Here is a 54445-nt window from a genome sequence, read left to right on the forward strand (position 1 = left end):
GAGCGTCCGCGGGAGGCGCATCGCGCAGCTCGTTAGCGTCGGAGTCGTCGCGGCGGCCGTCGGGTTCGGCGCGCGTAGCCTCCTCCCACCGTTCGCGGACGACGCATTTTGGCGCGCGTTCTGGTCAGGCCCGCCGATGGCGGGCCTGTTCGCCATCGGCGCGGCCGCGGTCGCTTTCTACCCGGCCTACCGGTCGACACTGATCGCGCGCGAGAACGCCGCACGCGAGCAATGGTGGAAGCGGGCGGAATGGGCGCTCGGGCAAGCTGGTTCTGACAATCAGACTGACCGCGAAGTCGCGAACGACGCCCTGGTGGCGCTGTTCGACGAAGCGACCGAGACGGAGGGCAAGATGATCTACCGCACGATGCAGAACTTGCAGGACGCGAGCGGCGTAGACAGCGAGCCCGTATCGGCGGAAACTAGTAGTAGATGGAGGTGGCTACCGTGGGTGAAGTGACGAAGAAGGCAAGCAGCTTGCAGCGTCGGATCGCGGCTGGCAAAGCCGAGCCGATCAGCGATCGCGAGCGGGCGCAGCTCCAAGAACTCCGACAGGCCTACATTCGCCGGTTCGGGAAAGACCCCGACGCGCGGACCGTCGCCAAGACTGCCTGAGCAGCCGTCTAAGCGCACGAGAGAGGGACCGACCCACTGGGCCGGTCCCTCTCTCGTTGTGCGCTCAGACGCCCGTAGGCGGCTCCTCGCGCAGGTCCGGGTACAAACCCTTCGGGGGTGCCGTGTACGGCAGCTCAGCGCCCTTCTGATCGTCGTTCGTGTTCACCCGGCCATCACCAGCCCCGGCGGCCGCGAACGGGCCGTGAGGGTCGAGCAGGACGCTCATGTGGTGCTCGGCGTGATCGCGGAACCAGACGCTCATTCCCGTCGTCGGGTCCAGGCGTAGATGCTCCCACGCCCGCCACAGAGCGTCGAGCCGAATCACGGCCTCCGGGTAGTTCCACCAGTCGGCCGCCCACACGCTGCGCTCCCCGTCGACGCGGCGACGGTAGTTCTTCACCAGGTACTCGCGCACGAACTCGTCGACCGAGCCGTAGTACAGCGCCGGCTCCTCGTCGGCCGGCTCCTCCTCGTCGAGGGCATCCATCGCCGCGGTGACCGCACGACGGGCGGCCGTGGCCGCCTGCGCTTGCAGCTCCTCGATCACTGAGGGGTCCAGCGCCTCGTCGACCTCGGCCGCGACGGCATCCTTCACCGCCGCGGTGATGGCCTTCTGCACCGCGGCGCGAATCGCCGGGGCCGCGAGGTTCGTCGCGACGTCGGCAATGTCGATCCCGAACAGCCGGCCGGGCTCGCGCTCCGGCAGCTCCGGCAGCTCGGCGTCGTCGGGGACGTCGCGCGGGTCGGGCTCGTCGCCCTCGTCCAGCTCGAACGGTTCCGCCTCGATCCCCTCGTCAGCGGGAGCGTCGCCCCAGTTGTCGCTCATCAGGCCGCCCCGTTCCCGTCGACGGTGGCCGCGACCTCACGCACCGACTCCTGCGCCTCGATGATCGTCCGCGACGCCTGCGGGTCGTGAGCTGCGATCGACGCCTTGACCTTCTCGACGTGCGGGCCGGTCATCCACGGCTGCGTGCGAATCAGCGTCGGGCGGTTCCCCGACGAGAGCACCACGGCGCGACCCTTCGGCATCGCGGCCAGGTCGGCCACGTCCAGGATGCGCTCACGGTGGAGCTGCTGATTCACGCTGCGCCCGCCACGACCGGAGGACACCGACGACGCCTGCCGGTCGTAGTCACCGATCAGCTTGGAGAGGCTTTCCAGGAACGCATCTTCGGAGACACCGCCGCCGTAGACCTTCACGTTCGAGGCGCTCCACAGCTTCCGCATGCCCGAATCACCCCACACGTCGACGCCCTGCGACCACGACTGCCGCAACCCCGAGCCGATCGCCGGCCACGAACCCCTCAGCATCGCCACACCGGGCCGGATGCTCTCGCGCACACACGCGACGATCGCAGTCGACCCCGCCGCGGTGGCTCACCCCCGGCCAGCCCACCACGATCCCGGAGGGATCGACGATCCTTCTGGGGGACGTTGAGTGCACCATCGAGCGGGCGCAGTGAACTACACCTGTGGCCGTCGGCGTGTCCTCCCCTTTGTGTTAAGGAAAACCGAGAGACTGGCGCGCATGGGTACTCAGAACGGAAGGCCGAGCAAGGGACGTCGCGACGCCATTCTGGCGAAGCCCCCGTAGAGTTCGGCGCGATCTTGAAGCAGAACGCAGATGCCGCCGGACTCTCCTATGGCGAGTACCTGGTGATGCTCGCGGCCGACGCACTGGGAATGCCTCAGTACGCACCGCCGCGCCCGCGCGATCGCGCAGCAGAGCTGCCGATCCCCGAGCTGAACACGGCCAAGGAGGCAACCTCGAAAGCCGCATAGAACGAGCGAACCCCCCGCCTCTACGAGACGGGGGCCGAAGCTAAGTGCCTGATCCTCTGAGTTTGGCGACCTGGTAGATCAAGGCAGTTCCAGAAAAAGCCGGTAAGGAACCGGACCTTCGCTGTACCCAGCGACCGAAGTCGAAAGGTGGTGCCATCATAGCGCGCGCTCCTCAAAAGCGATATCGCGTTCTCAGCGAGTCGTGGGCACTCACCACAGCAGTGAGCCCGCGGCCGCGCGTGCGCGTGGCCGTCGTCGACGCCTATGGCACCGTCCTGAACGACTACCGGGATCGCGCGATCGGCACGGCCGCTCCTGAGCGCCCGTGGGCTGTCTACCTCGCCGGCCCCGACAAGCGATTCCGTCTCCTCGCGTTCGACCTCGACGCCCACGGCGACCCCGCGGCCGCAGCTCGCGACGCCGACGTGCTCGGCGGCCTCCTCCGCGACGTCGGCCTGCCCTACGTCCTCTGCGAGTCCGGGCCGACCGGCGGCCGGCACCTGTGGGTCGGCTTAGGCGAGTCCGTCGACGCTGAAACCGTCGCCACCCTCGCCCGCCTCACCAAGCACCTGTGCCCCACCCTCGACCTGTCGCCGCTCAGCAACGCCGTAACCGGCTGTGTGCGGCCACCAGGAGCGCCCCACCGTGCCGGCGGGCACTCCACGGTCCTCAGCGGCGACCTGGACGCGCTGCGCGCCCCCACGGCCACCGCGGCACAGGTCCGCGCGCTCGTGAGCCTCGTCGCCGGCCTCGTCGACGACACCGAGCCCGCACGGCCCATCGACCCCCGCTCACCGCTCCCCCTCGACTCCCACGGCCGCCTGCACCTGGCCGGCCCACGCCGCCAGCTCCCCGCCAACAGCTCCGCAGCTCTCCGAGAGACACCCATCGACGCCTCAGCGACGCTCTGGCGCGTCCTGATCGGCGCAGCGGCCGCCAGGTGGCGGCACGCCGACGTCGCCGCCCTCGTCGACACCGAGCCCGGCCTAGAGCACGTCCGCAGCCGCGTCACCACCCGCGGCCGCGCAGCTCGCCCCCGAGGCGAGCAGGCCGCCGTGCTCGGCCGACAGTGGAACAAGGCCGTGCGCTACGTCGCCGCGAGTGACCGCCAGATCGGGGACGATCCCACGTTCGACCGCCGCGCCGACGCGATGGCCGCGCACGTCCGCGACGTGCAGCTCCGCGCCGACGCGGCCGCCGGCCGCTGGACCCGCGGAGGCGGCCCCGCCGATCGCCGCATCCTCGACGTGCTGAGCTTCCTCGCCCTGCACGCCCTCAGCGCCTCCGTGGAGGCCGACACCCGCCGCCTGGCCCTGTTGGCCGGGGTCGGCCGCGAGACGGCCAGGACGGCGCTGCTGCGCCTCGCAGAGGACGGATGGATCGCCCAGACCGCGGCCGCGGACGGCCCCCGCGCCGCTCACTGGACGATCGACCCGCAGAGCACTCTCCACAGCAACACGGATCATGCCCGGTCACAAGCGGACCCGCGCCCCCCTGGGGCCGGGGCCGCTGAGAGAACTACGCTCCTCGCAACGCTGCGCACACGAACGACGGATGCCGCACATGACCTGTTCACCGCTACCCGCCCCGCGCTCGGACACCTGGCCGGGAACCTCTACGCACGAATCGATTCCACAGCTCGCACCCTCGACGAACTCTCCCCCACCATCGGCGCCGATCCTCTCCGAACCCGTCGACTCCTCGACCGCCTCACCTACGCCGGCATCGTCGAGCGCAGCCGGGACGGATGGCACCGCGTCTACGCCCACTCCCCCGACGCGGCCGCCGAGCGCGCCGGAGTCGCCGGCCGACTCGACGCCCGCGTAGACCGCTACCGCGTCGAGCGCGAAGCATGGGCCTGGTGGAAGGCCGAGGAAGCGTGGATGCACGCACCCCGTCGACCCGATGCCCGAAGTCGACCGAGCCGCGGTCAACTCTCCCTCGTCCCCGACGACGGCACCCACGCCTACGGCCCGCACCCGCGCCGAGCCGATGGCCGGCTGGACTACGCCGCAGCTCGACGGATCATCATCGAGGAGCGCGAGGGAACGGCCGTGCGCCCCTACGAGCGCGACGCCGACGGAGATCTCCGCTCGAGAACCGTTGTCGACGAGACCCCCGCCGACGTCGACGCCGACGGCGAGTGGATCGACCCCGGCTATTGCTCCCACGGGATGACCGTCGGCGTCCGGTGCCGGTACTGCGACGGGCCAGCCGTGAAGCTGCTCGACACCCCGCAGCGCCGCGTCGCGTAGAGCCGATCCGCTGCGCGGAGGCGAGCCCAGGGGCTCGCTGGTCGAGCCGGCGGTGCCGGCACAGTCAGGGCCTACGGCCCGTTCTTTTGCCGTGAAGCCTTCGGCAGCATACGGTCGTCAACCCTCCACCCAAGCGGCTGCGCCGCCGGCTCCTCCGAGACTTTCGGCACGCGGTCGCTGCGCTCCCTTATTTCGCGCCGAAACTCTCTCCCCCACCGCCCTACGGGTTGAGCTCCGGGCATCCTCCCTAGCGGCGGTAAACCGCCTTCACGGCAAAAAAACGTGGAGGGGATGAGCAGAGAAATAACCCTATTACCGGCACGGAAGGTTCCGAACATGGCACGCAACGTCAAGACCACCAAGACCCCCGAGCAGCGTCGCGCCGAGGCCGAGGAGCTGCAAGCCACGATCGCGGAGCAGGTCGAGGCGCTGCGCGAGTCGGAGGCGTGGGCGCGGTTCCTGGACTTCACGAAGGCATTCCACCGCTACAGCATCAACAACCTGTTGTTGATCTTCGGCCAGTGCCCCGAGGCGTCCCACGTCGCCGGTTACCGGACGTGGCAGAAGCTCAACCGCCAGGTGCGCAAGGGTGAGCGCGGAATCCGTATCTTCGGCGGCCGCGACGTGCGCGAGACGGTCGAGAACCCCAAGACCGGCGAGGACGAGGAGCAGCGCCGAACGCTGTTCTTCCCGGTGTCCGTGTTCGACATGGGACAGACCGACCTCATCGACCCCGAGGCGGGCGACCCGACCGACATCGCGCGGCCGCTGACCGGAGACGACCCCGCGGGCATCTTCGACGCCGTGGCCGACTACCTCACCGGCAAGGGCTGGACCGTCGAGCGCGAGAGCATCCCCGGCGGTGCACACGGCTACACCGACCCCGAGGGCCGTCGCGTCGTGCTCGATTCCGACCTCTCCCCCGCCCAGGCTGCAAAGACCGGACTTCACGAGGCCGCGCACGTCATCCTGCACGCGGACGAAGATCACGCCGAGTACGTCGAGCACCGCGGCACCAAGGAAACCGAGGCCGAGAGCGTCGCCTACGTCGTCGCCGGGATTCTCGGACTCGACACCAGCGCCTACAGCGTCGGATACGTCGCCGGGTGGAGCAACTGCGACGCCGAGACGATCAAGGCCACCGCGGCAAACGTGCTGCGCGCAGCTCACGCCCTGGCCGACGCGCTCACCGAGCAGCCCGAGGCCGTAGCCGCCTGAGCGGCAATAACTCTATTGCCGTCAAGACCGTCAGAGGAGAAGGAACGATGACCGCGGAAACCCTGTTCGACCTGGCCGAGTTCGAGCGCGAGGCCGTCGCCGCCACCGCATGGGACGGCGCGCCCCTGGCCTACACGACCAGCTACTACAGCCCCGCCGAGCTGGATGCAGCATTCGACCGCTACCGCGCCGAGTTCGGCGGCTTCGGATGCATCCCCCGCTCCCACATGTGGCACCGCAACAGCTACAACCAGGGCGAGCGCGCAGCGACCGCCGACGGCCACGAGCTGCACATGTTCTACGCCGACGCCTGGTGCAAAGAGGCCGACCACGACCACAGCGCCGACCCGCTCCCCGGCGGCGGTCGCTATCAGGCCGTGTGCCCCGGCTGCGCCTGGCACGTCATCAGCGAGCGCGAGAACGACGCCGTAGAGGCGTGGCACGACCACGCCCTGCCCGGCTGGCGATCACTCCCGATCATGCCCCGCCCCGCCGCAGCGGCCACCGACGAGAAGAAGGCACGAGCCGCCGCCGCCAAGTGGTGCGCGGCCAACTACCCCGCCGAGTGGCAGCGCCCCGGCTCCCCCGTCCGCACCATCCGAGGGCCGCACGGCGGCCGACACGTCGAATCCCGCTCGCCCTTCGGCGGCTACGACCTCGCCGCCGACTGACCACCCCGACCAGACAGGAGAACCCCCGTGCACACCCTCACAGAAACCGACGTCGCCGCCCTCCTCGACGACCTCGCCCGACTCCTCCCCTTCCCCACGACGCTCTACACCGACATGGGCGCGGATAGCTGGGCCCCTCAGCTCTACTTCGGCCCCGTCGACCCGTCATCAGACCTCGCCGCACACCGGGCCGGGATCGACGCCGACACCGTGCGCCCGGTCTGGTGGATCGACCTCGACGGCGGAACGCGAACGATCCTCCTCGACGAGGTATCCCCCGACGACGTGTGGAACGTCGCCGCCCGAATCGTCACGCTCTACACCGAACACCGGCAATAACTCCAATACCGCTACGCGGCCCAACGCAATAGGGTGGGTCGCGTCGGCGGCCTAGTCCGCGTCCCCCAGCGAGACACGCAGCCCCGGCACCCGCTCCCCGCCGCCACGTCGCCCCCAGACCGCGCGGCGGGGAGCCTCTACAGCGGCCGACGCCGGACGGAGCCGGCGCCGGCTAACGGACGGCCGGACGGAGCCGGCCGACTGCAGGGGCCTGTCGGCCCGTTCTTTTGCCGTGAAGCCTTCGGCAGCGTACGGTCGGCCAACCTGCGCGCTAGTGCTTTCGCGGCATATCCTCCCTCGCTGCGCTCAGTCCGGTATTCCACGGTCACTAGCACTCCGGCCGCCCTCCCTAGCGGCGAATGAATTCGCCTTCACGGCAAAAAAACGAGGGGTGGGAGGATTACCAAATGGAAGCGCTAACCGTCTACACGACCGGCCCGCAGTGTGGGAAGTGCCGCATGACGAAGATGATGCTCGACAGCAAGGGCGTCCCCTACGTCGAGGTGAACATCACCGAGAACCCCGACGCGCGCGAGTACGTCACCGAGGAGCTGGGCTACTCCCTATCTGCACACCTTCGCGCTGGTCGCTGACGGTGAGGGATAGGGTAGATGCCGACGTTCCTGCCCACTGCGGGATAGGCTCTAGAACTATGACACCCAAGGGTCAAGTGGTCGGCTATGCGCGAGTCTCGACCGAGGACCAGAACCTCGACCGGCAGCTCGCAGCCATCGGCGAGGTCGACCGCCTGTTCACCGACCGGCTGTCCGGCGCGCACGGCGTGGAGCGGCCTGGATTGAACGAGTTGCTGGCGTACGTCCGCGCCGGCGATCGCGTGCGTGTGTCGTCACTTGACCGCCTCGCCCGTTCCCTGGTCGACCTTGAAGCATGGGTTGAGACCCTGACCGCTAAGGGCGTCGAGATCGAGTTCGTCACGAACCGTCTCGTTTTCGCGCCGGGCGTCGATGACCCGTTCGCGGTGTTCCAGCGGCAGATGATCGGCGCGTTCGCGCAGTTTGAGCGGTCGATCTTGCGTGAGCGGCAGCGTGAGGGGATCGAGCAGGCGAAGAAGCGCGGGGTCTACAAGGGACGGAAGCGAGCCCTTGACCCGGATGCCGTCGCGGCCGTGCGTCGCCGCGCCGCGACGGGGGAGAAGTTGACCCAGCTCGCAGCCGACTACGGATGCTCCCGCCGGGTGATCCACGATGTTGTGCACGGCGGCGGTGCCTACCCGTTCACAGCAGCTCGTGATCGCATGGCCGGCGAGGTCGAGTTGCCCATCTTGCAGTGACACCCAAGCGCCACGTCCGCGGTTCCAGACCGGATGCGTTCCAATCGACGTGACGCTCTGTGCTCATCCCGCGTTGACACCTGGGCGTCAGCAGAACTCGCGCAACCGATCTCCTGGTCATAGGCGGGCTGTCCGAGATCAACGGGCACGGGGGTGAGGGGGTGAGCTTCATGCTCTGGGGCGGTGTCCTCGCCGTGTTCGGGGTCGTGGCATTCGCATTGTGATGTCCCTGCCCAGCTCATGACGCACGCCGTGACCAGGTTGCCCAGGGCGTCGGGGTGCTAGGCGGGGGAGTGCTTGACCACAGACGACACCGCCCGCCGTGCCCCGGCGCAGTCTCGCGGGCGGTGCGTCAAGGTCGTTTCTCAGTTCTGGGTGGTGGTGGCGCTGTAGGCGATGCGGCGGCTCTTGGCTTGGACACCGATCCAGTCGTTGACTGAGCGGACAAGGCCGGGCCGGGTGGTCGCGTCGACCTGCTGCACGACGGACACGCGCTTGCGGTGTGCTGAGGCCCAGGTCGTCCAGTCGGTCAGGTCCCGCATTGTGCGAGGCCAGTGGGCGTCAGCGGGGATCGTGACCGCGATGGTGTCGACGACCTTCGCCGCGGAGGACGCGTTCGCGATGGTGTCAGGGTCGGCGTCGATCGGGACGACCCATTCCACGCGTGCCCGTGGGTTGGCAGCGAGGATCGCCTTGGTGGCGGCCACGACCTGCTGCGCGCCTGCGCTGGTCGGTCCGGCCGGGGTGAGGCGCACGATGGGGCTAGGGGTGGCTCGGGCGATCGTCGTCCAGTCGCCGGCGTTGAGCGGGACCGCGACCACGACTTGACCCTTGATCGCGCTCAGTTGCTTGCGGACCGCGGGGGTCAGTGAGCTGCTGTCGCGTGCGGTGACCACGGTGACGTCCTCGCCGCTGCGGGCTTTCCCGGACCCGATAGCGGTGGCGGTCACGACGTTGCCGGTCGGCCAGGATTGACCGGACGGGACGTCAGTGCTGGTGACGTCCTTGCCGCCGATCTTCGCGGCGGGCCGCTCAGCGAGGGGCAGCGGCTCGGGGGAGTCACGGCCAATGCCTCGACGTGGGGCTCGACGGCCGGCGCCGCCGGCGTTGCGGGTGCAGGGCTCGCACCGGGCGCGGGGCGTTGAGCGTGTGGTGCAGGCGTGACCTGCTGGCTTCGAGCTGGTGCTGTGCCGCGCTGGGGGGCGATTTGGCTTGTGGTCGGAATCCGAGGCGTGGAAGTGGGGGACGGGTCCGAGGTTGTCGGCGATGACGGAATTGACGCCGGGGGTCGATCGGTTCCGGTCCCTCAGTTGGGGTCGTGCTGCTAGGTGAGGGCGACGTCGGCGCAGGCCGTGTTGGGCGAGGAGCCGGCGCGGCTGTCTCCATCGGGGGAGCAGGAACAGGCGGGCTCGGTTCGCGTGTCGGCGCGGGCGTCTCGGTGGCCGGGGCTGGTGCTGGTCGCGGCTTGCTGGTCTGCGCCGGGGCAGGTGCCTCAGCGGGCGCCGGCGGCTTGGGTGCGCTGGTCTCGGGCACCTTCGGTGCCGGTGCAGCCTCTTTCGTGGTGCTCGTGGCCGGCGCGGTCGTCGTGCTCGGCGAGGGTGGGGTCGTCGAGCTGGCCGGTGCTGGTGCGGCCGTGCTCGTGGTCGGCGAGCTGGTGCTCGGTGCGGCCGTGCTCGTGGCCGGCGCGGTCGTGCTCGTGGCCGGCGCGGTCGTGCTCGTGGCCGGCGCGGTCGTCGTGCTCGGCGAGGGTGGGGTCGTCGAGCTGGCCGGTGCTGGTGCGGCCGTGCTCGTGGTCGGCGAGCTGGTGCTCGGTGCGGCCGTGCTCGTGGCCGGCGCGGTCGTGCTCGTGGCCGGCGCGGTCGTCGTGCTCGGCGAGGGTGGGGTCGTCGAGCTGGCCGGTGCTGGTGCGGCCGTGCTCGTGGTCGGCGAGCTGGTGCTTGGTGCGGCCGTCGAGGGCGCGGCCGTGCTCGTGGTTGGGGCCGGCGCAGTCGCCGTGCCCGATGCCGGAGCGGCCGTGGTGGGCGTCGCCACAAGGACAGGCGACACAGGATCAGGCGCGGTATCTGCGACCGGGGTCGAGGAGACGGCCACCGTCACATCGGGCACCGACGAGGGGACAGACACCGTGACCTTCGGCGCGCTCTCGAGGTGTTGACTCCTAGGCGTCACCGCAGGCGCGGCCGTCGAGGGTGCAGTCGTGCTGGTGCTCGGTGCCGGCGCGGCCGTCTCCTCGGGTGCCGGTGCGGTCGTCGAGCTGCTGGGCGCGGCCGTCTCGGTCGTCGGTGCTGGTGCGGCCGTCTCCTCGGGTGCCGGTGCGGTCGTCGAGCTGGTGCTCGGTGCCGGCGCGGCCGTCTCCTCGGGTGCCGGTGCGGTCGTCGAGCTGCTGGGCGCGGCCGTCTCGGTCGTCGGTGCTGGTGCGGCCGTCTCCTCGGGTGCCGGTGCGGTCGTCGAGCTGCTGGGCGCGGCCGTCTCCTCGGGTGCCGGTGCGGTCGTCGAGCTGCTGGGCGCGGCCGTCTCCTCGGGTGCCGGTGCGGTCGTCGAGCTGGTGCTCGGTGCCGGCGCGGCCGTCTCCTCGGGTGCCGGTGCGGTCGTCGAGCTGCTGGGCGCGGCCGTCTCGGTCGTCGAGGGTGCAGCCGTGCTCGTGGTGCTGGGTGCGTCGGTGGCCGGGTCCGGCGGTGCGCTCGTCGTGACAGGGGTGGGCGTCTCCTCGGCCTCACGAGGAGTGGCAGGAGGGGTTGTTGCTGCGGGCGGCTGGTCGCGGTGGGGCGTGTCGTCAGGCTCGGGCTCGTCGGGGGGTGTCGTGTCGACGGGCTCGGGTGTCTCCTCGGCGGGAGGCGGCGTGTCGACGTTGTTCGCTGCGCTCGGCTCGCTTGTGGCCTGATCTGGAATCGGTGAGGACTGGTCGGAGCCGTCCGAGGGGGTGACTCCTCGGCGGTGGCCGCGACCGGCGCATTGCTTGCTTCGTCGGCCGCGGTGGGGTCGGGGTCGGCAGGTGTGCTCATCGGCGATTCGGGGGTGCTGCTGGTGGGCAGCTCGTCGGCCTGCGCCGGCTGCGCGCCGAGCAGGGCAACACCGAAGGCGAGGGGGGCGATGGCGATAAGACCGGCGTGGGTGAGGCGAGGGCGAGTCATGAGGAGTCTCCTTGGTGCCGAGGGGAGCGAATGAGGTCAGGGGGTTGGGCCGTGCGAGTCGTCCTGGGGGGCGCTCCACTGTCCCTGGCTGGTCGTCTGGCTGCTGGGCTCCGCCTCTTGAGCGGTCTGGGTCTCGATCTGCTGGGGAGTTGCGGTGCTATCACCGGGGACCGGCGGTGCTGAGGTCGTGGGCATTCCGGTGGTCTCGGCCGCCGCTGTGGATGGCGCCGCCGTGGTGGATGGTGCTCCGGTCGCGGCCTGCTGCGGGGTCGCAGGTGCAGGCAGCGTCGAGACCGATTGGCTCGCGCTCTTGTCAAGTTGTGCCTTTAATGCCTTAACTGCCTGGGGGACCTGCCCGTCGCCGATGGAGTTGGCGATGTATGCCTCTGGCTCGTCGAAGTAGGACTCGCCCTGGATGATTCCGTCCTTGGCGTGCTCGGAGGCGAGGTAGTCCATCACCGTCGCGATATAGAACGGGTTGTCGCCGCCGCCCTGCTTGTTGCCGGGCGCGACTCCCCACTCGGGAACGGCGAACTTCTTGCCGTGCGAACGGGCGAAATCGACCCAATGCTTCCAGCCCTGGTCTTCGTCGCGGTGTTGCGGCCACGTCGATTCGTTGTAGGCGGGCCACCAGTCGTATGCGTCGAGTCCCACGACGTCAACGACGTCGTCACCGGGCCAAGCCATGCTTGCGTCGGGGAGGGAATCGCCCTTGCCCTTGTTGGGGTTCCACGTCACCAGTAGCGACGGTCCGCCCTTCTTGAGTGACGTCGAGGCGTGTCGGAAAGCCTGCTTCCACTGCTCGACGTTCTCCGGGGTGGCGTGGTGCTTCCATCCTCCGAGGTTGAACTCCCAACCGATGCGGGCGGTGGAGCCGGGGTAGCTCTTTTCGATCATCCGGCCCAGCTCTTCCCACTGCGCGTTGTAGCCGCCCGCGGCGGCCGTGGCGAGGTCGCCGTCCTCCTGCCAGAGGGGAACGGCGACGTCGAGCGTGCCGGTGAAGCCCGCGGGGCGAGCCATCCACCACGGGTCCATGATCGTGGCCCACGAACCGCGTGCGGGGGCGACGGAGAGTGTGTCGACCTTGCGGCCGGTGACGTCCTGGAAGCGCCCGACGCGATCGAGGGAATGGGCGAACACGCCGTGCTTCCAAGTCAGTCCGGAAGCGTTCTGGCCGGTGGAGACCTGCCGCTGGGCGGGCGCTGCTGCGGTCGGGGTGTCGCGGGTGGCCTGCGGCGCCTGCTGACCTTCGGGGGCAACCTGTGCTGGCGCCGGTGAGGCTGTGTCAGCCACGGTCTGTTTCGGGGTCGGGTCGGCCGTCGTCGTGGGCGAGCTGGTGCTCGTTTGGGTGTGCCGTGAGGGTGCCTGAGTCAGCGGGGGAGTCGGCACGCTCGTAGCCGTCTGGGTGATCGTCGCAACCGGGTTCGTCGTGGTTGGGGTCGCCGGTTCGGTGGTGAGCGTGACGGTCGGGTCTGCCGGTGCCATCGGAGCTTGCGTCGCGGGGGCGTTGGTGCTCGTCGGGGCGGCGGTGAAGGCCGATGAGGTCGGTGCAGGCTGCTCGGTGGTGCCCGGCACGGGCCGCGCAGTGTTGGTGGGGTCCGCCACCATGAGGGGTGCGGTCCGGGTGGATGGGTCTCGCGAGACGGTGACGGTCACGACGTCGGTCGTGACGGGGATGATGACCGTCACGGCGTCGGCCGGGGTGGGGTCGGCAGCCGCGGCGGGGGCAGGCATGAGGCCGGTCCCGGCGGTCAGGGCGACGAGGGCGGCGATGGTGATGCGGGGAGTACGCACGGGCTCACTCACTTCTTGACGGTCGGGACGGCGGGGTTGGGTGGCAGGAGCCAAATGCGTTCCTGGCCGTTGGATGAGCTGCGCACGAGCGCGTTGCGGCCGAGCACTTCCTCGACGACGGACTCGGATGGGCTCATGAGTCCGGTCGGTGCGTCTGGGGAGACTACGACGCGCTGACCGTTGATGGTGCCGAAGGCGCGATCGGCGATGACCGAGGCGACCGAGAGAGGTCCGCCAAGGTCTGTGACCGTGCCGCGTTGCAGATCGACCAGGGCACGTCCCTCTGCGGCCTTCTTGTCTGCGCTGGTGGGGCGCGTCGCCACGATCGCCCACGTCCTCGACGAGCTGGGGAACCAGTTCAGGGCGTCTCCGGGTTTGGCGCCGGGGACTTGGCCCGCCATCAGGCGGTGAATGCCGTCGCCGGTGTCCTGATGGATGACGACCTCAAGACCTTTGCCGGTGCTGCTTGGGTGGACGGTGGCGATTGCTGGGCCCATCGCGTCGATGACGGTTAAGGTCTCGGGCTTGGATGCGGGGGTTTCCCAGGGGTGGGCGTTTCCGGCTTCCTGGCCGGGTTTGAGCTGCCACCAGCCGGTGGGCGCGCCGGCGTTGACGTGACCGTCCGTCCACGCGCTGACTGCGGTGGCACCTTGGGGAACCTTCACGGTGGCGAGCTGCCCGGCCTGAATGAGAGCCACGGTGTCGGTGGAGGTGCCGATGAGGGGAGTGTCGCCGCGCCAGGTGATCGGCGCCGTCTCGCTGGGCAGGGCGACGCCACCCTCGGTGCCGTCGTCCACCATCCACCACGCTAGGCGGTCTCCGACGTGGATCGCCAGAGCGCGAGAGTTGTCGATCATCGTGAGCGTCAGCGGTGATCGGACCGTGCCGCCAGGCAGGTGATGTGACCACACGGTGCTGCCCTGGTCGTCAACGAGGGCCACCTGACGGTCGGCGGTGACGATGCCGACTTTGGTGCCGTCGACGACGGCGACCTTCTTGGCCTCGGGCATGAGGACCGGCGATGACCAGGTGGCCGACTTGGCCCATTCCAGCGGCGGTCCGGCGGGGAACTCCTCCTGGCGTGACCGCGACCGCGGTGGTCGCGCTTTGGGAGGGCGCGTCGCCGCTGACCATGGTGTGCATCGCCAGAGCGATCGCGCCGACGACGACCAGTGCGGCCAGCACGACCGCCGCCACCGAAAGCTGCCGTTTGGTGATCCGCCGGCGCAGGCCGGTCAGGGAGGCCGTGAGCGCGGTTGCGCCGGCGAGGTGCCGTGTCGGGTGTCGCCGCGGCGCGGGGGTCGTGTCCGGCAGGGACAGCGGGGCAGGAGCAGGACTCACCGCCTCTAGCTGTGTCGTCGGGTCCTCATCCTGCTCGTCATTGGGCAGGGCCAGTACCGATCCGTCGGCGTGGATTGCGACTCGCCATGAGGCGCCGTGCTCGTCGGCCATGTCTGCGTGCACCACACGACCGGGTGCTCGGTCAGCGAGGCGCGCAGCAGCTCGAAGGGCTGCCTGATCTGCCGATTCGCCTGGCTCCGGGGAGACATGACGGCCGTCGATGGTCACCTCTGGCTGACCGCTAGGTGTCAGAGTGCGCGTGATGGCGATGAGAGGAGTGGTGGCCATCGAGAGCCTTTCTGGTGGGCTATTCCTCCTCGACGACGGATTCCCCCAGGATGATGCGCTGGACGTCACTTCGGCGAATGCGCCACTGGCTGCCGATTTTGGTGCCGGGGAGAGCCTTCCGGTTGAGCAGCCGCATGACGGCGACCGGACGCAAGTTCAGCACTTCGGCGACGTCGGCGGTCGTCATCATCAGCGGGTAGGCCCGCAGCTCCGGGATCGTGTCGAGGTCGGTGTTCGGTTGTGTCATTTGACGCGCACGCCTTTCAGCTGCGACCACGCCATGCAGTCGACAGCGTACTCTATTGCCCGATGTGTACTTCTGTTGCCCAATCGGCTGGGATATTGCTTTGTGAAGTCCGCCGACGCCACCGCCCCACCCGTGGGTGCCCCGCCTGATCATTCCATGACTCCTGGGTGTCAACCGTGCGACTCGCGCGCACCTAGGGTCCCGGAATCGCTTGAGTCGCAGGCGATTTCATCCCGTGTCCGGTGCTGGCATCTATCGGCTGGATGCTGCACTATGGATTCATACATGAAATCGGAGGTGGTGGGTCATGTTCGAGATGTGGGGTGGCTTTGAGGGCAACTTGGTTGCCGAGCCTGAGCGCGTGGACCTCGGAGGTGATGGGCACCTGACTGAGTTCCGGATGCTTGTCGATGACGTGCGGCAGAACCGTGACCGTGCGTGGGTCAAGCGGGGCGCGATGCGGGTCAAGGTCAAGGTCGGTGGCGCGCTGGGGGAGGCCGCGGCCGAGCAACTGCACAAGGGCGACCGCGTGTATGTCGTCGGCTCGTGGCAGGTGAACGAGTGGGAGAGGACCGAGGACGGCAAGACCCGCACGGTGGTCGATCAGTGGGTGCGGGCCGGGAAGATCGCTCGGCCGCTGGATACCCGCAGGCGGCGGACCGTTGCGGGGGCCGACCCGGCTCCGTCGTCGTCGGAGGGTGAGGCTGTCAAGCCCGCCGCTGGCGATGATGACTTCTTCGCCGGGGTTTCGGTATGAGCAGCGCGCTTGAGGAACGGGGCGAGACCGCCGTCGACGACGGCCTGTTCGCTCGTGCGCGGGCGACGTCACCGGCGCCGAGAGCCGCGGTCCAGAGCGAGCCGGTTCAGGAGCCCCGCAGGGTCGAGAGGAATGCACGCGCAGGCGGCGGCGTGCGCCGGTTCTCTCTATCGCGGCCGAACTCGACGTCGAGTCGGGGCGATGAGGTCAGCGGTAATACGGGGGCGACGTCGGCGTTCATGCTCGACCCCGAGCCACGCACGGCGGTCATGCTGCGCCGGTTCTTGCAGGTCTTGGTCGGCTTGGTGGCTTTCGTCATCGTGGCGCGTGGCATCTCCTCGCTGGTGCAGGGGCCGCCATCCGCGCCGCCGGCCCCGAGTCTGCCGGCGTCGGTTACCTTCCCCACGAGCCAGGCCGAGGGCGTCGCGGCGCGCTGGACCTCGGCCTACTTGAGCCTGAGCCCGGCGCAGTCACGGTCACGGGCGGCAGGGATGGCGCTGGATACGCCCGCCGGGTCGGCCACGGAGAACACGGGGTGGAACGGTCAGGGTGCGGTGGTGGTCCGCAATGTCGTACCGGCCGGAATCCAGGTCGTCGAGCCGACGCGGGCCGTGGTGACGGTGCTGGCACAGATCACCAACGGCAAGGCGCCCGCTCAGTGGCTTGGAGTCTCGGTGCCGGTGCACACCGATGGCGCACGGGTGCTCGTGGACGGCACGGGCGCGGCGTTCACCTCACTTCCGGGTGAGGGATCGTCACCGATGTCGCCAACGGAGGGGCCGCGCTGTCGGGTCGGGGATGCCACCTGCACGCCCGATGCCGACCTGACCGCGCAGACCAAGGCGGGCGGGGCAGCGTTCTTCGCGGCCTTCGCGGCCCGCGATGCTGGCGCGCTGTCGCAGGCGACCGCGCCGGGAGTGAATCTGGCTCCGCTGGGAGGCACTGTGCAGCCGGTCGGGGTGAGCGAGTGGACGGTCTATCAGGGCCAGGGGCCGACGCGCCCGGCGACCGCGACCGTGACATGGCGTCTGGGCGCGGCTGAAATTCAGCAGCGGTATCGGCTCACGCTCACTCAGGTGAGCGCGTCTGGATCGACGAGCTGGCGCGTGGCCGGAATCACCGCAGGTTGACCACAACGTGTCAACCGCAACGAGAGAGAGGACTGAATCATGGGTACTGGAACGGGTTTAGTGACCTGGGCGACGGCTATCGGAGGGTCTTTCTTCGCAGTCATCGTCATCATGGTCGGGCTGTGGATGCTGGCGCGGCGAGCGTGGGGGAGCTGATCGGTTTCCTCATGCTCGCGGTGGTGGTCGCGGGCTTCATTTTCCTGCCAGACGAGACCAAGAACATCTTTATCTGGCTGTGGCGCCAGACCTTCGGCGGCGGCAACGCTGGGGCTGGCACCGGCGGTAGCGGCAGTGCGTGAGGGGCGGACGATCACCCGCAGCATGCGGATCGAGCCTCGGCAGCACGAGCTTTTCGGCGTCGATCTTGGTGAGGGCGTGCCCCGCGCCGCTCTGGGGTGGGGCGTCATGGTCTATCTGGCCTGGTGGGTCCTGCTGAGCGTGTTGCGGGTCCCCTGGATTCCTCCGCTGGTCGCGCTGTGGATGGTGCCGCCCTCGATCTTCGCGTGGCTGGGGTGGCAGGAAGGACGGTGCTCGCGCCGTCGTCGCGTCACCGATTGGATGCTGAGCTTGCGATGGATCGTGCGTGCTCATCAGCCAGTGATCGGGCTGGGGCGCAGGCAGCCGGATCGGGAGGAGTGCCTTCCGGTGCGGGAGCGGATTCGGTCTCGCACCGCTGGGTGGCAGGACGTGTTGCGGCCGGGTCAGGTCGCCACTCATCGCACGTACACGGGGCCCCGGCAGTCGATCGACATGAGGCAGGGACGCGCTGTCCTGCTGGCACCGCGGGTGCAGCTCATCGGGACTGAGGAAGCACGAGCACGGCTGGTGCGATCCCGGCAAGAACGACGGAAGTAGGGCGAGGTCATATGGGCACGTTCGGGTCTCTTTTCGGCCGGCGGACCGCCGCGGCGCCACCGCAGTATCGCGCCATCGCGCCGGGTGTCGTCGTGACCGACGACGCCGTGTGGGGCGTCTATTCGTTGCGCAGCACCAACAGCGACGTGAAGGGCGAGAGTTCTTTGGACCGTGAGCACGACGATGCCCTGTCGGCTTTCCGTGTGCTCACCGGCCGCGAGGCTCATCTCAAGGTCGTGTGGGGCCGGATCAGCGGTGATACCTACTTGGCTGGTCTGGACCTGCCCGCGGTCGACGTGCCCGGACGGCCGCGTGTGCGGGAGTGGGCCGAGACCCGTGCCGACAGCATCGACGAGCTGGACTTGCCCGAGCGGCAGGTGTTGTTGAGCGTCAAGCTGTTGTCCCGCAAGGGATACCGCGGCAGCGGTCGTTCGCTGGGGTTGACGGCTGGCACGGTGTCGTCGGCGGAAATGGCGGAGGCTTTGTCCTTGTCGGTGCAGCTGGGACGCCAGCTCGCGCACACGCTGTGGCGGGCGCAGGCCGCGAGCACGGAGACGATCGCGTGGTCTATCTCGCGTGAGATGCACCGTGGCGCCGAGATTCCGGCATCGGATCAGCTCAAGGGCGCGCAGCTTGCGCGCCTGGTGTCCGGGCGTGCCGAGCCGATGCCGGATCATCTGCGCATCGTCGATGCCCGTGGGGAGGTCGTGTCTTTCGTGCGCGTCCTGGCCTTGACCGACTTCCCCGAGGTGATGGTCACGCCCGGTCAGGAGTGGATCGCCTGCCTGAATGGTCTGACGACCGTGCCGTTGATGTTGGAGGGGTGGGAGGAGCCCGCCCCGGTTCACGTCCTGGCTGATGTCTCGATCCGCATTTCCGTTCTTCGAGGGCAGCAGGCCGTCAGCAAGGTCGGCAGCGTGCGTGTGTTGGCAAAGGAACAGCGCATCGAGGCCGGTAAGAGCAGCGCCGGTGAGCCCTCAGACCATGTTTTGACCGCCGAGGATGAGACGGCGCAGATGGAGATGGCGTTGCAGCGTCACCATGTGCAGCTCGACGAGGATCACCCGCGCATCATCATTTCGGCGTCGAGCATTGAGGAGCTGGAAGCCAAGTCCGCCGCCGTCGTTGCTTGCTACGACGCCATCGGGATCACGGCGTGGGTTGCTGAGGATGAGCAGCGCGATCTTTGGTTGGAACAGCTGATCGGCGACCGGGTGCGTGTCCCTGATTTGGGACACCACCGCGACACGCACGCTCTGGCGCAGTCGTGGTTTTGGGCCGGGTCGCAGGTGGGCTCGGCCGACCCGAGCGTGCCAGCCATCGGATTCACGACCGGCCTGACGGCGACGCTGGTCCGATTCCTGTGCACCGAGGCGACGGCAGCCGCGGATGCGCCCCTGACTCTCCTGACCGGACGCACACGCCGCGGTAAGACGGTGGCGATGATGTTGGCCGCGCTGGATGCGTGCTTGGCTCCGCAGAATCAGGCTTTGGAGCCATACGTGTTTCTGCCGGACGTGAAGGGCGACGGCAAGGGGCTCGTCGACGCGGCTCGACGTTTCGATGTTCCGGGCCGGGTGATCTCCGTTCTTGAGGCTCACGCTGGCGCGCTCGATGCTTTCGTGGCGACGGAGCCGGATTTCGCGCCCGATGCCGCCGCCGGACAGCTCGCCCTTCTGCTGCCGCACCGGATCGCCGCTGACCACGAGGACGTGATTCAGCAGGCCGTGGCCGGCGAGGTGGAGGCCCACCCCGACGATCCGCGGTCTTGGCGTGTGGTCGCGAGCATTCTCGAACGCGGAAAGCAGGACCCCCGATGGGATCGAGTCGGGAAGACGCTAGACGCGGTGACCCGCTCGGGGTACGGCCGCTTGATCGCCGGGCGCCCTAGCGGGGAGGGCGTGGAGTTGAGTCGTGAGGCCGGGATCACGGTGTTGGACCTGCCCCTGCCGCAGCTTCCCGAGGCTGGGAAGCCGGCGACCGACTGGACCGCGCCGCAGCGTGCGCAGGTCGCGGCCCTGCGCGGAATGCTGGCTTGGTGCTCCATGATGGCCGCGTCGATTCGGGAGCGGCGGCGGGTGAAGGTGCTGGCGATTCCCGAGGCTCACGTGCTTCTCGCGACAAGCGACGGGCGGGCCTGGTTGGAGCAGATGTGCCGCATGGCGGCGTTCATGGGGGTCTCGCTGTTGGCGGACTCTCAGGACGTCGAGGGCATCGCGGACGTCCCCGGCATCGTCGAGGGCCTGTCGAGCACGTTCGCGTTCGCGCAGCGCACCCAGCGGCAGCAACAGGAGCTCGTGCGTTTGATGCGCCTTGATTCGGACAGCGACGCCCCGCACGTCATCGCCACGTTGGACCGGGACGAGAGCGACCTCGACGGCAATAGCAAGCGGGGTGTGCGCCGCGGGCACTGTCTGGCGCAGGACAGGTGGGGCGACGTGGCCACGATGCAGTGGGTGTTGCCCTCGGCCGAAGTCCTTGCGCTGCTGGATACGTCCGGCGCGGCAGCGGCTGAGCGTGATGAGCGGTACCGCGCATCCATGCAGGACATGACAGAGGAGCACACCGTCGACAGCGACGTGCTGGACGTCGCCAGTGATTGGGAGCCGGTGCCGGTGAGTGCCGGCGACTTCGAGGAGAGGCCATGACGCACAACGACGACCACGAGCAGCCACACCTTCGCCTCGTGCCGGGTGACCACGGCTCCGATGAGATGCCGGAGAGCTGGGACGAACCGGAGATGCCGGCGGCGCATGATCAGGCGGGAGTGCGCCCCGCGCGGGTGCGCCGGTCGGGAATGCGGTGGCCGCAGTGGGGCCGACTCCGTTGGACCTTGACCGGGTTGCTCGTCGCGCTCGGTGTGTGGTGGGTCGCCGCGCACGCGGTGACCCCGGCGAGCTATCAGGCACCGCCGGCCGCTGCTCCCTCGGTGAGTCAGGCACCGCAGGTCACCACGGCGATCCAGACCGCCATCCGCTACGAGACTGCCATCCAGAGCGGTGACAAGACGGTTGCGTGTGGCTTGGAGCCCGATCCCGTTACGTGCGAACGAATCTACGGCTCGGCGCGAGTGGGGAACCGCCTCATCGAGCCAGTCTCGGTGGTACAGGCGACGCCGGTTGTTACCTTGCCGAACGGGGCGGGTGGGCAGACTCGCGGCGTCGGCATCCTCGTGCAGTGGCAGGCCGAGGGACAGAACCGTCTCCGGTCCGCCATCCTGGTCGACGACGCCACGGGCAAGGTCGTCAAGCGGGTCACGATCGGCTCGGGGAACGCCACGACGCCGCTCGAAACGCTCCTCGGGGGGCACTTCCGTGAGGCCGGCCCTTTTCGTTCGCCAGACAGCCGCGGCGGTTAGCCCGACAACCCCCGATGGTCTCGGCGGTCTGCTCACCCTGCCCTCCTTGGCCGGTGGCAGTGGCACGACCCTGCTGGAACAGGTGGGGTTGAACGCCTACATCGTGTCCTCGGACCTCGGTCTTACCGACGTCGTGGCTCAATCGGCCTACGTGCTTTATGAGCCCCTTCAAGAAATCGCGCTGATGCTGACCCGTCTCGCGGTGGCTCTGCCGTGGTGGGCGACCCGGCTGACCTCAGTCGAGGTCGCCGCACCGCTGGGAGCAGAGGTGAGTGCCATCTCCGGTGACCTCATGCTCTGGCTTTTCCCGACCGCCCTCATCCTCGGCGGGCTGGGCGTGCTGTGGTCGCACTTCACCGGGCGCGGTTACATGTCCCCGCTGATCGGACTCCTCGTGGGGGACTCCTCGCGGCGGGGTTCGCCATCGACGGTTCCCGACTCCTCGGCTCGCTCGATGATGGGCGCCAGCTCCTCTCATCCTCTGTTTCAAACCTGGGCACCACCGGGCAGGCGCAGCTTGACATGCCGTTCAAATTCGACGGCGGCGCCGTCACCGGCGGCACTCACCAAGAGCAGCTTGCGCGTCGCACGGGTGACGCGCAGTGGCGCGTCTTCGGCGTCACGCCCTGGTGCCAGACGCAGTTCGGGTCGCTTGAGGCATGCAAACGGTACGGCCCCGACTGGGTGAAGTTGAAGACCGACGACGAGCGCAAGCAATACATCGACAAGGTCATAAAGCCTTCTGAGGGTGGAGATGACGCCCCCACCGTGAGGTTCGTTCAGGGGCATGATCCTTCGGGTCGTATCGCCACGTCGCTCATAGCCGTGCTGATCGGTGGGGGCTTGTTCCTGGTGAACGCGTCCCTTGCCATCGGTTCTGTTCTGCCGTGGACGACGGCGTTGATCCTGCTGGTGTTCGGTGTGCTGTGGGCATGTCTGCTGATGGTGGGCGGATGGGCCGGACGAGTGGGCTCGGAAATCTTCTTGCTGATCGCGGGGCTGACGGTCCTGTCGGGGATCATTCTGGGCATCATCAGCGCCGCGCAGATCATCAACGGAGTCGTGATCGCGGCGACCGTCTCGGAGGGTTATCTCCCGGCCGCGGTTTTCGGTTTCGCCACACTCGCGGGAGCCCTGCGGGCCAAGACCTATTTGGAGCGGGTGCTGACCGGCGGTGGAGCATCGTCGGGTTGGGGACGCCTCGGGGCATATCTGGCGCTTCGGGGGCTCGGTAACACGGCCCGGTCCCTGGTTGGCTCCGGTCGAGGCCGTCAGCGTCAACGCAGCTCTCAAGGCCAGGACCAGGGCCGCGGCCGGGGCCGCGGGACGTACGAGGACGACCCGCCCAACGACGGCACCGGCGGCGGCGACGGTGATGCAGGTGGCGGCACCGGCGGTGGCCGACCCGGCATCGGAGGCGGGCCGCGTCGTGTCCTGGGTGGAGCACGACGCGACGCGACGCGGCCCGGTAGCCGGCCGAGTGCTCGTCGGCCTGGAACCAAGGGCGGCCCGACCCGCTCTGACGGCGATTCGGGACGACCTAGTGCCGCGCCAGGAGGCGCCCCGACGAGACGTCCAGGAGAATCACGACGCACTCAGCGAGAGGAGACGTCAGTCCCCGAGGACCTCGCGTACTTGGCAACACTGACCGGGACGGATGGACCGTTGTCTCCCAATCGCCGACGTGTCTGGGCCAACCCCAGCACCGGCGGCGAGACCCGAGGGACGCGGCGGTCCTCGTCCAGCGGTGGCGGGTCGTCCTCGTCGTCGTCGGCCGCGCCGAGTGCGCGGCGGTCCTCGTCCAGCGGTGGCGGGTCGTCCTCGTCGTCGTCGGCCGCGCCGAGTGCGCGGCGGTCCTCGTCCAGCGGTGGCGGGTCGTCCTCGAACCGAGCAGGAGCGCAGCCGGCGGGTGAGCGCACTCCTCGGCCGCGAGCACGCACCGGCTACAGCCAGCCCGCGCCGAGGCGGCGCCGCAGTGGTGGTCCTGAGAATCCGGGAGGTAACGAGCGATGAACTGGCGTGACTACGACGACGCCGAGCTGGATGCGGTTGTTCCTGACCATGCACCACCTCCCCCGCCTCCGGAGTCGGTCGAGAAGGCTCAGCGGTCGGGGGGCCGGTGGTGGCCGGTGGTGGCCGCGGTTCTCGCCGCGGCGGTCCTCCTTGGCGCTGTGCTCTGGTTCCGGGATCGTCCGGAAGCGCCGGCTACGCCGCCGGCGGCTGCAACGACGTCGCAGCCGACCGCGGCCCCTGCCCCGCCCGTTGACACCCCGGAGTCAACCGCACCCGCGCCCTCAGCGCCGCAAGATGCCGATGCAGCCTCGGTCCGTGCCGCGGAAGCGTTCGTGGCAGCGTGGCGAGCACCTGGGACACCGGAGGCGCGACGGGCAGGCTTGGTGAAGGTGACGACGCCGCGTCTGGCGACGACGCTGAGTGAGGTCGATCCGGCGACCTTGCCCGCGCCCGTCGGCGCATCGCACGTCGTGGCCCGCTCCGGGGCCACTTCGACGGTCAGTCTGGACCTCGACGACGCCTCGACGCTGATGCTCGGTCTTACCGACACGGCGGGCCGAGTCGTCGTCACCACCGTGGGCCGCACCGCAGCGGGTGCCCCGGCGCCGACACTTCCGACCGCGCAAGGGTCATCGTGACCAAGTGGCTCGGTGTTGTCGTCGTGGTGCTCATCGGTCTGCCGCTGGCCTTCCTGGCCTTGCTTTCGGGCCCGAACGTGAGTCAGCAGGCCGCAGCCGCGAATGACTGTGGCGCCCCGGAGACGGCCGTTCTGGGCACCTTCACGCCGGGCTCGATCGACGAGGCTCCGTTCGTGGGGACCGCGAGCAAGACCAAGGCCGAGGCCCGGTCGGTGGCCTCGACGATCATCGCCGTGGGTCAACAGCGCCGGATTCCCCCGCGTGGCTTGGTCATCGCGATTGCGACAGCGATGCAAGAGAGCCAGCTCCGCAACCTCGATCATGGTGACCGGGATTCCCTGGGGGCGTTCCAGCAGCGCCCCTCGCAGGGGTGGGGCAGCCCCGCTCAGCTTCAGAATCCGACCTGGGCGGCCGGGCAGTTCTATGACGCGTTGTTGCAGGTGCCGGATTGGCAGCAGATGCCGTTGACCCAGGCGGCGCAGGCAGTGCAGCGCAGTGGGTTTCCCGACGCCTATGCGCAGTGGGAGGCGTCGGCGCGGGTGATCGTGCAGGCGTACAGCGCGAGCACGAGCACGGCGGGCTCGGCGTCGACTGCGCCGGTGGCGCCCCTCGATCCGTCTGCACTCAACGCTGCCGCGGAGCAATGCCCCAACGGGGGCGCACCCAACAGCTTCGTCGGTCCTCTCGTGGGCGCCGACGTGGGCAGCAAGACCGTGAACGCCGGGTTGGCCGAGGTCGCCAAGGGCATCCCCTACAGCTGGGGCGGTGGTGGCCCATCCGGGCCGTCCCGCGGATTCGACGCCGGCGCGAGCACCGTTGGTTATGACTGCTCGTCGTTTGCTCAGATGGCGTGGTACCGCGGCAGCGGCGGCACAATCACTCTCCCGCGGACGGCCAAGCAGCAGCACGACGCGCTGCCGGCGGTCTCCTTGAGTCAGCTTCAACCCGGCGATCTGCTCTTCTTCGGACCGGGCGGCGGGCGTGTCACGCACGTCATGGTTTTCGTGGGGAACGGCGCGATCGCCGAAGCACCGCGCACGGGGCTGAGTCTGCGCACGCAAACCGGGTTCATCTCCGGGGGCGCCTGGTGAAGCCCTACTACTCCGCGAGGTTCGTCGGCGCGGCGCGTCCAACTTCCAGCTGAGCACCCGATTCATGCATTAGAGAGAGACCATGCCTCGACAGCCCAACTCCCAGCAGCAGCAGGCCCGCATCTTGCGTCAGTTCTATCTTGACCCCGCCGATGACGCCCTGCTCGACCAGCTCAAGGAAGCCCTGGGCGAGCGGCACATGGTGCGCGCCTTGCGCTACCTCCTGCGTCAGTACGTGCCAGCGGCAGTGGAGCAGATCGAGCGGGAGGGCCGTCTCGATGGGCAGCCGCAGGCCGACACCCTGCCGCATACATGAAACCCGGCGGCGTGTCGAAGCACCACGAGGCACCGGGAGGCAATAGGTTGAGGCCCGATCCCCCATAGGAAGGAGACCGGGCCTCAACAACGACAACGTCTTTGGATGACCTGGCTGGCGCCGATTGCTTGGCGGCCTGACGCGCTCAGCTGGTCAACAACGAAACACTGATCACTCGGGAGTCACGATAGCACCACAGGACCCCCGAGAGGGAGTCCTGCGCGCCTTTACGGGGCGCGGCGTGTCGCCGTTGGCGGATGCGTCGGCCGGCGCCTGTGAGGCCGTGACTACCCCTCTCGGAGAATCAGAGAAAGCATCTCCTCGTCCGCGGACGCGACGTCGGCGGCGGGCTCGCATTGGTGTGCCCCGTGGCAGTGTGGTGACCACGAATCCCGTCGAATGGCGGCGTCGAGTGCATGACTGGATCGAGGTCCAGTCTTTCCGCCGCGATCTACGTGCCACGATGGTTGAGCTGGTCAACCATGTGGCATATCAGTGGCGCATCGACGTGGGATGGTCCTCTCCCGGACACGACGTGCTCGCACAAAGAATGGCCCGGAGCACCCGCACGGTTTCGCGTGGCATTGCTCGACTCATCGCCGAGGGTTGGCTGATGGAGCTGGCGCCCGGCACGATTGAGTGGGATGCCGAAAGCGATTCTCCCGTCAATCTCAGGGCGGAATATGCGCTACTTGTCGAGGCGCCGCAACCCGTCCCGGCCGGGAATCAAGGCGATGGTTCTTGGCTCATGTCGAAGGTCCCTAGGACCCGCGCTGAGCGGCGTGCTGCCGCTGAGCGGATGCGGGCCGATGATCTGACGCTGCGTCAAATATCGACGCGCTGTCTGGCATCCACGCTGAGGCCCTGGTTCGCGGCGGGGTGGACCCCGAACGATATCCGTACCGCTATCGCCAAGACACCTTCCGGTGAGGCGTGGACTTTCACGACCACATGGAAATCGGTTGTCGGTTGTTTGCGGTGGAGGTTGAACCACTGGACCGATGAGGAAGGCAAGCCGTTGCCTCCGCTGTCTCGTCAGCGGGCTCAGGAGGTCCTGCGTCAGCGTGAGGAGAGCGAGAGGCGTCGCCGGGGAATGGAGCAAGCTCGATCGCGGGGCGAGTTCACCGCGCCGGGATCGCGCCCCGTCGAGGTCGAGGCGTTGCTCGAAGCGGCTCGTGCTCGGGTGCGCGCCCGCCGGCGGCTGGTGTCTTCTGTGGGGGAACGAAATGGCGACCCATCGGAGAGTTCTACTCTCCTTAGAGAGTCCTCTTCACGCGCGCGAGGCGATCGCCTCACGCTCGGCGCTCATCGCCGTGAGCGGCCCGGAGAAACGGGCCGGGATCGAGAGGCGACGAGCTGGCGAGCCAAGTTCGCAGCCGAAATCGAAGCCGGTCGCGGCGAGGCCGCGACGCGGCGACAAGCCGAGACACGGCAAGAACCCGGACGGCTCCGGGGTTTCACTCGGAGCCGCCTCGGGATACGATCGAGGCGTGTTCCAGACTTGCTCCCCACCTGTTCCTAGCCTATTCTTGCGGGAACTCCCTCCCCCACCCTGACCAGCGTAAACGCCTCGCTCCCCAGGACACCACCCACCGCCATCGTCCCTCAGTCAGTGGGTGGTGTCCTGGGGAGCGAGCAGAGTGGTCAGGGTGGGGGAGGGAGTTTGGTTGTGGTGAAGGTTAGGAACAGGTGGGGAGTAGGTTCAATGGTTAAGTCAAGGTTTGGTTGTGGTCAAGGTTGAAGAAGGTTGTGGTTGGGGTAGGTGGTCAGATTCAGGTTAAAGCGGGTAGTTGGGGGTGGAGGGTGGTTGTAAGTTTAGGTGGAGTTGGGGTAGTGGTTGCGTTAGGTGATTAGGTGCGGGTTAGAGCGGGGTGGTCGGGTAGTTGAGGCCGGTTTTTGGTGGGTCGGTTTGTTTTGGGTTGTGTGTAGGTTGGAGTGAAGGTTGAGGAGGTGATTGGTGTGCGGTTGACGAGTCGTGATGTTGAGTGGTTGGCGTGGATGTCTCGGTGGCGGGCGGTGACGGCGTATCAGGTTGTGGCGTGGTTTGATCCAGATTCGGCGACGTTGGTGAAGCAGGTGGAGCGGTCGTGTCGTCGGTTTAGGGAGCTGGGCTTGGTGGAGTCGGCGAAGTTGCTGGGTGATCGGCCGATGACGCATAGCGTGACCCGTGAGGGGTTGCGGGTCGTGGAGATTGAGCACGCGGGTCGACGGCCTGTGGTGGGGACGTTGCATCACGATCTGGCGGTGGTGGATTGTGCGACGTGGTTGCATCACCGACGTAGCATCGGGTCCTTTATGACGGAGGTCGAGATTCGCGCTATTGACCCGCCGCGTGCGGAGTTTCCTGAGTTCGCGTTGCGTGCAGCGCCGGGGGCAGGTCGCGCGATTCTTTATCCCGATCTGGTGACGGTGCATGAGCAGGGGTTGCTTGCGCATGAGGTGGAGTTGGCCCGCAAGGACCGGACTCGGGCTGTTGCTCTGATGGAGACATACGCTCTCAGCTCGCGGTATCTGCGGGTCGCGTACTACGGTGCGCCCGGCGTGCGCAAGGGTTTGGAGGAGGCCGCGGAGAAGGCGAACAAGGTCGTCGCGGGTAGTGGGCCGAAGGTGTTTGTGCGCGGGTGGGAATGGGAGGAAAGGCCTTGAGGGAGGCGTCGGCAGTTGCCGGTCCCCGGGTGCCGTGGATTGGTGGTCCAGGTGCTCAGCGGCCCGTTTCCGAGGGCGAGGCGCTGGTTCGAGCGGCAGTGTGGGGAATTGCTCTGCTGAATCCCGTCACTGCCGTTCTGACCTTTGTCGGGGTTTTGGTGGTTTCTCGTCAAGCCGTTATGGAGCGGGTGCGTGGATGGTGGGTGACGCTCGCGGGGCTGGTGTTGTTGCCGCTGCTGTTCGGTCTCGGGGCGGGTCGTATCTACGTTTCGCCGTGGCGGGAGATGGCGGCGGTTGTCGCTCGCGGTGGGCTGATGTTGCGTGATGGCGGGGCGGTTCGTGTTCTGGGTGGTCTGGTCCAGGAGCGGTGGTTGCTGTGGCTGTGGGGGCAAATCCCGCTTGGGATCGGCATGGCGCTGGTGATCTGCGGGCTGGTGCTGTCTCGGCGGCGTCGTTTCCGGCCGACGTGGAGGGTGCATCGTCCTGACTACTCGACGCATCTGACGGGGACGAAGGCGGCGAAGGCGCACGAGCGGGCGAAGAAGATCGCGGCGTCGCCCCCTGCGTCCACCACTGACGCTGCGCGCGAGCAGGACGACGAGCAAGGCTCGTCGTCGCTCGTGGCTCGGTTGGCGGCGCGGGTGCGCCGCACCCAGGGCGCCTCGCGCCCTGGGGAGGCGGGGACGTGGACAGACAGCGCGGCTCTGTTCGGGATCGACGAGGCCGGGGAGCCGGTGCTGTGGCGCGGTTCATGGTTCCTCTCGCACGTCGTCGTGACCGGCCCTACCGGCCTGGGTAAGACGACGACGCTGCTGCGGTTGTTGTGGATCGCGTTGCTCGGTCTGCGAGGGGCTCGCATCGGGGTTGTCCTGATCGACCTCAAGGGGTCCAAGGCTTTCGCTCGGAGTGTGAAGTGGCTGGCCGCACTCGCCGATCGTCGCTGCGCCGTGGTGTCACTGTCGGGGCCGAGCGCGCACGTGAACCCGCTGCGGCACGGTTCCTCCCAAGAGGTCACTTCCCGGTTGATGGAAGCCCTGGCGACGATGAAAGACGGTGGATTCTCCGACCCCTACCACCGCTCGAACGGGCTGAATTGGTTGCGGATGAGTCTGCAAGCTTTGGACCAGCTCATCGAGCGCGGTCTCGCCCGCAAGGACGGCACGCAGTGGAAGCGGACCCTCGGGGACCTGCTGCTGCTCATGGAGGTGGAGGAGCTGGCGCGCATCCGTCCTCAGCTCGTCGACCCGGTGAAGGCCAAGGTCGGGAAGCGGGTCGCACGGGCCGCTAAGGACCGTGATTACAGGTCCTCTGTCGGCGGGATGATCGCCCGCATCGAGACTTTGGCCGAGAGCGAGGCGGGACGACTGAGCGTGGAGGACGAGCACACCGTCGACATTGACACCTTCGTGCGTGAGGCAGGGGTGCTGGTGTTCAGCCTGGACGCGCAGGTCGACGCCGATTCAGCTCGGGCGCTGTCCACGCTGGTCGTGAAAGACCTCACCCGCCTATTCGCCCAGCTCGATGACGAGGAATGGCCGGACCGGACCGGGGGGCGGACCCTGCTCATGCTGGATGAATTCGGCGCCATCGGCGGCGAGACGTTGCGTGACTGCTTCGAGCGATCGCGCAGCGGAGGTGGCTGCACGATCCTGTCGGCGCAGACCGACGCAGCGTTCTCGGCCGTCAGCGACGAGTTCGCCGAGTCGGTCTGGGACAACGCGGGCATCCACATTCTGCACCGGCAGCGTGGAAGCGCCTCCGCACGCGCCGAGCACATCGGCACCGAGGCGAGCTGGCAGGAGACGATTCAGGTCACCGAGGACAGCGACATTTTCGGCTCGGTCGCACCCGGCACCGGCGTGGGCTCCCTACGGCGCGTCGAGGAGTTCATCGTCCACCCCAAGGAGCTGCGCAAGCTCGGCACCGGGCAAGTCATCCTGGTCGAGCCCGAGGGCGTGCACCGCGTGGCCGTGACGAAGATCGACGACCTGCCGGGCGAGGACTCACCCGAGGCACCCAGCGGGGAGAGCAACACCCCGGACGAGGACGCCCCGGACACGAGCGAGCAGGCAGCCCCGCAGGCGCCGAGTTTCGCGGAGCTGTTCGCCGCTCCCCCGCTGCAACCACGGGTCGAGGCACCCAAGGCATCCACCACTGCGCAGGCCAGTGAGGAGGAGTCGACCGGGGACGAGGACGAAGAATGGATCGAGACGCCAGAAGGCGAACGCATCGTCTTCTGAGGACTCACCGCCGGCGCGTGGATGGGTTGCGGCCGTAGGGCTGCGTCGGGGCACGGCGGCAGCGTGGCCGTCTGGGCACCCAATGCACCCGCCTAACACCCCGACGCACAGCGTCGTTCTCGACGGTTGATCGCTGGTCAGTGAGAACGGCGTCGAGGTCGCTCCCGAACCGCACCGTGCTAGGTGAGCACCGTGCGATCGGGGGCACGTTGGTCTGCCGAAGGTGCAGCAAGAGAGCCCATTCCCTCGGGCCGTACGCGACAAGGAGCGGGACGAGAGCACCCCTGGCGACTCACCGTCGCCGGCGGTTGGGGAAAAGCGGCTCAGGAGGAGGGAGGTGGGGCCTCGGGCTGAGGTTGTCGACCCCCCAGGGCTCACGGATCGCGGGGGTCGAGTCCCGAAACCGTGCCAGGGCAGGCAGAACCGCACGGCACGCGAGGAGAGAGGTTAAGGCGGCTCTAGCCCTCGGGGCGTCGTCTCGGGCTGATGCTCGCGACGGGGTGATGAGACGCCCAAGAATCTCGAGATTTCATCGAAACAAACACACCAAACCATTGCCCTATCTGCCTTAGATGCCTTAGACTATAGGCATGAACGGAGACAACGACACCCAGGCGATCCCGGAGGGCACGACAATGAGCACCCCAAGCGACGACGGCACCGAGGGACAGTTTCAGCAGGAGCGATACAGCGGCCCCGTGCAGGTGTGGGATCAACCAATGGTCGACGCGCTAGACCGCATCGACAGCAGTCTTGGGGCGCAGGCGATCGAGTGGGGCGAGTTCCGATTCTCAGGTTGCGAGGGAAGGCCGCACGCCGGATGCCTCGACGTCATGCCCGCGTCGGCACCCGAAGACCGGCCGGTCGTATTCCGCTGCGACCCGGCCGACCATGTGGTGACCGTGACTCTCGCCGGGGCGCCGATCACGCCGGATGATTTCGCGGCCCGGTTCGCCATGAGCAAGGACCAAGCGGAGAGCGTCTGGCAGGAAGTCGTGCACGGACTCACGGCCGCCACTGCCACCTACAACGACGCTCACCCTGTGCGCGTCACCACAGCACCCACCATCCCGGAGGGCATGGCAATGAGCACACCCCAAGATTGCGGCACCGACGACCAGGGGCGACCCCTGCGGACACTGAACGACGCCACGCTGCATTACGCCCTCAATGACGCCATGTGCAGTTGCGGAGACTTCACCTGCCCCGGCGGCGCAGAGTGTTACGAGCACGACGACGGCACGAGTCAGCATGGGTCGTGGTGCTGGTGTGGAGCCCCGGAGTGTGTGGGTGACCCCGAGGAGTTGCGACAGATCGAAGCGGAGCGCGCCGCCACGTTGGCCATCGTGGCCGAACAGGAACGCCGTGCACCCAGGTATGACCCGGTAAACCCGCCGTTCTGAACACAACCCACGGCGACCCCCGGCGGCCCCGACCATGTGCCGGGGGTCAATGTGGTCCACGTCACACATGATTCCTAAGCGTCAATTTGCCTTAGATGCCTTAGATGCCGTAGAATTAGGTATCAACACGGACACCGGGCCCGACCAGCCCGAACAACTCAGGAGGACACGATGAGCAACGAGACCACCGCGCAGGGCATGGCAGCCTCCCGAGTCGTCGCGGCCGTCGAAGACCTCTGGGCGGCCTTCCAGGCCACGACGCCCGAGATTCCCGATGTGGTGGTGACCTTCGGTGCGGGGAGCATCGGCACCCGCAAGGGAGAGCTGACACTCGGCCACTTTGCCGCCCGCCGTTGGGTTGGCGCCGACGGCACCACCACGCACGAGCTGTTCGTCGGCGGCGAGGGCCTGGCCCTGGGTGCCGTGGAGGTCACCGGCACCCTGTTGCACGAGGCCGCGCACGCCCTGGCCCACGCTCGCGGTATTAAGGACACCTCTCGTCAGGGGCGGTACCACAACACCAAGTTTCGCCAGGTCGCCGAATCCCTGGGGTTGACGATTCACCAGGTGCCCGGCATCGGATGGAGCGGAACCGCGATCCCGACCGCGACCGCCGGACTCTACGCCGACCAGGTGGCAGCCCTCGCCCGAGCGATCCGCGCCTACCGCACCGCCGAGGGCGGGCTCGTCGTGACGGGCCCCGAGGACACCGACGGCGGCCAGGGCACGGACAACCAGAGTGAGGACGAGGGCGAGAAGAAGGCCCCCAAGAACGGATACGCCCTCACCTGCGAATGCGAGCAGCCCCGCAAGATCAGGGCCTCCCGCGCCGTTGCGCTGGCCGGTCCCATCGTGTGCGGAGTCTGTCACGAGACGTTCACCCACCCCGACCTGATCGGCGAGCAGGTCGAGCCCGACGACGACGCCGACCGGGGGTGATCCCCCGCCGCCGGGGGGCGAGGATCGCCCCCGGCGGTGACGCCTAGGCGTCAACCTCGAGCCCTGGAAGACCCGCCACGCCCGCGCCGACAGTGAGAGAGTCGGCCCATCGAGAAAGGCCCGCCCATGTCGAACAACCCCACCCAGCAGAGCGCCCCCGAGGCCAGCGCGTGCCCCGAGTGCTACGAGGTCGGATGCACCGGAGGCCGGACCTGCCCGGAGTACGACGACGGCACCAGCACGCACGGGTCGTGGTGCTGGTGTGGTGCTCCCGAGTGCGTCGGAGACCCCGAGGAATTGGCCGAGATTGAGGCCGAGGTCAGGGCCCGCCGCCGCGCCTGACCAGGGAAAAACCCGCTCCACGGGTTGCCTTAATTGCCTTAGATGCCTTATGATCTAAGAGTCAACACGGACACCGGGATTAACCACCCCGACACCCAAGGGGGAAGACATGAGCACCACCCCCACCGCGCCGAGCATCGCCCGCGATACCTACGCCGTCGGCTTCGCTTGCGCCCCCTGTGCCGTCCTCATCGGCTACGGCGACGAGTCCGCCACCGAGAGCCCCGAGCGAGTCGAGGAGGTCGAGGCCACCGCCGCAGCCATCGCACGCGACGAGTGCGGCGAGGTCATCGTCACCCCGATTCCCGCGTACCTGGCACCCTCCGCCCCGGTCGTCTTCCGCTGCCCCCTGTGCGGTGATGACGCCTACGGCCCCGCCGGATTGGTTCAGGTCGCGCGCGACTGACCCCCGCGGGCGGGGCGCACCGAGTGCCCCGCCCGCAATGCCTGGATCGGTCGTCGATTTGCCTTATATGCCTTATATGCCTTACAATCTAAGAGCAACACGGAAACCGGGACTGACCATCCCAAGGCCAAGGAGGAACCGATGGATCGCTGCGAGTTCTGCGGAGTGCACGGCTGCGACTGGACCCGCCACGAGGAGGCCCGCGCCGAGGTTCGCCTCTGGGCGATGGGCAAGCACCCCGACCACCCCGGAGTGATCGACCCCGAGCACGTCGAGGACTGAGGCACCGCAGGGCGGGCGACCGCCCGCCCTGCGAGGCCCGGCCAAAAGGCCGGCCCCGCACTGACACCTAGCCGTCACCCGAAAGGACGGCCCGACCATGACGAAGAACCCCGCCCCCGCGATCAAGTGCCAGTGGTTCGCGCTCTGCCCCAACCCGCCCGCCGGGACCATCGCGCACCCGATCCTCGGCGAGGTGCCCGCGTGCCAGCGATGCGCCGACCGCATGGGCAAGAGGTTGGACACCGCGCAGAACCGCGCGTGAGCAGGAGGCAAAACGGCACGTCAACTCATTTGCCCTAACTGCCTTAGATGCCGTAAGGTGAGGGCACAACACGGAAACCGGGGCCGACCACCCCACGAACACCAGGAGGAACCTGTGACCGAAGGAACCCACACCCCCGCCGCGACGCCCGGCGAGGAGTACGAGCCGACGCCCCAGGTGGACATCACCGAGTTCTGGCGGATTCTGGACAGGCTGGCCGACGCGAGCCACCACGACGACGCCGAGCGATACCGCGCCACGTTGGACATCGCCCGCCGCGAGGGGGCGAGTGAGTGGCAGATCAAAGACGCATGGCGCTACGGCTGGGACGGCCGCCGCAAGGCCCCTAGCCCCTCATTCAACGCCTGGGGCGAGCCTCACTGAACCGCCCCCGTGGCGGTCGGGTCGCGCGAACCGCGGCCCGACCACCACGGCGGAGGCCGAAGGGGAGAGCCAAAACGGCATGTCAACATGCTTGCCCTAAAAGCCTTAAATGCCTTAAAATGGAGACGCAACGCGGACACGGGGCCGACCACCCCGAGGAAGACCAGGAGGAACCGATGCCCGAAGAATTCCACACCCCCGCCGAGGCCGCGCACACGTTGGCGCGGGTGCGTGCCATCGTCGCCGAGTCACTGATGAAGGATCACGCGCTGGCCGAGGTCAGTCCGCACTTCACCTGTCGCGAGATCGAGGCCGTCGCCGAGGTGCTGCGCCTGCTGGGAATCGAGGAAAAGGAGGTGCGAGCCGTGATCGAGTACCACGCCAGCGAGGACGAGGAGGGCGACGAGCATTGGAGGCCGACCGATGAGCAGGGAACCCCGCTCATCGAGGGCCAGTGCCTCACGTGTGCCGCGATGCCCGGCCAGGACCACGACGCGACGCGCTGCCTGCCCGACCCCGAGCCGCTGCCCGAGGCGGACACCGCCGCGTTCCTGCTCACCCTGGACAGGCTGACCGACGCGAGCCACGCCGACGACGCCGAGCGATACCGCGCCCACTTGGAGGTTGCACGCCGCCAGGGAGCCAGCGATGACCAGATCGAGGACGCCTGGTTGCACGGGTGGACGGGACACCGACCGACCCCCCTGCCGTCGTTCGACGCCTGGGGCAAGCCGCGGCGGTGAGCCGCCCCTAGGTGGTGGGGCCGTGCGATCCGCGGCCCCACCACCGCGGCAACAATCGAGCAAGAGAAGTTAAAAACCCAGGTCAACTGCCTTGCCCTAACTGCCTTAGATGCCTTAGGATGAAGGCACAGCACGGAAACCGGGGCCGACCACCCCGCCACCCTGAGAAGGAGAACGACATGCGAGAGACCGACGCGGTGACGATGGCGATTTGGGCGCTGAACGCGATGGTGAGCCCGATGCCCCCGAGCGAGGAGGAGCAGGCGGCCGTCCTCGCACAGGCCGACGACGCGATCCGCGCCCTGAGCACGATCCGGGCCACGCTGCCCATCGAGGAGCACGGCCCAGTGACGCTGCCGCTGCGACTGGACGAGCTGCGCGCCGGGGATGAGGTGCTGGCCCTGGGGAGCATCGCCTACAGCCCGCCCCGCCGCGTCATCGCCGAGCTGGGGCCCATCGAGCCCGGCTCGGTCGTCGAAGGCGTCGAGTTCGCCCCCCGGCCCGGGGAGACAACCCGATTCGTGCTCTACCCCGCCCACGTCAGCGGACAGCGGATTGTCGCCCGCCGAGGGTGAGCGGCCGCCCGTAGCGTCGGGCACCACCCTTGACGCCTACGCGTCACATTTCGGAACGCGTACCCTGTTGCCGTAATTGCCGTATATGCCTTAGACTAGCGAAGTCAACACGGACGGGACTGACCACCCCGACGAAATCCAGGAGGGACGCGAGATGAGCGAGCACTACGACGAGGGATCGACCGGAGAGGACTTCGGTGGCCCCAACCCCTTCGGAGCGATGATCGAATGCCCCGAGTGCGGATCGAAGTACCGCACGGCCGAGCGCCTGAGCGCGCTGCACACCCGTGAGGACTGCCGCGAGGCGCAGTTCTGGGCGTGGGCGAAGGAGACCCACCGATGAACTATCGCAGCGAGTCGGCACAGCACCGTCCCTGGGCGCAGGTACCCGAGGGTTGCCGCCTTATCGGAGCAGACGGAATCCGCCGAGTGCTGTTCATGGACTCACGAGGAGGGACCGTTCTCGGACCTTGGCACGGACCCCACTGCACGCGCGAGGAGTGCCGCAGACCGCGACGCTGACGCGCTCGGGCCCCCGGTCACCGCAACCCCCAACCCGCGGTGACCGGGAAGACCCGAAGCGTCGGGGTGCTAGGCGGGGGAGTGCTGGACCACAGATCACGCCGCCCGCCGTGCCCCGGCGCAGCTCGACGACCTCGACATAAGCGCCTTAGCCGCCATTACAGCCTTAGAAGCCCTAGAATTGCGATAGGTCGCAACGCATGAAGAGTCGCCCCCGCCGGAAGGGGCGGGGGCGACCGTCAAACACGGAACCCAAGAGGGAACGCGCATCCGGGAACCACCCCGGATGCCCGAAGCGTAGAGGAGAACCCCCATGACCCGCACGATTGCGATTCAGCAGCGCAAGGGAGGCGCGACCAAGAGCACCACCGCGGCTGAGGTCACCCTCGCGCTGGCCCGTGCCGGAAAGCGAGTCCTGGCGATCGACCTCGACGAAGCGCGAGCCCTCAGCGTCCGCATGGGATTCGGTGCCTACGACGTGCCCGAGATGACCAGCCTGGACCTCCTCGACGGTGCCGAAGCGACCGCGTGCACGGTGGAGTCACCGGCCATCCCCGGTGTCGATGTGATCCAGGGGGACCCGGCTTGGATGAGGTGTCAGACCTGGCCGTGACCGCGTTGCGCGACGTGCTCCCCGAGGCCGAGGAGTGGGACGCTGCCGTGATCGACACCCCCGGCGACTACGGCCGCGGCACCGCCGCCGCGATAGCCGCCGCCGAGGTCGTCATCGTGCCCGTCCCCGCCGAGACCGAGGCCCTGCTGACCTTGGACCGCATGACGGAATGGCGCGCCGGCGTCACCCGCCGGCTGCGGCGACGGATGCCCGAGCAGGTGGTGTGGTACGTCCCGGTCAAGGTCGACGCTCGGCAGACGCTGGACAACGACCTGATCCGAGTGCTCACCGAGCGGTATCCGGGACAGGTCAGCTCGCCGGTCCGCAAGGTGGGGACCTCGGCCACCAGCGCGTTCGCCGCCCGAATGCCGGTCGGGCTGTTCGCGCCCGAAGACGGCATCACTCAGGACTACCGGGCAGCCCTGGCCCCCATCCTCGCCACCATCTGAAATAAGGCAACAAAGGCACATAAGGCATTAGCGAGAGCAGGAGACGTGCAATGAGCAAGAAGCCGAAGGTCAGCCTGGTCGACATCGCCCAGAGTGACCGACCCACCACCGCGGCCGCACCCCAGGCGACGAGGCCCGAGCCGACCAGCTCGACCCCGAAGACGCCCGCAGGGCCGCCCGGCGCCGGACGGCCCGGACCTCGACGCCGGTCGAGGTCGGTCTCTACGTCCACGAGAGCACCCAGGAGTTGGCGAGGGCGGCCTACCTGTCCGACTACCGACTCCGGGGGAGGCGGCACCTAACGGGCTGGACCACTGGACCGCCGAGGCCGTGCGCGAGCTGGCCGCGCTGCGGCCCAGCGTGCGGGAGAAGCGACTCGCCGACCTGCCGAGCGAGCCCGCCACGGTGGTCGATGTGAAGACGGGGGAGGAGCGCAAGGCCAAGCGCAAGGGCAACAAGGTCCGCGTGCCCGAGGACGTCGTGGCCCGTATGGACATCGCCCGCGAGGAAGACGAACGCGCAGGAATCGCCGCTCGGGGCCGCAACACGTTCATCGTCGCCGCCATGCGGTACGGCGCCGAGCGAGCCCGCAAGCTCGCCGAGGAGCGGACCGGCGCGGCCGAGCTGCCGCCTGCCCCGCCGGGGCGCCTGCCCCGCCGGGGCTCCTCGAGGATCTGACACCTACGAGTCAAGGAGAGTCGACAGATGGACCCCCAGCACGCCGCCGTCGCCCGCGCCGCGGAAGAACTGCGCACGGTTCGACACTTCCAGCGGGTCGACACCCAGGAGCAAGACGCCTACCTGCGCGACCTCGGCGCTCTGGCCGCGGAGCTCGCGCTGCTCATGCGTGAGGCCGGGGTCACGTGGTCAGCCATGTGCGAGGAGCCGGGGGAGATGTCGAGCGCAAGCTGTACGAGTTGATGCCGGACAGTCGAATCGACACTGCGTTGACGCGGCCGATCCATCGACTCCGTGACGAGCTGTGACCAGCACTGCCACAATTGCCCTAATTGCCCCACAAGGAGGACAGATGTACCAGAACAACCACAACGCCGCCGCCCTCGCCGCCGTCCGCGAGGCCATGCAGGACTCAACCGAGCTGACGCGGGCGGAGCTGATCGAGGAGACCGTGCGGGTCGTGGTCGCATGGACCAAGAACCCCGACGGCGCCCCCGGAGGCGAAGGTCTCGACGGATACGACGGCCCGGAACGGCGCAGCCTCGGGGGAGTCACCACCGAAGCGATCCGCCACCACGACGAGATGCGCATCCGCGCCATCGGCAACCGTTGACCAAGGAGAGGCACATGAACAACGAGCGAACCGCGTTCCTACAGCGGTTGCTGCATGGGGCTTGGTCGCCCCCTGCTGTCAGAGCAGGTCGGCGATCTCGGCGAGGCCGGCGGCGATAGCGACGGCCTCGACGAGCGCGGTCGCGCTGGTGCGGTCGAGGTTGGTGGTGACCCATCGCAGATCCACGGGCGCGCCGGTCAGGAGGGAGTGTGCTGCGGCGAGGATTCGGCGTTCACTTTCGCTGTGTGCGGCGACGGCAGCATGGCCGAGTGCGTCGTCATTGAGCGCGGTCCAGCCGTCGTGGGTGATAACCCAGGGGCGGCCAGGCGCGGCGAGGACGCCGTCGAACGCGCGGGCGAGGAGGTGCACGACGGCTTGGGCGTCGTGGGAGCCTGCGGCCCATTGGTCGAGTGGGTGAGTCATCGCGTGTCCTTCGTCGTTTGTTTGTGGGATGTGAGTCCGACTGTTGCAGGTGGCGCCGGCAGGTGTTTGCCTTGCGAGGCTGGCAATGGGCGCGTTTGCCGCGTAGGTCAGTTCGGATCGGTTACGGGTCAGCGCCGCCGACTCAATCCGACCCGGCCCACACACGGGCCAATCCGACCCGTAGGCGCGACGCATCTGGCGAAGCTCCGCCGACTGAGAGGGCGTGGAGTGGATCACCGCCGAGAGGGTCACCGACCCTGCTCTTGACGGGGCGCCTTGGGTGAATCAGAACGACCCGGCAATGCCGGGCCGTTCGTCGTGAGTCCGTCGGATGTCAGCAGCGTTTGAAGCTCCAGGAGAGCACTGCTCCCAGGGCTGCGAAGCCCACCCACGCGACAACACCCCTGATGCCCTGACCGAGGAAGGACGCCAGCGACGAACCGAGCAGGAGGGACCAGGCGAACGGCCACGAACGGCGCCGCGTCAAGGCCCAGGAAGCTACCAGGGCCAGAGCTGTCTTCGCGTCGTCGGCCTTCAGTCCGCCGTACTGGTTACGCCACCGGTAATACGTCTGCTCGGATATCCCAAGCTCCCGACACACCGCGGCGATGTCGCTGCCGTCGGCGAGCATCCTGTCGGCCTGCCCGAGCTTGCGGACGACCTGCTCCGGGGTGTGACGCTTCCTGATGTTCGACATGATCTGACCAGTCTCCCTGCCCGCAACCACGGGCGACAGGACGACTCCCAGAACCACCGGACCTAAGAAACGGGGTCAGCCCAAGATCAGATGTCACCCATCCGTGCGGCAGTCCCGGCGCAACCCCAAGGACCTCAAGTGGAAGAGCCGGAACAGACCGGCAGACCCGCCACGCCCACTACCCGAGCCCCACCGCGAACCACCAAAATCACCGCTCACAAGTCAACGCCGGTGGATCTAGGTTCAGTGCGCCCTGTGCGCCTCGCCGCGGTGCGGGTTCATGCGGGAGTCGAGCGGCCGGCCAGGCCTGGTGCGCCCGGTGCGCCCCGTATCGGGACGCGTAGTCGACGGAGAACCGAACGCGTCCCTGTCAGGGACATGCCGCGCGTCCGTCAGGGCCTTGGGGCCAACCACTCGTCGAGGTCCCTGAGGAATCGATCGACCTCAGAGTCGCTGCTCAGCACGACACGGACGTTTCCGACGCCGTGGTGGCCTTTGCCTTGCAGGTCTTGGGCGTTGGGCATCGAGGCGATCCTCGCCGGATCGACGGGGAGCACCACTTCGAGGCGGGAGCTGTTCCGGATCAGGCTCAGGAAGATCTGCGAGCGCTCCCCTAGCGGCGAGTGCGTGACGCCTTCGCGTCGGTAGCCGACGAACATGCTGCGCATTACGTAGTGAAGCCCCGGATTGCGGATGCGGATCTCGCGATCCAGCCGCAGCGCGAGCGCCTTCGTCGTCCCGTCCATGGCCGCGACGACCTCCGCGAATGCACCATCCTCGACGTGCAGGACACGCGCGAGCAGGTCCTCAGTTGTGAGCCCAGCCAGTGCGGCTGCGTCTCTCAGGAACTCCTCGACGTCAGTCATGGACTTAGCGCGGCGGCTTGAATGCTGCGATGATCGAGCGCGATCGTTCGCTGTCGAGGAGCATCTCGGTCGACGCCGTCTGGTTCGCCTCCGCCCGCAGCCGCCGCATGTCATCCTCGGAATGGTTCGCGCGCTTCACCGCATCGTCGATTCGGTCACGGACATCCTGGCCCGGCACGGGGAGGCGCAGCTTGCGCAGCTCGTCCCAGCGCACCCTGGTTCTGCCGATGCCGGTCGCGAGCAGCAGCATCTCAGCCCGAGCCTCATGCGATCGCACGAGCGCCCAGATGACGCTGGCGCTGAGGTCGCTGCTCGGGCGGCAGACCGTGTACTCATTCGTGACCACGAGACCATCGAATTCATCCGGCACGACGGCCACCGCGCCGTGGATGGCATTGATGTGACTGAACACCAGGTCGCCGGCTTCGACGCGAGTGAGGGTCTGCTTCGCGATGTCCGAGGTGGACACCTCGTCGCCGGCCTCGCAGAAGCCGTCGTAGCGGACGCGGAGGTAGGTCACGAGGTCGTCGGTCACCGATGTGTCGATTTCCCGTTCGGCCCGATTGCCGTCAGTCACAGCGAGTTCGAGAAGCGCGCCGATCCGTTGAATCGTGAAGCCCGCCGCCTCCCAGTCAGGGACCCGTGACTCGGCTTCCGGCAGGCAGGCTTTCACATCGAAGCGATCCGCGATCGCCGCCGCGCTCACAGTCCAGGGCGTAGCCTGCGGCTCGCCTGCCTGGAACGCGCGGTACAGCGCGGTGACTCGTTCGATCTCCTGGCGCGCCTGCTCACGGTTCTCGGCGTCGACGGGAAGGATGCGCTGGCGCGACGGATCATCGACGCCCACCCACGAGCAGTAGTACATGAACACATCGGGCTGCGCCTCATGCTCCGAGGTCTTCTTCTCCAGCACGATGAGCGAGGTCTTGACGCGCGCCTGGGACCGCTGGAACGCGTCGCCCGGGAGCGACACGACCGCCCGGACGATCCAGTTCCTGCGGATCCATTCACGCACCCGCTTATGCCGAGGAGCGCCGAGGATGCTGTCATCTACGACCGTGACCAGTCGCCCGCGCGGCCCGAGGAGGTCGTAGTAGCGCTCGAGGAACATGACCATCGAGCTGAGGGACTTGAGTGGACGCTTCGCCCCGCCGCTCGTGTCGTACGAGAGCACGTACTCGTCGAGCAGCTTCGCGTCGCCCTCCTCGTCGCGCGTGTATTCCTTCGCGAAGGGAGGATTGGTGAGGGCGATGTCCGCCAGGCCTGGCGGCTGAGACCCACCAGAGGCCATTCCAGCTTGCTTGACGCGCTTCCGGAACTCCGCCTTCTCCTGCACGATCTCTGGATCGTCGGTCGGGTTGGTCGCGACGCTCTTGTCCAGGGAATCGAGCTGGTAGACGCTCGTGCCGCCGTCCCCGTGAAGGTACATGTTGATCCGCGCGATGCGGGCGAGAGCCGGGTCGCGGGCGACGTCGACGCCGATCAGCGACCGCTCCGCGACCTGCATGCGGAGCTCCTCGCGGCGCTTGTTCGACAACGAGGTGTTGGCATCGATCTTGCCCCACATGTCGGCCAGCGCCTCGATCAGGAAGCCGCCCGTCCCCGAGCATGCGTCGATGACCCGGTCGACGTGCTGGTCGTCGGCGCGCAACTGGGCAAGCCCGGTCGCGAGCTTCACGACGCTGCGCGGCGTGAAGTACTGGCCGAGCGCCTTGCCACGGAGGGTCGAGTTGAGGAACGTCTCGAACATGCGGCCGTTGAGGTCGGCGTCGATGCTGATGAGGTCGACGTACTCGAGTCGATCGACGAGAGCACAAAGCGTGTCCGGGGAGAGCAGCAGCCGCTCGCCCTTCGGGAAGATGCGCTTCTTTCGGCCGTTCGTGATGGCGACCTCGAAGTCGCTCAGCAGCCTCTGGAACAGAATGGAGTCGAGCGGGCTCGGCGTGTCGGCCTCGCGCGACTTGATCCATGCGGTCGAGAACTTCACGGACTCGGCCGGCACGACCGTCGAGCGGTCGTCCAGTTCCCGCGCGTTGGGATCGGCATGCGCCTCCCGGTCCGAGTGGAGCTTGAGAAAGATGACCTTCACGAATTCCATGAAGGCCGCGTTGTAGCTCAGGTTGTCGCGCTTGTAGATCAACCGGTGAGCCCAGGCGAAGTCGGAGTTCAAGTCGGATACCGAGCGCCGACGGAGGACGTGCTCGCCCTTGGCGACGGGAGCGGACGCCGGCGCGGTCTTGAACGCCCCCGGCGCAAGAAGGGCGCGGATCGTCGCGTACGCCTGGTTTCCGTCGACGAAGTCTCCGAACGAGGCCTCGGCCAGGGGGTCGCGTCGTCCCATCGATACACCCGCGTGGTGACGCCGTTCGTGAGCATGAAGAACTCGACCGGGTTGTCCGATTGGGTGCTGTTGAGCGCCAGGCAGTAGCTCTGCGACTGCCCGACCCAGTCGTCGAGGTCCTCTTCGACACCCTTCGCCTCGCAGATCCAACGGACCTTCGCCCCGACGGTGACTGCGTAATCGGGTCGCCACTTCTCGCTCTTGCGACCCTTCGAGATCTTGAGCTCGTCGATCGTGGCCTTGGGCTTGATCTGGCCGTCCTTGTAGCCGAGGTCCTTCAGCAGGCGCGCGACGAAGAACTGCTCGACCGTCGCCTCGTTGCCGAGGTCGGCTAGCTTCCCGAACTTGCTCTCTGTCACGTCGTTGTCCTCACGGCTCTGATGCTAGCATCAAATCGCCGTAGGGCAGGGACTCCACGCGCTCGCGGGCAGCTCCATACGCACTGGACGACTTGCCCGCGGACTCGTGGAGAGCAACGTGAAGCAGCTCCTGGACGCTGGCCGGCTCACCGACGCCCAGGGCCGCACCGTGGACTTCTCGAACACGGTCGTGATCATGACCAGCAACGTGGGCGCCGAGCGCATCCTGGCGGCCACCCAGGCCGGCCGCTCCATGGAGGACCTACGCGAGACCCTCATGAACCTGCTCGGCCAGTCCTTCCGGCCCGAGTTCCAACCAAGAGCACCACGACCAGAAGGTCAGCCTCAAGGAGATCCAGGCCGCGCGCAACGCCCGCCGCCGGGCGCTGCGAGCCGGCATCAACGAACGCATCGCCCTCGTGGCCGCACCTACCGAGACGCCACGGATCACCGAAGCACCGGCTCCGGCGCCGAGGTCGGCGTTGAAGATCTACAAGGAGGACCTCAGGTGAGCCAGCGCTTCATCGTCACCAAGGAGCACCGCCGCTTCACCGAGTTCGCCGACGCCGTGCGCCGCGGGCACACCATCGGTTTGTGCTTCGGATCAGCCAGCGTAGGAAAGACACTCTCCGCGCGCCGCTACGCACACTACGAGAAGGCTCATGACCTGCTGACCTATTGGGGGCCGCGCTCCGACAACGACGCCAAGATCTACGCCGCCTTGAACCGGAGCCGCACCGTGCTCTACACCCCCAGCGTGCTGACCACCCCGCGGACCCTGAAGGACGAGCTGACCCAAGCCATCACCCGCACCAACATGTGCATCGAGCAGCACCTCGTACCTCCCGGCACGGCCACTCCCGAGGCCTGGGGATGGCGACACGGCAGGAACTACGTGGAGCTGATCATCGTCGACGAGGCCGAACGACTGCGTCCCGCCGCTCTGGAACTGCTGCGCGATCGCTACGACCGCGACGACATCGCCCTGATCCTGATCGGCATGCCCGGCCTGGAGAAGCAGTTCAGCCACTACCCCCAGTTCTACAGCCGAGTCGGCTTCGCCCACCAGTACCGGCCCCTGGGACAAGACGAACTGCTGTTCGTCCTCGAGCGACACTGGCGATCCCTCGGCAAGACCCTCGACCCCGACGACTTCACCGACGCCCAAGCCATCGCAGCCATCGCACGGATCACCCGCGGCAACTTCCGGCTCCTCGAACGCCTCTTCCCCCAGATCCAGCGGGTCCTGAAGATCAACGAACTCGACACCATCACCAACGACGTCATCGAAGCCGCACAGAGCACCCTGGTCATCGGTGTCACCTGACCCCGCCACGAAGCGACCGAAGAACCCCGCCATTCAGCAGACGAAGTCACACCCGGGGGTTGCATCTCTGATGTCCGTTGGGGGTGGGGTACACCGTGGCCCCCGTTGTCGTCGTCGACGATGACGATCATTGGTGCGACCTCCGACCCGACCACATCGAGCGGGTAGCCGCTCACTTTGCCGCCTGACACCCGTAGTAAATAACTCTATTACCGCTTATACTGGTAATACCTACCCAAGGAGGAACCATGAACGCTCGCAAGCTGACCCCGTATGACCGAGGCACCCGCCTAGAGCCGCAGCTCTGGCCGCTCGGGGATGACCCCGACAGCTACGGCCGGGTCGACTTCGACAACGACGAATCGGCAACCGTGCTGACGGCCTACGTCGAGCGCGAGGGCGACGGCTACGCGATGCACGTCGCGGGGATGGCCGAGCCCCTGAGCCTGGTCGTCGACGGCGGCGGGCGCGTCGTCCCGGTCGACGCCGAGCTGTGCGCAGGCATCGACGAGCTGCTGGACACGGCCCGCCGAGGCCGCGAGGACTTCGAGCACCAGGCGAGCTACGGCGACTACACCGCCGAGGATCGCGCGGCCGCCGATCGCCGTTGGCTGCTGGCCCAGAAGGTGGCCGAGCTGCTGCGCGGAGAAGCCGAAAAGGCTTGACCATAATAGAGTCATTTACTACAATAGAGTTATTACCGAGGAGGACAGCATGACCACTCAGACCATCACCGTTACCCGGCTTGCCGATCTGCGATTCGGTGATCGGATCAAGAGCTGGGACGGCCGCCCCTACAACCCGCCCCGCCGCGTCGTGTCCGAGCTGGGGACGATTACCGCCGGTTCGCCCGTGCAGGGCGTCCGCTTGCAGAACCCCGACCCCACGAGCCCTATCGAGCTGGTGCTGTACCCGTCGCAGATGGACGGCCGCAGATTGGAGGTTGAGCGCGAAGCATTCGACCCGGCAGAATAACACTATTAGCGGCAACACCTGTAATACCGACCGAAGGAGAAGAACCCATGAGCTACATCACCCGCACCGGCAACCTGGCCGCGACGCCCACCCTCCGCGAGGGGGATAACGGCCCGTACGCCTACGCCCGCGTCCTCGTCAGCGACCGCATCCGCCAGGAGGACAACAGCTACACCGACGGTCCCACCGTCGCCTACGACGTCGCCGTGAGCGGCAACCAGGCCGTGAACCTCGTCGAGGTCGCGGAGCAGTCGGGCAACGTCCGCGTGACGTTCTCGGGCCGCTACCGCGTCACCGAGTACAAGGGCGAGCAGGGCACCCGCTTGCAGCACGAGGTCCGAGCCGATGAGGTCGCGGTCAGTCTGCGCGGGCAGAGCGTCCGCGTCGTCGGCAAGCCCACCGCCGACCAGGGCGACGACACCCCGTTCTGACCGACTGGGGGAGGGGCGGCCGCAGGGCTGCCCCTCCCCGTCGTGACGTCGAGAGAGAGGCACGCGAGCATGACCAAGACCGAATTCTGCCTGTGGGGCATCGCCGCGATTCTGGGCGTGTGCGCCGCGATCCTGTGGCTCGTGCAGCCGACCACGATCCCCGACGACTTCTGGCTGCGTCACTGAGCATCCCGCATCACCGTCAATAGCTGTATTAGAGTTGTTCCCGTCAACGGAGGTATTTTCTTATGACCGCTCGAATCCTCGCCCTCTGCAACCAGAAGGGCGGCGTCGGCAAGAGCACGACGTTATTCCAGCTCGCCCGCGCCGCGGTGCTCGCCGGTCGCCGCGTGCTGGCCGTCGACAACGACCCGCAGGGCAACCTCACGAGCAACATCACGGCCGAGGAGGTCGACGCCGAGCAGGCGGGCCTGGCCGACGTCCTGAGTACCCGCGCCGACGACACCATGCGCGACGTCATCGTGCCGGGACTGTGGCCCGGCCTCGACGTCGTGCCGACGTCCGGGGCCACGCTCGGGAACGTCCGGGACGAACTCGTCATAGCCGGCGCCGGCCGAGAGGTTCGGCTGCGCGAAGCGCTGGCCCAGGTGATCGAGGACTACGACCTGATCCTGATCGACTCCGCGCCATCCCTCGACCAGCTCACGATCAACGCCCTCACGGCCGCCGACGCGGCCGTGATCGTCACCCACACCAAGAAGTGGAGCCTTGACGGACTCGGGCAGCTCCTCGACACGATCGGCAACGTCCAGCGGTACTACAACCCCGGACTGAGCGTCGCCGGAATCATCGTCAACCAGCACGAAGAACGCACCGTCGGCGGGGCCGCCTGGCTCGACGAGCTCCGCGCGGCCGCCGAGGGCCGCGGGCTGCGCCTGATCGGTCGACCCATCCCCAAGCGCGTCGTGATCGCAGACGCCACCGAGGCCGCGCGCGGCCTCGACGAGTGGGGGAGTGCCGAGGCAACCGCGCTCGGAGCGATCTACGCCGAGCACCTGGCAGCTATCGAAGGAGATCCCTCATGAACCGTCCCACCCCCGCAAGTCGAGCCTGTCGAGCGCGAGCCCGTTCGATCACCCCACGGCCCCGGAGGCCGCCCAGGAGGCCCCCGCAGTGGCTCCCGCCTCCACTACGCCCGCCCCGGCGGCCAAGAGCGCCACAGAGCCGCTGAGCGCCGCTGAGAAGGGGGAGAAGCCCGGCAAGCCCCCGAAGATCACGATCTACCAGCACCCCGACGACTCCGCCCGGATGCGCGGCGCGATTGTTGCCTACATGCGCCACGTCGGCATGACCAACCTGTCGAAGTTCGCCAACGAGGCAATCATGGAGAAGGTCGAGCGACTGGAAACTCAGTACAACGAGGGGAAGCCGTTCGAGCCCGTCGGCCCGGGCGTGCTCACCGTCGGTCGACCGATGGGGGAGTGATGACCATGACCGCCAGGCGGCCGCTACGGCGTCCTCCGGTATCCGCAGCGCTGACGACCCGCACAGGGATTCAGGCACGCTGGGGATCGGTGAGCGTCACACCGGAGCACATCGCCAGGATGCAGGGTAGCTTGACGGCTGCCATCCACGTCTACCCGCCCGGTATGACCACCACAGCTCGCCGTCTCGTTCACTTGCGACAGCTCGTGAACTCGTGGAGCGGCGTCATCATGGGCACGCTGATCCTCGCCGCCGGTACCGCACTCGGCGGTTGGTGGCCCGGGACCGCGCTCGCACTGGCGCTGCTTGCGATCGGCTACGTCGCCCTCATGCTCGGCACTCGACGGGATGCCGCAAGGGTTCGTATCGTACGCGTTCACGCGCACCGCGGCGGAATGTCTGATACGAGTCTGTTCGAGGTTGTAGGCGCACAGTTGGATGCTCTCGACGGTGCCGATCTTTCGCCCGTCGAGTACGAGGCCGAGTGGTGGCGCATCTACGAAGCTCTCGACCGACCGATAGGGGAGTGATGACATGACGAGGCTGAACTATGCCGCTCGAGAAACCTTGCAGCTCGCAGGGCTGACCTCGCGCCAGTGGGCGCAGCGCCACGGCTATGCCTCCGCGGCCGAGTGGCGCGGCGATGAATGCGGATGCCCGGATGACCGATGCATCGGCTACCACCACGACGCCGAGGAAGAGTGCGGATGCCTCCCGGCCCTCATCAACGAGCTGCGCCGCGATGAGCGCAAGCTGGCCGACGCGCGCCCGGTGTGGGCCGCGCACGTGCGCGCTACCGAGAGCGGAACCCCCGAGGATCGCGCAGCAGCCGAGTTGCTTGTAGCCGCATGGGTCGAGGAGTACGCGGCGGGCGCGACCTGGCACGCGCTCAGCGACTCGCCCCGCGGCATCGTCTACCGCAACCAGTGGAACGACTCGACCTGGCTCCTCTACGACGCCGATCGCGACTCGATCGAGACGGCCGAAGTCACCAGGTAGGGCTACGGCGTCCGCTGCACTGGAGTCACCGCAGACGCCCAGACCCACGCGCGATACTCCGTCTCGCGGATCGAGAACACCACGCCGACGGCATCCGCCGTCCACCGCACCGCTACCGCGTCGACGAGCAGAGGCTTCGGCCCGAACCGCACCCAAGCTCGCACCGGCTTGGGTCGAGGGTCGATCGTCAACGGTTCGGAGTCCAGCCGCAGCTCCTCCGGCGTGAGCGACTGCAACGGGCCAGCACTCACGACCGTCTGTTCCAAGATGCGCTCATTCATCAGACGGTCGTAGTGATCCGCGTATCGCTTATTGCTCCCGATGGCCGACTCCTCCCCGGCCAGGATGAGACTACCGCTATTCGAACATGTGTTCGATGAAACCGCAGGCGCGCACCTAGTCGGGCCTGACCGAATGTCAGAGGATCGAGAGAGGATGGATCACATGAAGGACAAAGCGATCGACGAGCTGCCCCAGGGGCACCCCGCCTGGATTGCTGCCTACGCGGGAGTGGTGATCGGCGGGCTAGTAGTGCTCGGCTGGTTTCTCATTCGCCTGTTCGAGGCCGCCCACCAGGAGGGCCGGTTCCCGTCCCTGTTCGAGCTGCTGACGGTCGAGAACATCTTGATCGGGGCCGGCCTGTTCGCCGTCCCGATGATTGCCGGGCTGATCGTCGTGCAGCTCGTCGCGAGGGGCCGGAGGCGTCGCCACCTGATCGCGCGATAGCGATCCGCCCGCGCCGCGGTGCGGACGTGTCCGATACGCTCCCGGAAGCTCTGGGGGAGTTTCGATGACTGAGCGGGTGGCCGAACAAGTGCGGCGACTGCTGCACGAGCAGCCGGAGCTTGAAGTCGTGTTCACCGATGCGCTCACCGCCGACAGTTACCTCCACAGTGGGCGCAGCGGCCGCCCAGTGCTGTTCCTGCACACGGCGCACCGCCAGCTCGTTGACGAGCTGCGCGGCCGCGGTGATGACCCCGGCCGACCGCACTAGTCCAATGGGCGGGAGGCGTTGCGCAGCTCGTCGACGACTTCGCGATGCTGTGGGTGTACGAACAGGATGAGGGCCTGGCCGTGCGTGCTCAGAAGATGACTGTCGACGGTGATTGCGTCCACGAATCGGATGTCGACGGCAGGATCTTCCAGGAGGGCGCGGCGAATTGCCGCGAGGGTGCGAGCGACGGTCATGGCCGTGTCGGCAGGCTAGTGGGCCGCGCCGAGTTCGACGAGGAGGACGCCGCCGATGATGAGGGCGATGCCGAGCGCCATGACCCAGGTGAAGGGCTCTTTGAACAGGAACTTGCTGGCCACTGCGGTGAGGGCGACGCCGGAGGCGGCCCAGATGCCGTAGGCAACACCGATGCCGAGCCCGAGGGCAAGGACTTGGGTGAGGAAGAAGAACGCGCCGAGGTAGCCCACGACGACGGCGATGTAGAACAGTTTCCGTCCGCCGGTTGCCAGGCGCAGGGAGAGCGCCGCGCCGACTTCGAGGACGATCGCGAGGATGAGGAAGAGCCAGACCATCAGATGCTCGCCTCCCTCTTGCGCTGCGCCGCTTGCGATCCGAGTTCGACGGTGAGAACACCGCCGATGATCAACGCCAGGCCGAGGATCATCACGCCGGTCAAGGGCTGTCCGAACAGAAGTGCCGCCAGCACCGCCGTCAGGGCGACGCCCATCGCGCCCCAGATCCCGTACGCAACCCCGAGGGCCATCCCCTCGCGTAGAACGAGCGCGAGAAGCGTGAACGCGCCGACGTAGCCGATCGCGACGAGGATGTACCAGGCGGGGTGGTCCTGGCCGGCTTGGAGGGCGAGGGAGCCGGCGACTTCACTGATGATCGCGCCGGCAAGCAGGAGCCATTTCTTCATAGTCAGTCCTTCACGAGGTTGTGGGCGAAGGCGCGGAGCTGCGCCAGGTCGCCGGGGGTAGGAGGGGAGACGTTGGCGGCTTCGGCAAGCCACCCGCCGTCGGCCAGGAGGCGGGCGGCGAGCAACCGGGTGCGTTCGTCCGGGGCGACGTCATCGGGCACGACGAGCCAGGGCGCGAGACGTTCGGCCCAGCGCTGCGTGAGCGAGCGGCGCAGCTTCGGATCACTCATCGCCACCAGGTCGGTTTCATCGAAACCCCCGGACAGTGACCAGTCGACATACGCGCCGATGCGCGCGGCCGGCGCCGCGCCCTCCGGCGACGACCCGAGGCGTGCGACCAGCGCCTCTTCCCAGCGGTCCAAAACGGAGTCCACCAGGGCGAGCATGAGGGCTTCCTTCGTGGGGAAGTGATACATCACCCCCGGCTTGGTCAGCCCCACACTTCGGGCCACGGAATCCAGAGACACCGCCCGCCCCTCGTCGAGCTGAGAGAAGGCGGCCGCCAGGATCGCGGGGCGAGGATCGGTGCGCATGAGTGTAGGTTACCATTCGGAAGGTAACCAGGCCATCCAGCAGATTGCCGGCGCATAGGTTCATCACCGCGAGCCGAGTAGGCCGAAAACGATCGATTCCGGCACGGCCGCGAGCTGCACCGCGGCGACGTCGACACGCCGTGCCGAAACCCTGTGCCGAAACCCTCTTGTGCCGAAACATTCCATAGACCGTTTTCGGGAAAACCGGTAGACTGGTAGGACGACGAAGGGAGCCCATCGTGGCTGAGGCATTCACGGTCGAGCAGGAGTGGCCGGAGCTGTTCGCGCAGCTCGACGCGACGCAGCGCGACAGCGTGCGCCAGGCCCTCGCCGCCGGATGGCACGAGGGGTTCACCCCGACCCGCGAGGACGTCGAGAACGTGACCGACTACACCCGCGGGGCGATCGACCTCGCGGAGTACCGTCGACGCGGCCACGCTGCCGCTCGCCGCGCTGCCGGCGTCGTCGGCGCCGGCCGCTGACGTGGCATCCCAGTTCGATAGCTGGGAGTCGTACTTCTACCCCGACACGATCGACCCGCTGACGGGGATCGGGACGCTGCGCAACCTCTACGACGAGCGCGACGCACGGGTGCTGTCTCGGATGGAGTACACCGACACCACCGTGCGCGCCGTGCAGCTCGGTAACGGCGAGGTCGACGTGCCGCGCACGTTCGACGGGGAGCACCTACGCGCGATCCACCGGCACCTGTTCCAGGACGTCTACGAATGGGCGGGGGAGTACCGCACCGTGGAAATGTCGAAGGGTCCAGGGCGCGGCTTCGGTGAGGTCAAGACGGGCGAGGTCGACCGGTATCTGTCGGACGCCCGCCAGCTCGTGACGTCGACCGACTGGGCCAAGATCAGCCGCAACGATTTCGTGGCCACGGCCTCGACCGTGTTCGCCTACGTCAACCAGGCGCACCCGTTCCGCGAGGGCAACGGCCGCACGTCGAAGGTGTTCATGGCCCACGTGGCCGAGCAGTCGCCGTATCGGTTCGACTTCGCTCGCGTGAGCCCGGAGCAGTGGAACGCGGGATCGGCCATGAGCCGACCCGACATGTTCGCCTACGCTCCCGAGCCGGCCTCTCTCGTCCCGGTGTTCGCCGCGGTGACCGTCGAGCGCACCGCACCGCCGGCCGCCCCTGACAGGGCCGCTCAGGCACGCTCAGCGCTCAGCGCGTCCTATCCCCGTCCCGCGTCCGAGGCGACGAAGCAGACACCGCAGCAGGGCACACAGGCCCGGCCGCCGAGTGCCGGCTACCGCGGCCCTCAGATGCCGGGCCACGGCTCCAATGTCGGTCGCGATTGATAGAGAGATTCCATGTTCTTTGACTCGCTCGTCCCCAACCTCGTAACCGGGCTCGGAACGCTGTTCTTTGCCGTCGGCGTCGTCCTGCTGCTGACGCTCCGCGATCGGTTCGGAGCGACGCCGGCAGGTGCTCGCCGGCTCCTGTGGGCGATCGGGTTCTCTGAGCTGGGCGTGGTTCTGTGGATCGTCGCCCTGTGGCTCGACGGCACCGTCTGGCTTCCCGGTCGGATCATCGCCACGGTGGCCGTGACGGCGGGCGTCGCATTCGCCGTGTGGCGGTTGACGCGGTTCGTTCGTCAGCGTCGCGCACAGGCAGCTCAGGACGCTGAGCGGGCGCACCCGTGACGAACGTCGTCGGCTACGCGCGCGTGTCCAAGCGCGAGCAGAACCCCGCGGCCCAGGAGGCCGAGCTGCGCGCGGCCGGTGCTTCTCGAGTATTCGTTGACCACGGCGAGTCGAGCCGCATCGCAGACCGTCCGCAGTGGCTCGCCTGCCTCGACTACCTCCGCGAGGGCGACACCCTCCTGGTGCGCCGCCTCGATCGGCTCGGAGGGTCGGAGCGGATCATCATCGAGACGCTGCACGACCTCGACCGCCGAGGGGTGAACATCAAGAGCCTGACGGAACCGATGATCGACACCACAACACCGATGGGCCGCGCACTGTTCGGCATGGTCGCCGTGTTCGCGCAGCTCCGCGTCGACACGATCCGGGAGAACACCATGCGCGGCCTCGCTCACGCGAAGTCGCAGGGAAGGGTCGGTGGCCGGCCGTCGAAGATGACGCCGGAGAAGATCGCACAGGCGCATCGGATGCGCGCCGAGCATCGCAGCCTCGACCACATCGCCGCGGTGCTCAGCGTCGGCAAGTCGACCGTTGCCCGCGCCCTCAACAAGGCCGATCAGGAACTCACTCAGACGCAGCGGTAGCGCCGCCCTGGTCGGCGTGAAGCAGCACGCCGGGCGCGACGTCGAGAGCGCCGGCTATCGCGTTCAGCTCGTCGACCGTGAGGCCGCACGGCCTGGTCAGGTGCAGTCGCCGGGTGAGGGTGCGCAGCTTGATCCCGGTCGCGTCGGCCAACCACTCGACCGTCAGACCCCGAGTGTCGAGCACGCGCCGGATGCGCTGCGCGACCTGCACCGCGATTGATCGCGTCATCGGTCATCGTCCCCCAACTCACCCTCACGAGTGAGCGTGTCGATCACCGTTACGACGTCGCCCCCGGCACCGTCACGGATGCCGCGAGCCTATAGCCAGAGCGACCGTACTCGTAGAGCTGCTGGTCACGTTCACCCACATTTCGCATAAGCCGACCGCGCTCCTCATCCGACGTCGGCAGTGTCGTTGTCAGCGTTGCGAAACTCACGGGTCTACTCATCGTTCGATCCCAATCCCTTGTTGTGTGTCCGATGAAAGTAGGCAGTTCGGCGGTACGCCGAGGTGCCGGCTTTCTCGGAACACTTGCCGCCTTGCACGCAGCGGAGAGCCGGTCAAGGGGAGCCCGCAGGGCTCTCCCGAAGGGACGCGAAGCGCCCTTGACGGGATCGGGAGCGGAGTGCAACCCCGCAACGCGGGGACACACGAAAGCCCCACGCCGCAGAGCGGAACGTGGGGCCGAGAACGTGGGAGCGATCAGCCCTCCGTAGAAGGCTCCGACGACGCATCGTCAGCCGCCGCGGGTGCCGAGCTGGACGCAGGCTTGCGCGTCGATCGACGCCGGGTGCGCGCCTTCTTGTCGGGCTCCGCAAACCCGATCTTGCGCAGCTCGTCGGCCGACCATCCGGCGCTCAGCGCAGCCGAGTAGGCGCGCACGTCCTCCCGCTCCGCGGTCGCGATCCGCTCAGCGATCCGCGCCTGTAGGTCGGCCAGCTCGCGCGCCGTCTCGTCGCGCACATCGCTGAGCGACTGCCGCGCCTCCGCGACGGTACGAACCGCAGTCAGGCGGTCATCCTGTAGACGTCGCGCGCGCTCGATTGCTTCCTCTGGGCACGACGGACGTCATCACCGGCTACTCGGTGGCGAGCCGACCGGCCGACGGCGAGCGTCCGATTTGGTACGGCGGCGGCCAGATGGGCCGCGACCTCACCCTGCCGAGGCTCCGCGAGGGATGGCCCGACACACCCACCGGGGCGACCGACGCGGCCGCCGAGTGGCAGGCGGCGGGACGAGGCCGGCGGCCCGTTGCACCTGGTCGCGAAATGCGCGAACCGGACCCCGAGCTGTGGCAGCGCCACACCGAGGAAATCGGGCAGCTCCGCGAGCAGCTTAGGTCGATCCCGCTCGACGACCGCGACACCTGGTCGACGGTCGCACGTCAGACCGCGGCCGCGTTCGCAGCCTGGTCGAACGCCGTCGAGGAGACACCCGGCGACCTGGCCGAGGCATCCGACGCACTCGCCAAGTCGGCACAGACCTACCGTCGCCCGGTGAAGCCCCAGCGTGCCGGCCGGGTGGCAATGTCAGGTGCGACGATGCTCCTCGCCAGCGTCGCCCGAGGCGGCCAGGGAACAGCCGCACAGCTCGCCATGCTGCGCCAGCTCATGAACCTCTCCCAGGCCGTCTACGACGCCGCCAAGGCCGCAGGAGAAGCGCGGCAGGCAGCGAACGTCGAGGCCGCCGTGCGGGAGCGCGTGATGAAC

71 protein-coding genes and 2 pseudogenes (1 of these 73 cut by a window edge) are annotated in these 54445 nt (G+C 67.9%); 53 read left to right on the top strand and 20 right to left on the bottom strand.

Annotated features, from left to right (window positions below):
- A partial coding sequence (locus tag QQK49_RS21630) for a hypothetical protein (RefSeq protein WP_284305996.1) occupies positions 1–460 on the top strand: 460 nt, incomplete at its 5' end.
- Positions 457–615, top strand: coding sequence for a hypothetical protein (locus tag QQK49_RS21635; protein WP_175988855.1), 159 nt, complete (start codon positions 457–459; stop codon positions 613–615). The genes QQK49_RS21630 and QQK49_RS21635, both read left to right, overlap by 4 nt.
- Before the next feature lie 64 nt (positions 616–679).
- Here QQK49_RS21635 and QQK49_RS21640 read toward each other — a convergent pair whose 3' ends face one another.
- Positions 680–1441, bottom strand: a complete 762-nt coding sequence (locus tag QQK49_RS21640; protein WP_175988857.1) for a DUF4913 domain-containing protein — start codon at positions 1439–1441, stop codon at positions 680–682.
- Positions 1441–1956 carry a TraM recognition domain-containing protein gene (locus tag QQK49_RS21645; RefSeq protein WP_284306001.1) on the bottom strand — a complete coding sequence of 172 codons (516 nt, stop codon included), beginning with the start codon at positions 1954–1956 and terminating at the stop codon, positions 1441–1443. Before QQK49_RS21645 ends, QQK49_RS21640 begins: the two co-directional genes overlap by 1 nt.
- Positions 1957–2223: 267 nt before the next feature.
- On the opposite strand from QQK49_RS21645, the gene QQK49_RS21650 reads away from it, so the two are divergent.
- The 7 genes from QQK49_RS21650 to QQK49_RS21680 all read left to right on the top strand — a co-directional run bounded on the left by QQK49_RS21650 (position 2224) and on the right by QQK49_RS21680 (position 8171).
- A complete protein-coding gene (locus QQK49_RS21650) occupies positions 2224–2397 on the top strand; it encodes a hypothetical protein (protein ID WP_282848691.1) in 174 nt (57 codons plus the stop codon).
- 221 nt (positions 2398–2618) lie between these two features.
- A complete protein-coding gene (locus QQK49_RS21655) occupies positions 2619–4652 on the top strand; it encodes a hypothetical protein (RefSeq protein WP_250646276.1) in 2034 nt (677 codons plus the stop codon).
- A gap of 336 nt (positions 4653–4988) precedes the next feature.
- A complete protein-coding gene (locus tag QQK49_RS21660; RefSeq protein WP_005053810.1) occupies positions 4989–5870 on the top strand; it encodes an ArdC-like ssDNA-binding domain-containing protein in 882 nt (293 codons plus the stop codon).
- Between the two features lie 47 nt (positions 5871–5917).
- Positions 5918–6541, top strand: a complete 624-nt coding sequence (locus QQK49_RS21665) for a DUF6349 family protein (protein WP_071643367.1) — start codon at positions 5918–5920, stop codon at positions 6539–6541.
- Positions 6542–6568: 27 nt separating this feature from the next.
- On the top strand, positions 6569–6880 hold the full coding sequence (locus QQK49_RS21670) for a hypothetical protein (RefSeq protein WP_005053814.1): 312 nt from the start codon (positions 6569–6571) through the stop codon (positions 6878–6880).
- 407 nt (positions 6881–7287) lie between these two features.
- The gene (locus tag QQK49_RS21675; RefSeq protein ID WP_284306005.1) at positions 7288–7473 is read left to right on the top strand and encodes a glutaredoxin family protein; all 186 of its coding nucleotides are present in this window, start codon (positions 7288–7290) and stop codon (positions 7471–7473) included.
- 59 nt (positions 7474–7532) lie between these two features.
- Entirely contained in the window at positions 7533–8171 is a 639-nt protein-coding gene (locus QQK49_RS21680; RefSeq protein WP_284306006.1) for a recombinase family protein, read from the top strand.
- A gap of 365 nt (positions 8172–8536) precedes the next feature.
- On the opposite strand, the gene QQK49_RS21685 is transcribed toward QQK49_RS21680, so the two are convergent.
- Positions 8537–9121 carry a hypothetical protein gene (locus QQK49_RS21685; protein WP_284306007.1) on the bottom strand — a complete coding sequence of 195 codons (585 nt, stop codon included), beginning with the start codon at positions 9119–9121 and terminating at the stop codon, positions 8537–8539.
- A gap of 608 nt (positions 9122–9729) precedes the next feature.
- On the opposite strand from QQK49_RS21685, the gene QQK49_RS21690 reads away from it, so the two are divergent.
- Positions 9730–10326 (top strand): hypothetical protein, encoded by a 597-nt coding sequence (locus QQK49_RS21690; RefSeq protein ID WP_284306008.1) that lies wholly within the window; start codon positions 9730–9732, stop codon positions 10324–10326.
- 42 nt (positions 10327–10368) lie between these two features.
- The gene (locus tag QQK49_RS21695) at positions 10369–11052 is read left to right on the top strand and encodes a TrbL/VirB6 family protein (protein ID WP_284306009.1); all 684 of its coding nucleotides are present in this window, start codon (positions 10369–10371) and stop codon (positions 11050–11052) included.
- A 286-nt stretch (positions 11053–11338) separates the two neighbouring features.
- Here QQK49_RS21695 and QQK49_RS21700 read toward each other — a convergent pair whose 3' ends face one another.
- The 3 genes from QQK49_RS21700 to QQK49_RS21710 form a co-directional block, all read right to left on the bottom strand.
- The gene (locus tag QQK49_RS21700; protein WP_284306010.1) at positions 11339–13108 is read right to left on the bottom strand and encodes a glycosyl hydrolase; all 1770 of its coding nucleotides are present in this window, start codon (positions 13106–13108) and stop codon (positions 11339–11341) included.
- Complete coding sequence (locus QQK49_RS21705; RefSeq protein ID WP_284306011.1) at positions 13105–14106, bottom strand: hypothetical protein; 1002 nt, start codon at positions 14104–14106, stop codon at positions 13105–13107. The genes QQK49_RS21700 and QQK49_RS21705 overlap by 4 nt, the downstream gene beginning before the upstream one ends.
- A 638-nt stretch (positions 14107–14744) precedes the next feature.
- Positions 14745–14972, bottom strand: a complete 228-nt coding sequence (locus QQK49_RS21710; RefSeq protein WP_284306012.1) for a helix-turn-helix domain-containing protein — start codon at positions 14970–14972, stop codon at positions 14745–14747.
- A gap of 307 nt (positions 14973–15279) precedes the next feature.
- On the opposite strand from QQK49_RS21710, the gene QQK49_RS21715 reads away from it, so the two are divergent.
- The 6 genes from QQK49_RS21715 to QQK49_RS21740 all read left to right on the top strand — a co-directional run bounded on the left by QQK49_RS21715 (position 15280) and on the right by QQK49_RS21740 (position 21072).
- A complete protein-coding gene (locus QQK49_RS21715; RefSeq protein WP_284306013.1) occupies positions 15280–15729 on the top strand; it encodes a single-stranded DNA-binding protein in 450 nt (149 codons plus the stop codon).
- A gap of 239 nt (positions 15730–15968) precedes the next feature.
- On the top strand, positions 15969–16859 hold the full coding sequence (locus tag QQK49_RS21720) for a conjugal transfer protein (RefSeq protein ID WP_284306014.1): 891 nt from the start codon (positions 15969–15971) through the stop codon (positions 16857–16859).
- Positions 16860–16981: 122 nt separating this feature from the next.
- Positions 16982–17158 (top strand): hypothetical protein, encoded by a 177-nt coding sequence (locus QQK49_RS21725; RefSeq protein WP_284306015.1) that lies wholly within the window; start codon positions 16982–16984, stop codon positions 17156–17158.
- 22 nt (positions 17159–17180) lie between these two features.
- On the top strand, positions 17181–17714 hold the full coding sequence (locus QQK49_RS21730) for a hypothetical protein (protein ID WP_284306016.1): 534 nt from the start codon (positions 17181–17183) through the stop codon (positions 17712–17714).
- A gap of 11 nt (positions 17715–17725) precedes the next feature.
- Positions 17726–20362, top strand: coding sequence for an ATP-binding protein (locus QQK49_RS21735; RefSeq protein ID WP_284306018.1), 2637 nt, complete (start codon positions 17726–17728; stop codon positions 20360–20362).
- A 185-nt stretch (positions 20363–20547) separates the two neighbouring features.
- Positions 20548–21072 (top strand): hypothetical protein, encoded by a 525-nt coding sequence (locus QQK49_RS21740; RefSeq protein ID WP_284306019.1) that lies wholly within the window; start codon positions 20548–20550, stop codon positions 21070–21072.
- Between the two features lie 486 nt (positions 21073–21558).
- On the opposite strand, the gene QQK49_RS21745 is transcribed toward QQK49_RS21740, so the two are convergent.
- Both QQK49_RS21745 and QQK49_RS21750 read right to left on the bottom strand, forming a co-directional pair.
- On the bottom strand, positions 21559–21861 hold the full coding sequence (locus QQK49_RS21745) for a hypothetical protein (RefSeq protein WP_284306020.1): 303 nt from the start codon (positions 21859–21861) through the stop codon (positions 21559–21561).
- Positions 21862–22667: 806 nt separating this feature from the next.
- Complete coding sequence (locus QQK49_RS21750) at positions 22668–22991, bottom strand: hypothetical protein (protein ID WP_284306021.1); 324 nt, start codon at positions 22989–22991, stop codon at positions 22668–22670.
- Positions 22992–23081: 90 nt separating this feature from the next.
- On the opposite strand from QQK49_RS21750, the gene QQK49_RS21755 reads away from it, so the two are divergent.
- From QQK49_RS21755 to QQK49_RS21850, 20 genes are all read left to right on the top strand, one after another.
- Entirely contained in the window at positions 23082–23723 is a 642-nt protein-coding gene (locus QQK49_RS21755) for a hypothetical protein (protein ID WP_284306022.1), read from the top strand.
- Positions 23720–24814 (top strand): C40 family peptidase, encoded by a 1095-nt coding sequence (locus QQK49_RS21760; protein WP_284306023.1) that lies wholly within the window; start codon positions 23720–23722, stop codon positions 24812–24814. Before QQK49_RS21755 ends, QQK49_RS21760 begins: the two co-directional genes overlap by 4 nt.
- 82 nt (positions 24815–24896) lie before the next feature.
- A complete protein-coding gene (locus QQK49_RS21765; RefSeq protein ID WP_284306024.1) occupies positions 24897–25130 on the top strand; it encodes a hypothetical protein in 234 nt (77 codons plus the stop codon).
- A gap of 1935 nt (positions 25131–27065) precedes the next feature.
- Entirely contained in the window at positions 27066–27776 is a 711-nt protein-coding gene (locus tag QQK49_RS21770) for a hypothetical protein (protein WP_284306025.1), read from the top strand.
- 203 nt (positions 27777–27979) lie between these two features.
- Positions 27980–30016: a type IV secretory system conjugative DNA transfer family protein gene (locus QQK49_RS21775; RefSeq protein WP_284306026.1), complete on the top strand. Its 2037-nt coding sequence runs from the start codon at positions 27980–27982 to the stop codon at positions 30014–30016.
- Positions 30017–30606: 590 nt separating this feature from the next.
- Positions 30607–31419, top strand: coding sequence for a hypothetical protein (locus QQK49_RS21780; protein WP_284306027.1), 813 nt, complete (start codon positions 30607–30609; stop codon positions 31417–31419).
- 171 nt (positions 31420–31590) lie between these two features.
- Positions 31591–32358, top strand: a complete 768-nt coding sequence (locus tag QQK49_RS21785) for a hypothetical protein (protein WP_284306028.1) — start codon at positions 31591–31593, stop codon at positions 32356–32358.
- A gap of 126 nt (positions 32359–32484) precedes the next feature.
- Positions 32485–32700: a hypothetical protein gene (locus QQK49_RS21790; RefSeq protein ID WP_284306029.1), complete on the top strand. Its 216-nt coding sequence runs from the start codon at positions 32485–32487 to the stop codon at positions 32698–32700.
- Between the two features lie 109 nt (positions 32701–32809).
- Entirely contained in the window at positions 32810–33106 is a 297-nt protein-coding gene (locus QQK49_RS21795; protein ID WP_284306030.1) for a hypothetical protein, read from the top strand.
- A gap of 141 nt (positions 33107–33247) precedes the next feature.
- Positions 33248–33388: a hypothetical protein gene (locus QQK49_RS21800; RefSeq protein ID WP_284306031.1), complete on the top strand. Its 141-nt coding sequence runs from the start codon at positions 33248–33250 to the stop codon at positions 33386–33388.
- A gap of 97 nt (positions 33389–33485) precedes the next feature.
- Positions 33486–33650, top strand: coding sequence for a hypothetical protein (locus QQK49_RS21805; RefSeq protein ID WP_284306032.1), 165 nt, complete (start codon positions 33486–33488; stop codon positions 33648–33650).
- A gap of 114 nt (positions 33651–33764) precedes the next feature.
- Positions 33765–34034: a hypothetical protein gene (locus QQK49_RS21810; RefSeq protein WP_284306033.1), complete on the top strand. Its 270-nt coding sequence runs from the start codon at positions 33765–33767 to the stop codon at positions 34032–34034.
- Positions 34035–34210: 176 nt separating this feature from the next.
- Positions 34211–34777, top strand: a complete 567-nt coding sequence (locus tag QQK49_RS21815) for a hypothetical protein (RefSeq protein WP_284306035.1) — start codon at positions 34211–34213, stop codon at positions 34775–34777.
- 179 nt (positions 34778–34956) lie between these two features.
- On the top strand, positions 34957–35352 hold the full coding sequence (locus tag QQK49_RS21820) for a hypothetical protein (protein ID WP_284306037.1): 396 nt from the start codon (positions 34957–34959) through the stop codon (positions 35350–35352).
- 154 nt (positions 35353–35506) lie between these two features.
- Positions 35507–35695 (top strand): hypothetical protein, encoded by a 189-nt coding sequence (locus tag QQK49_RS21825; protein ID WP_284306039.1) that lies wholly within the window; start codon positions 35507–35509, stop codon positions 35693–35695.
- A 492-nt stretch (positions 35696–36187) separates the two neighbouring features.
- On the top strand, positions 36188–36487 hold the full coding sequence (locus QQK49_RS21830; RefSeq protein ID WP_284306041.1) for a ParA family protein: 300 nt from the start codon (positions 36188–36190) through the stop codon (positions 36485–36487).
- Positions 36460–36936: a ParA family protein gene (locus QQK49_RS21835; RefSeq protein WP_284306043.1), complete on the top strand. Its 477-nt coding sequence runs from the start codon at positions 36460–36462 to the stop codon at positions 36934–36936. The genes QQK49_RS21830 and QQK49_RS21835 overlap by 28 nt, the downstream gene beginning before the upstream one ends.
- Before the next feature lie 330 nt (positions 36937–37266).
- Positions 37267–37614: a hypothetical protein gene (locus QQK49_RS21840; RefSeq protein ID WP_284306045.1), complete on the top strand. Its 348-nt coding sequence runs from the start codon at positions 37267–37269 to the stop codon at positions 37612–37614.
- Between the two features lie 27 nt (positions 37615–37641).
- Positions 37642–37857, top strand: a complete 216-nt coding sequence (locus tag QQK49_RS21845; protein WP_284306047.1) for a hypothetical protein — start codon at positions 37642–37644, stop codon at positions 37855–37857.
- A 109-nt stretch (positions 37858–37966) separates the two neighbouring features.
- Positions 37967–38227, top strand: a complete 261-nt coding sequence (locus QQK49_RS21850) for a hypothetical protein (RefSeq protein ID WP_284306049.1) — start codon at positions 37967–37969, stop codon at positions 38225–38227.
- A gap of 78 nt (positions 38228–38305) precedes the next feature.
- Here the strand turns inward: QQK49_RS21850 and QQK49_RS21855 are convergent, their stop codons facing one another.
- The 5 genes and pseudogenes from QQK49_RS21855 to QQK49_RS21875 all read right to left on the bottom strand — a co-directional run bounded on the left by QQK49_RS21855 (position 38306) and on the right by QQK49_RS21875 (position 42913).
- Positions 38306–38650, bottom strand: a complete 345-nt coding sequence (locus QQK49_RS21855) for a hypothetical protein (protein ID WP_284306051.1) — start codon at positions 38648–38650, stop codon at positions 38306–38308.
- Between the two features lie 475 nt (positions 38651–39125).
- Positions 39126–39347: pseudogene (locus QQK49_RS23055) on the bottom strand (transposase); the annotation flags it as partial.
- Positions 39348–39739: 392 nt separating this feature from the next.
- The gene (locus tag QQK49_RS21865; RefSeq protein WP_284306054.1) at positions 39740–40213 is read right to left on the bottom strand and encodes a hypothetical protein; all 474 of its coding nucleotides are present in this window, start codon (positions 40211–40213) and stop codon (positions 39740–39742) included.
- Positions 40214–40217: 4 nt separating this feature from the next.
- The gene (locus QQK49_RS21870; protein ID WP_284306055.1) at positions 40218–42383 is read right to left on the bottom strand and encodes an N-6 DNA methylase; all 2166 of its coding nucleotides are present in this window, start codon (positions 42381–42383) and stop codon (positions 40218–40220) included.
- Positions 42380–42913, bottom strand: coding sequence for a type I restriction enzyme HsdR N-terminal domain-containing protein (locus QQK49_RS21875; protein ID WP_284306056.1), 534 nt, complete (start codon positions 42911–42913; stop codon positions 42380–42382). Before QQK49_RS21875 ends, QQK49_RS21870 begins: the two co-directional genes overlap by 4 nt.
- 124 nt (positions 42914–43037) lie before the next feature.
- Here QQK49_RS21875 and QQK49_RS23505 point away from each other — a divergent pair.
- From QQK49_RS23505 to QQK49_RS21920, 9 genes and pseudogenes are all read left to right on the top strand, one after another.
- Positions 43038–43235, top strand: a pseudogene (locus QQK49_RS23505) (AAA family ATPase); the annotation flags it as partial.
- Between the two features lie 186 nt (positions 43236–43421).
- Positions 43422–44240, top strand: a complete 819-nt coding sequence (locus QQK49_RS21885) for an AAA family ATPase (RefSeq protein WP_284306068.1) — start codon at positions 43422–43424, stop codon at positions 44238–44240.
- A 248-nt stretch (positions 44241–44488) separates the two neighbouring features.
- Positions 44489–44905, top strand: coding sequence for a hypothetical protein (locus tag QQK49_RS21890; protein ID WP_251204914.1), 417 nt, complete (start codon positions 44489–44491; stop codon positions 44903–44905).
- A 49-nt stretch (positions 44906–44954) separates the two neighbouring features.
- A complete protein-coding gene (locus QQK49_RS21895; RefSeq protein WP_005053822.1) occupies positions 44955–45215 on the top strand; it encodes a hypothetical protein in 261 nt (86 codons plus the stop codon).
- 47 nt (positions 45216–45262) lie between these two features.
- Positions 45263–45646 (top strand): single-stranded DNA-binding protein, encoded by a 384-nt coding sequence (locus QQK49_RS21900; protein WP_284306057.1) that lies wholly within the window; start codon positions 45263–45265, stop codon positions 45644–45646.
- A gap of 248 nt (positions 45647–45894) precedes the next feature.
- Positions 45895–46692, top strand: a complete 798-nt coding sequence (locus QQK49_RS21905) for a ParA family protein (RefSeq protein ID WP_071644694.1) — start codon at positions 45895–45897, stop codon at positions 46690–46692.
- 88 nt (positions 46693–46780) lie between these two features.
- A complete protein-coding gene (locus QQK49_RS21910; protein WP_284306058.1) occupies positions 46781–47092 on the top strand; it encodes a ParB family protein in 312 nt (103 codons plus the stop codon).
- A 5-nt stretch (positions 47093–47097) separates the two neighbouring features.
- A complete protein-coding gene (locus tag QQK49_RS21915) occupies positions 47098–47622 on the top strand; it encodes a DUF6611 family protein (RefSeq protein ID WP_348536278.1) in 525 nt (174 codons plus the stop codon).
- Between the two features lie 4 nt (positions 47623–47626).
- On the top strand, positions 47627–48091 hold the full coding sequence (locus QQK49_RS21920; protein WP_251204918.1) for a hypothetical protein: 465 nt from the start codon (positions 47627–47629) through the stop codon (positions 48089–48091).
- A 2-nt stretch (positions 48092–48093) separates the two neighbouring features.
- Here the strand turns inward: QQK49_RS21920 and QQK49_RS21925 are convergent, their stop codons facing one another.
- Positions 48094–48372, bottom strand: a complete 279-nt coding sequence (locus QQK49_RS21925; RefSeq protein WP_251204919.1) for a hypothetical protein — start codon at positions 48370–48372, stop codon at positions 48094–48096.
- A gap of 154 nt (positions 48373–48526) precedes the next feature.
- Here QQK49_RS21925 and QQK49_RS21930 point away from each other — a divergent pair, with 154 nt between their 5' ends.
- Positions 48527–48817 (top strand): hypothetical protein, encoded by a 291-nt coding sequence (locus tag QQK49_RS21930; protein ID WP_284306060.1) that lies wholly within the window; start codon positions 48527–48529, stop codon positions 48815–48817.
- Between the two features lie 64 nt (positions 48818–48881).
- Entirely contained in the window at positions 48882–49085 is a 204-nt protein-coding gene (locus QQK49_RS21935; RefSeq protein WP_005053843.1) for a hypothetical protein, read from the top strand.
- Here QQK49_RS21935 and QQK49_RS21940 read toward each other — a convergent pair.
- From QQK49_RS21940 to QQK49_RS21955, 4 genes are read right to left on the bottom strand one after another with little or no spacing between them, the layout of a single operon-like run.
- Positions 49082–49279 carry a hypothetical protein gene (locus QQK49_RS21940; protein WP_005053846.1) on the bottom strand — a complete coding sequence of 66 codons (198 nt, stop codon included), beginning with the start codon at positions 49277–49279 and terminating at the stop codon, positions 49082–49084. The genes QQK49_RS21935 and QQK49_RS21940 overlap by 4 nt on opposite strands.
- A gap of 15 nt (positions 49280–49294) precedes the next feature.
- On the bottom strand, positions 49295–49615 hold the full coding sequence (locus QQK49_RS21945) for a DMT family transporter (RefSeq protein WP_019160223.1): 321 nt from the start codon (positions 49613–49615) through the stop codon (positions 49295–49297).
- A complete protein-coding gene (locus QQK49_RS21950) occupies positions 49615–49962 on the bottom strand; it encodes a DMT family transporter (protein WP_005053852.1) in 348 nt (115 codons plus the stop codon). Before QQK49_RS21950 ends, QQK49_RS21945 begins: the two co-directional genes overlap by 1 nt.
- Before the next feature lie 2 nt (positions 49963–49964).
- Positions 49965–50495 (bottom strand): TetR/AcrR family transcriptional regulator, encoded by a 531-nt coding sequence (locus tag QQK49_RS21955; RefSeq protein WP_019174037.1) that lies wholly within the window; start codon positions 50493–50495, stop codon positions 49965–49967.
- 239 nt (positions 50496–50734) lie between these two features.
- On the opposite strand from QQK49_RS21955, the gene QQK49_RS21960 reads away from it, so the two are divergent.
- Genes QQK49_RS21960 through QQK49_RS21975 form a run of 4 tightly spaced genes read left to right on the top strand, consistent with a single transcriptional unit; the run spans position 50735 to position 52735 of the window.
- On the top strand, positions 50735–50977 hold the full coding sequence (locus QQK49_RS21960; RefSeq protein ID WP_005053860.1) for an antitoxin VbhA family protein: 243 nt from the start codon (positions 50735–50737) through the stop codon (positions 50975–50977).
- A 1-nt stretch (position 50978) separates the two neighbouring features.
- Complete coding sequence (locus QQK49_RS21965; RefSeq protein WP_175988846.1) at positions 50979–51806, top strand: Fic/DOC family protein; 828 nt, start codon at positions 50979–50981, stop codon at positions 51804–51806.
- A gap of 12 nt (positions 51807–51818) precedes the next feature.
- A complete protein-coding gene (locus QQK49_RS21970; RefSeq protein ID WP_175988848.1) occupies positions 51819–52151 on the top strand; it encodes a hypothetical protein in 333 nt (110 codons plus the stop codon).
- Positions 52148–52735 carry a recombinase family protein gene (locus QQK49_RS21975; RefSeq protein ID WP_175988850.1) on the top strand — a complete coding sequence of 196 codons (588 nt, stop codon included), beginning with the start codon at positions 52148–52150 and terminating at the stop codon, positions 52733–52735. Before QQK49_RS21970 ends, QQK49_RS21975 begins: the two co-directional genes overlap by 4 nt.
- Here QQK49_RS21975 and QQK49_RS21980 read toward each other — a convergent pair.
- Together QQK49_RS21980 and QQK49_RS21985 are read right to left on the bottom strand one after the other, a co-directional pair.
- Complete coding sequence (locus QQK49_RS21980; RefSeq protein ID WP_175988852.1) at positions 52716–52964, bottom strand: helix-turn-helix domain-containing protein; 249 nt, start codon at positions 52962–52964, stop codon at positions 52716–52718. The two genes, QQK49_RS21975 and QQK49_RS21980, sit on opposite strands and share 20 nt — an antisense overlap.
- 474 nt (positions 52965–53438) lie before the next feature.
- Entirely contained in the window at positions 53439–53699 is a 261-nt protein-coding gene (locus tag QQK49_RS21985) for a hypothetical protein (protein ID WP_284306061.1), read from the bottom strand.
- A 122-nt stretch (positions 53700–53821) separates the two neighbouring features.
- Here QQK49_RS21985 and QQK49_RS21990 point away from each other — a divergent pair, with 122 nt between their 5' ends.
- Positions 53822–54445: the 5' portion of a hypothetical protein gene (locus QQK49_RS21990; RefSeq protein WP_284306062.1), read on the top strand. It continues 261 nt past the right edge of the window; only the first 624 of its 885 coding nucleotides appear in the window; the start codon lies at positions 53822–53824; its stop codon lies beyond the right edge, outside the window.

It is taken from the genome of Mobilicoccus caccae (genome assembly GCF_030161635.1).
In the GTDB taxonomy this organism is placed as follows: Bacteria; Actinomycetota; Actinomycetes; order Actinomycetales; family Dermatophilaceae; genus Mobilicoccus; species Mobilicoccus caccae.

Coding starts and splice junctions, on each gene's coding strand:
- QQK49_RS21850 (WP_284306049.1), top strand. CDS start 37,967: ATGTACCAGAACAACCACAACGCCGCCGCCCTCGCCGCCGTCCGCGAG.
- QQK49_RS21755 (WP_284306022.1), top strand. CDS start 23,082: ATGAACTGGCGTGACTACGACGACGCCGAGCTGGATGCGGTTGTTCCT.
- QQK49_RS21780 (WP_284306027.1), top strand. CDS start 30,607: ATGAACGGAGACAACGACACCCAGGCGATCCCGGAGGGCACGACAATG.
- QQK49_RS21785 (WP_284306028.1), top strand. CDS start 31,591: ATGAGCAACGAGACCACCGCGCAGGGCATGGCAGCCTCCCGAGTCGTC.
- QQK49_RS21665 (WP_071643367.1), top strand. CDS start 5,918: ATGACCGCGGAAACCCTGTTCGACCTGGCCGAGTTCGAGCGCGAGGCC.
- QQK49_RS21905 (WP_071644694.1), top strand. CDS start 45,895: ATGACCGCTCGAATCCTCGCCCTCTGCAACCAGAAGGGCGGCGTCGGC.
- QQK49_RS21640 (WP_175988857.1), bottom strand. CDS start 1,441: ATGAGCGACAACTGGGGCGACGCTCCCGCTGACGAGGGGATCGAGGCG.
- QQK49_RS21805 (WP_284306032.1), top strand. CDS start 33,486: ATGACGAAGAACCCCGCCCCCGCGATCAAGTGCCAGTGGTTCGCGCTC.
- QQK49_RS21745 (WP_284306020.1), bottom strand. CDS start 21,861: ATGCCCCTGAACGAACCTCACGGTGGGGGCGTCATCTCCACCCTCAGA.
- QQK49_RS21930 (WP_284306060.1), top strand. CDS start 48,527: ATGGATCACATGAAGGACAAAGCGATCGACGAGCTGCCCCAGGGGCAC.
- QQK49_RS21675 (WP_284306005.1), top strand. CDS start 7,288: ATGGAAGCGCTAACCGTCTACACGACCGGCCCGCAGTGTGGGAAGTGC.
- QQK49_RS21895 (WP_005053822.1), top strand. CDS start 44,955: ATGACCACTCAGACCATCACCGTTACCCGGCTTGCCGATCTGCGATTC.
- QQK49_RS21920 (WP_251204918.1), top strand. CDS start 47,627: ATGACGAGGCTGAACTATGCCGCTCGAGAAACCTTGCAGCTCGCAGGG.
- QQK49_RS21855 (WP_284306051.1), bottom strand. CDS start 38,650: ATGACTCACCCACTCGACCAATGGGCCGCAGGCTCCCACGACGCCCAA.
- QQK49_RS21900 (WP_284306057.1), top strand. CDS start 45,263: ATGAGCTACATCACCCGCACCGGCAACCTGGCCGCGACGCCCACCCTC.
- QQK49_RS21730 (WP_284306016.1), top strand. CDS start 17,181: ATGCGGATCGAGCCTCGGCAGCACGAGCTTTTCGGCGTCGATCTTGGT.
- QQK49_RS21825 (WP_284306039.1), top strand. CDS start 35,507: ATGAGCGAGCACTACGACGAGGGATCGACCGGAGAGGACTTCGGTGGC.
- QQK49_RS21915 (WP_348536278.1), top strand. CDS start 47,098: ATGACCGCCAGGCGGCCGCTACGGCGTCCTCCGGTATCCGCAGCGCTG.
- QQK49_RS21925 (WP_251204919.1), bottom strand. CDS start 48,372: ATGAATGAGCGCATCTTGGAACAGACGGTCGTGAGTGCTGGCCCGTTG.
- QQK49_RS21795 (WP_284306030.1), top strand. CDS start 32,810: ATGAGCACCACCCCCACCGCGCCGAGCATCGCCCGCGATACCTACGCC.
- QQK49_RS21940 (WP_005053846.1), bottom strand. CDS start 49,279: ATGACCGTCGCTCGCACCCTCGCGGCAATTCGCCGCGCCCTCCTGGAA.
- QQK49_RS21815 (WP_284306035.1), top strand. CDS start 34,211: ATGCCCGAAGAATTCCACACCCCCGCCGAGGCCGCGCACACGTTGGCG.
- QQK49_RS21765 (WP_284306024.1), top strand. CDS start 24,897: ATGCCTCGACAGCCCAACTCCCAGCAGCAGCAGGCCCGCATCTTGCGT.
- QQK49_RS21955 (WP_019174037.1), bottom strand. CDS start 50,495: ATGCGCACCGATCCTCGCCCCGCGATCCTGGCGGCCGCCTTCTCTCAG.
- QQK49_RS21980 (WP_175988852.1), bottom strand. CDS start 52,964: ATGACGCGATCAATCGCGGTGCAGGTCGCGCAGCGCATCCGGCGCGTG.
- QQK49_RS21660 (WP_005053810.1), top strand. CDS start 4,989: ATGGCACGCAACGTCAAGACCACCAAGACCCCCGAGCAGCGTCGCGCC.
- QQK49_RS21820 (WP_284306037.1), top strand. CDS start 34,957: ATGCGAGAGACCGACGCGGTGACGATGGCGATTTGGGCGCTGAACGCG.
- QQK49_RS21715 (WP_284306013.1), top strand. CDS start 15,280: ATGTTCGAGATGTGGGGTGGCTTTGAGGGCAACTTGGTTGCCGAGCCT.
- QQK49_RS21950 (WP_005053852.1), bottom strand. CDS start 49,962: ATGAAGAAATGGCTCCTGCTTGCCGGCGCGATCATCAGTGAAGTCGCC.
- QQK49_RS21800 (WP_284306031.1), top strand. CDS start 33,248: ATGGATCGCTGCGAGTTCTGCGGAGTGCACGGCTGCGACTGGACCCGC.
- QQK49_RS21720 (WP_284306014.1), top strand. CDS start 15,969: ATGCTCGACCCCGAGCCACGCACGGCGGTCATGCTGCGCCGGTTCTTG.
- QQK49_RS21680 (WP_284306006.1), top strand. CDS start 7,533: ATGACACCCAAGGGTCAAGTGGTCGGCTATGCGCGAGTCTCGACCGAG.
- QQK49_RS21790 (WP_284306029.1), top strand. CDS start 32,485: ATGTCGAACAACCCCACCCAGCAGAGCGCCCCCGAGGCCAGCGCGTGC.
- QQK49_RS21705 (WP_284306011.1), bottom strand. CDS start 14,106: ATGCCCGAGGCCAAGAAGGTCGCCGTCGTCGACGGCACCAAAGTCGGC.
- QQK49_RS21935 (WP_005053843.1), top strand. CDS start 48,882: ATGACTGAGCGGGTGGCCGAACAAGTGCGGCGACTGCTGCACGAGCAG.
- QQK49_RS21845 (WP_284306047.1), top strand. CDS start 37,642: ATGGACCCCCAGCACGCCGCCGTCGCCCGCGCCGCGGAAGAACTGCGC.
- QQK49_RS21865 (WP_284306054.1), bottom strand. CDS start 40,213: ATGACTGACGTCGAGGAGTTCCTGAGAGACGCAGCCGCACTGGCTGGG.
- QQK49_RS21710 (WP_284306012.1), bottom strand. CDS start 14,972: ATGACACAACCGAACACCGACCTCGACACGATCCCGGAGCTGCGGGCC.
- QQK49_RS21945 (WP_019160223.1), bottom strand. CDS start 49,615: ATGGTCTGGCTCTTCCTCATCCTCGCGATCGTCCTCGAAGTCGGCGCG.
- QQK49_RS21735 (WP_284306018.1), top strand. CDS start 17,726: ATGGGCACGTTCGGGTCTCTTTTCGGCCGGCGGACCGCCGCGGCGCCA.
- QQK49_RS21890 (WP_251204914.1), top strand. CDS start 44,489: ATGAACGCTCGCAAGCTGACCCCGTATGACCGAGGCACCCGCCTAGAG.
- QQK49_RS21830 (WP_284306041.1), top strand. CDS start 36,188: ATGACCCGCACGATTGCGATTCAGCAGCGCAAGGGAGGCGCGACCAAG.
- QQK49_RS21970 (WP_175988848.1), top strand. CDS start 51,819: ATGTTCTTTGACTCGCTCGTCCCCAACCTCGTAACCGGGCTCGGAACG.